This window comes from Tessaracoccus yangjingae (assembly GCF_055326235.1).
Map to the genome: position 1 here is coordinate 172,244 of NZ_JBUZNN010000005.1, position 55,491 is coordinate 227,734.

The 55,491-nt window shown below is 69.2% G+C and carries 54 protein-coding genes and 1 pseudogene (1 of these 55 running past the window's edge); 26 read left to right on the top strand and 29 right to left on the bottom strand.

Going from position 1 to position 55,491, the window contains the following annotated elements:
- The 3 genes in view from ACZK5D_RS09520 to ACZK5D_RS09530 are tightly spaced (each overlapping or abutting the next) and all read right to left on the bottom strand, a layout consistent with a single transcriptional unit that may run on beyond the window.
- On the bottom strand, positions 1-760 hold the 5' portion of the coding sequence (locus ACZK5D_RS09520) for a glycosyltransferase family 2 protein (protein ID WP_463665116.1). The gene continues 107 nt to the left of window position 1, outside the view; the window shows 760 of its 867 coding nt (coding positions 1-760); its start codon is at positions 758-760; the stop codon falls past the left edge of the window.
- Positions 757-2,289 carry an FAD-dependent oxidoreductase gene (locus ACZK5D_RS09525; RefSeq protein WP_463665169.1) on the bottom strand — a complete coding sequence of 511 codons (1,533 nt, stop codon included), beginning with the start codon at positions 2,287-2,289 and terminating at the stop codon, positions 757-759. The genes ACZK5D_RS09520 and ACZK5D_RS09525 overlap by 4 nt, the downstream gene beginning before the upstream one ends.
- A complete protein-coding gene (locus ACZK5D_RS09530) occupies positions 2,190-2,735 on the bottom strand; it encodes a pyridoxamine 5'-phosphate oxidase family protein (protein ID WP_458995440.1) in 546 nt (181 codons plus the stop codon). The genes ACZK5D_RS09525 and ACZK5D_RS09530 overlap by 100 nt, the downstream gene beginning before the upstream one ends.
- A 225-nt stretch (positions 2,736-2,960) precedes the next feature.
- Here ACZK5D_RS09530 and ACZK5D_RS09535 point away from each other — a divergent pair, with 225 nt between their 5' ends.
- The 4 genes from ACZK5D_RS09535 to ACZK5D_RS09550 all read left to right on the top strand — a co-directional run bounded on the left by ACZK5D_RS09535 (position 2,961) and on the right by ACZK5D_RS09550 (position 8,082).
- Positions 2,961-4,358 carry an MFS transporter gene (locus tag ACZK5D_RS09535; protein WP_463665117.1) on the top strand — a complete coding sequence of 466 codons (1,398 nt, stop codon included), beginning with the start codon at positions 2,961-2,963 and terminating at the stop codon, positions 4,356-4,358.
- A gap of 140 nt (positions 4,359-4,498) precedes the next feature.
- Positions 4,499-5,089: a DUF6518 family protein gene (locus ACZK5D_RS09540; RefSeq protein WP_463665118.1), complete on the top strand. Its 591-nt coding sequence runs from the start codon at positions 4,499-4,501 to the stop codon at positions 5,087-5,089.
- Between the two features lie 76 nt (positions 5,090-5,165).
- The gene (locus tag ACZK5D_RS09545) at positions 5,166-6,950 is read left to right on the top strand and encodes an alpha-amylase family glycosyl hydrolase (protein WP_463665119.1); all 1,785 of its coding nucleotides are present in this window, start codon (positions 5,166-5,168) and stop codon (positions 6,948-6,950) included.
- A 217-nt stretch (positions 6,951-7,167) separates the two neighbouring features.
- Positions 7,168-8,082, top strand: a complete 915-nt coding sequence (locus tag ACZK5D_RS09550; protein WP_458995444.1) for a hypothetical protein — start codon at positions 7,168-7,170, stop codon at positions 8,080-8,082.
- 16 nt (positions 8,083-8,098) lie between these two features.
- Here the strand turns inward: ACZK5D_RS09550 and ACZK5D_RS09555 are convergent, their stop codons facing one another.
- Together ACZK5D_RS09555 and ACZK5D_RS09560 are read right to left on the bottom strand one after the other, a co-directional pair.
- Positions 8,099-8,296, bottom strand: a complete 198-nt coding sequence (locus ACZK5D_RS09555) for a type II toxin-antitoxin system antitoxin (RefSeq protein ID WP_458995445.1) — start codon at positions 8,294-8,296, stop codon at positions 8,099-8,101.
- Positions 8,297-8,323: 27 nt separating this feature from the next.
- The gene (locus ACZK5D_RS09560) at positions 8,324-9,310 is read right to left on the bottom strand and encodes an SPFH domain-containing protein (RefSeq protein ID WP_463665120.1); all 987 of its coding nucleotides are present in this window, start codon (positions 9,308-9,310) and stop codon (positions 8,324-8,326) included.
- A gap of 294 nt (positions 9,311-9,604) precedes the next feature.
- Here ACZK5D_RS09560 and ACZK5D_RS09565 point away from each other — a divergent pair, with 294 nt between their 5' ends.
- The 3 genes from ACZK5D_RS09565 to ACZK5D_RS09575 are packed head-to-tail and all read left to right on the top strand — an operon-like array spanning position 9,605 to position 11,985.
- Positions 9,605-10,183: a sugar O-acetyltransferase gene (locus tag ACZK5D_RS09565; RefSeq protein WP_463665121.1), complete on the top strand. Its 579-nt coding sequence runs from the start codon at positions 9,605-9,607 to the stop codon at positions 10,181-10,183.
- Positions 10,184-10,732, top strand: coding sequence for a TetR/AcrR family transcriptional regulator (locus ACZK5D_RS09570; protein WP_463665122.1), 549 nt, complete (start codon positions 10,184-10,186; stop codon positions 10,730-10,732). It begins immediately after the preceding gene.
- Entirely contained in the window at positions 10,729-11,985 is a 1,257-nt protein-coding gene (locus ACZK5D_RS09575) for an MFS transporter (protein WP_463665123.1), read from the top strand. Before ACZK5D_RS09570 ends, ACZK5D_RS09575 begins: the two co-directional genes overlap by 4 nt.
- 77 nt (positions 11,986-12,062) lie before the next feature.
- On the opposite strand, the gene ACZK5D_RS09580 is transcribed toward ACZK5D_RS09575, so the two are convergent.
- On the bottom strand, positions 12,063-13,079 hold the full coding sequence (locus ACZK5D_RS09580; RefSeq protein ID WP_463665124.1) for a TerC family protein: 1,017 nt from the start codon (positions 13,077-13,079) through the stop codon (positions 12,063-12,065).
- 290 nt (positions 13,080-13,369) lie between these two features.
- Between ACZK5D_RS09580 and ACZK5D_RS09585 the strand changes: the two genes are divergently transcribed.
- The gene (locus ACZK5D_RS09585) at positions 13,370-13,915 is read left to right on the top strand and encodes a hypothetical protein (protein ID WP_463665125.1); all 546 of its coding nucleotides are present in this window, start codon (positions 13,370-13,372) and stop codon (positions 13,913-13,915) included.
- Between the two features lie 264 nt (positions 13,916-14,179).
- On the opposite strand, the gene rhaS is transcribed toward ACZK5D_RS09585, so the two are convergent.
- From rhaS to ACZK5D_RS09605, 4 genes are read right to left on the bottom strand one after another with little or no spacing between them, the layout of a single operon-like run.
- On the bottom strand, positions 14,180-15,244 hold the full coding sequence (gene rhaS, locus ACZK5D_RS09590) for a rhamnose ABC transporter substrate-binding protein (protein WP_463665126.1): 1,065 nt from the start codon (positions 15,242-15,244) through the stop codon (positions 14,180-14,182).
- 52 nt (positions 15,245-15,296) lie between these two features.
- On the bottom strand, positions 15,297-16,364 hold the full coding sequence (locus tag ACZK5D_RS09595; protein WP_463665127.1) for an ABC transporter permease: 1,068 nt from the start codon (positions 16,362-16,364) through the stop codon (positions 15,297-15,299).
- Positions 16,364-17,395 carry an ABC transporter permease gene (locus ACZK5D_RS09600; RefSeq protein ID WP_463665128.1) on the bottom strand — a complete coding sequence of 344 codons (1,032 nt, stop codon included), beginning with the start codon at positions 17,393-17,395 and terminating at the stop codon, positions 16,364-16,366. Before ACZK5D_RS09600 ends, ACZK5D_RS09595 begins: the two co-directional genes overlap by 1 nt.
- The gene (locus ACZK5D_RS09605; protein WP_463665129.1) at positions 17,395-18,918 is read right to left on the bottom strand and encodes a sugar ABC transporter ATP-binding protein; all 1,524 of its coding nucleotides are present in this window, start codon (positions 18,916-18,918) and stop codon (positions 17,395-17,397) included. The genes ACZK5D_RS09600 and ACZK5D_RS09605 overlap by 1 nt, the downstream gene beginning before the upstream one ends.
- A 149-nt stretch (positions 18,919-19,067) precedes the next feature.
- On the opposite strand from ACZK5D_RS09605, the gene ACZK5D_RS09610 reads away from it, so the two are divergent.
- From ACZK5D_RS09610 to ACZK5D_RS09625, 4 genes are all read left to right on the top strand, one after another.
- On the top strand, positions 19,068-20,081 hold the full coding sequence (locus tag ACZK5D_RS09610) for a LacI family DNA-binding transcriptional regulator (protein ID WP_463665130.1): 1,014 nt from the start codon (positions 19,068-19,070) through the stop codon (positions 20,079-20,081).
- Positions 20,082-20,241: 160 nt separating this feature from the next.
- Positions 20,242-21,819 carry an anaerobic glycerol-3-phosphate dehydrogenase subunit GlpA gene (gene glpA, locus ACZK5D_RS09615; protein WP_463665131.1) on the top strand — a complete coding sequence of 526 codons (1,578 nt, stop codon included), beginning with the start codon at positions 20,242-20,244 and terminating at the stop codon, positions 21,817-21,819.
- Entirely contained in the window at positions 21,816-23,060 is a 1,245-nt protein-coding gene (gene glpB / locus ACZK5D_RS09620) for a glycerol-3-phosphate dehydrogenase subunit GlpB (protein ID WP_463665132.1), read from the top strand. Before glpA ends, glpB begins: the two co-directional genes overlap by 4 nt.
- Positions 23,057-24,328 carry an anaerobic glycerol-3-phosphate dehydrogenase subunit C gene (locus ACZK5D_RS09625; RefSeq protein WP_458995459.1) on the top strand — a complete coding sequence of 424 codons (1,272 nt, stop codon included), beginning with the start codon at positions 23,057-23,059 and terminating at the stop codon, positions 24,326-24,328. Before glpB ends, ACZK5D_RS09625 begins: the two co-directional genes overlap by 4 nt.
- 102 nt (positions 24,329-24,430) lie before the next feature.
- On the opposite strand, the gene ACZK5D_RS09630 is transcribed toward ACZK5D_RS09625, so the two are convergent.
- Positions 24,431-25,183, bottom strand: a complete 753-nt coding sequence (locus tag ACZK5D_RS09630) for a Type 1 glutamine amidotransferase-like domain-containing protein (RefSeq protein ID WP_458995460.1) — start codon at positions 25,181-25,183, stop codon at positions 24,431-24,433.
- A gap of 202 nt (positions 25,184-25,385) precedes the next feature.
- Between ACZK5D_RS09630 and treS the strand changes: the two genes are divergently transcribed.
- Positions 25,386-27,116 (top strand): maltose alpha-D-glucosyltransferase, encoded by a 1,731-nt coding sequence (gene treS, locus ACZK5D_RS09635; protein WP_463665133.1) that lies wholly within the window; start codon positions 25,386-25,388, stop codon positions 27,114-27,116.
- Positions 27,117-27,267: 151 nt separating this feature from the next.
- On the top strand, positions 27,268-28,413 hold the full coding sequence (locus tag ACZK5D_RS09640; RefSeq protein WP_463665134.1) for a Gfo/Idh/MocA family protein: 1,146 nt from the start codon (positions 27,268-27,270) through the stop codon (positions 28,411-28,413).
- 191 nt (positions 28,414-28,604) lie between these two features.
- Here the strand turns inward: ACZK5D_RS09640 and ACZK5D_RS09645 are convergent, their stop codons facing one another.
- The 5 genes from ACZK5D_RS09645 to ACZK5D_RS09665 form a co-directional block, all read right to left on the bottom strand.
- A complete protein-coding gene (locus tag ACZK5D_RS09645) occupies positions 28,605-30,119 on the bottom strand; it encodes a leucyl aminopeptidase family protein (RefSeq protein WP_463665135.1) in 1,515 nt (504 codons plus the stop codon).
- A 117-nt stretch (positions 30,120-30,236) separates the two neighbouring features.
- The gene (locus tag ACZK5D_RS09650) at positions 30,237-31,082 is read right to left on the bottom strand and encodes an FAD:protein FMN transferase (protein ID WP_463665136.1); all 846 of its coding nucleotides are present in this window, start codon (positions 31,080-31,082) and stop codon (positions 30,237-30,239) included.
- A complete protein-coding gene (locus ACZK5D_RS09655) occupies positions 31,079-31,618 on the bottom strand; it encodes an FMN-binding protein (protein WP_463665137.1) in 540 nt (179 codons plus the stop codon). Before ACZK5D_RS09655 ends, ACZK5D_RS09650 begins: the two co-directional genes overlap by 4 nt.
- Before the next feature lie 27 nt (positions 31,619-31,645).
- Positions 31,646-33,079: a ferredoxin reductase family protein gene (locus ACZK5D_RS09660; protein ID WP_463665138.1), complete on the bottom strand. Its 1,434-nt coding sequence runs from the start codon at positions 33,077-33,079 to the stop codon at positions 31,646-31,648.
- Positions 33,080-33,311: 232 nt separating this feature from the next.
- Positions 33,312-33,623: a DUF3784 domain-containing protein gene (locus tag ACZK5D_RS09665; protein WP_463665139.1), complete on the bottom strand. Its 312-nt coding sequence runs from the start codon at positions 33,621-33,623 to the stop codon at positions 33,312-33,314.
- A gap of 124 nt (positions 33,624-33,747) precedes the next feature.
- Between ACZK5D_RS09665 and ACZK5D_RS09670 the strand changes: the two genes are divergently transcribed.
- A complete protein-coding gene (locus ACZK5D_RS09670) occupies positions 33,748-34,167 on the top strand; it encodes a hypothetical protein (RefSeq protein WP_463665140.1) in 420 nt (139 codons plus the stop codon).
- Positions 34,168-34,509: 342 nt separating this feature from the next.
- Positions 34,510-35,070, top strand: coding sequence for a methyltransferase family protein (locus ACZK5D_RS09675; RefSeq protein ID WP_463665141.1), 561 nt, complete (start codon positions 34,510-34,512; stop codon positions 35,068-35,070).
- 63 nt (positions 35,071-35,133) lie between these two features.
- On the opposite strand, the gene ACZK5D_RS09680 is transcribed toward ACZK5D_RS09675, so the two are convergent.
- Positions 35,134-37,134, bottom strand: a complete 2,001-nt coding sequence (locus ACZK5D_RS09680; protein WP_463665142.1) for an SEC-C metal-binding domain-containing protein — start codon at positions 37,132-37,134, stop codon at positions 35,134-35,136.
- Positions 37,135-37,327: 193 nt separating this feature from the next.
- Between ACZK5D_RS09680 and ACZK5D_RS09685 the strand changes: the two genes are divergently transcribed.
- The 3 genes and pseudogenes from ACZK5D_RS09685 to ACZK5D_RS09695 form a co-directional block, all read left to right on the top strand.
- The gene (locus ACZK5D_RS09685; RefSeq protein WP_458995471.1) at positions 37,328-37,636 is read left to right on the top strand and encodes an AbrB/MazE/SpoVT family DNA-binding domain-containing protein; all 309 of its coding nucleotides are present in this window, start codon (positions 37,328-37,330) and stop codon (positions 37,634-37,636) included.
- Positions 37,633-37,944, top strand: a complete 312-nt coding sequence (locus tag ACZK5D_RS09690; RefSeq protein WP_458995472.1) for a hypothetical protein — start codon at positions 37,633-37,635, stop codon at positions 37,942-37,944. Before ACZK5D_RS09685 ends, ACZK5D_RS09690 begins: the two co-directional genes overlap by 4 nt.
- Before the next feature lie 148 nt (positions 37,945-38,092).
- Positions 38,093-38,374, top strand: a pseudogene (locus ACZK5D_RS09695) (substrate-binding domain-containing protein); the annotation flags it as partial.
- A 38-nt stretch (positions 38,375-38,412) separates the two neighbouring features.
- Here the strand turns inward: ACZK5D_RS09695 and ACZK5D_RS09700 are convergent.
- From ACZK5D_RS09700 to ACZK5D_RS09740, 9 genes are all read right to left on the bottom strand, one after another.
- On the bottom strand, positions 38,413-39,324 hold the full coding sequence (locus ACZK5D_RS09700; RefSeq protein ID WP_458995473.1) for a carbohydrate ABC transporter permease: 912 nt from the start codon (positions 39,322-39,324) through the stop codon (positions 38,413-38,415).
- A complete protein-coding gene (locus tag ACZK5D_RS09705; RefSeq protein WP_458995474.1) occupies positions 39,321-40,235 on the bottom strand; it encodes a carbohydrate ABC transporter permease in 915 nt (304 codons plus the stop codon). The genes ACZK5D_RS09700 and ACZK5D_RS09705 overlap by 4 nt, the downstream gene beginning before the upstream one ends.
- Before the next feature lie 68 nt (positions 40,236-40,303).
- Positions 40,304-41,668, bottom strand: a complete 1,365-nt coding sequence (locus ACZK5D_RS09710; protein ID WP_458995475.1) for an ABC transporter substrate-binding protein — start codon at positions 41,666-41,668, stop codon at positions 40,304-40,306.
- 26 nt (positions 41,669-41,694) lie between these two features.
- Positions 41,695-43,809 (bottom strand): beta-galactosidase, encoded by a 2,115-nt coding sequence (locus ACZK5D_RS09715; RefSeq protein WP_458995476.1) that lies wholly within the window; start codon positions 43,807-43,809, stop codon positions 41,695-41,697.
- Between the two features lie 81 nt (positions 43,810-43,890).
- Positions 43,891-44,910 (bottom strand): LacI family DNA-binding transcriptional regulator, encoded by a 1,020-nt coding sequence (locus ACZK5D_RS09720; protein WP_458995477.1) that lies wholly within the window; start codon positions 44,908-44,910, stop codon positions 43,891-43,893.
- A gap of 104 nt (positions 44,911-45,014) precedes the next feature.
- Positions 45,015-45,668 (bottom strand): LmeA family phospholipid-binding protein, encoded by a 654-nt coding sequence (locus tag ACZK5D_RS09725; RefSeq protein ID WP_463665143.1) that lies wholly within the window; start codon positions 45,666-45,668, stop codon positions 45,015-45,017.
- A gap of 100 nt (positions 45,669-45,768) precedes the next feature.
- A complete protein-coding gene (locus ACZK5D_RS09730) occupies positions 45,769-48,012 on the bottom strand; it encodes an MMPL family transporter (RefSeq protein WP_458995479.1) in 2,244 nt (747 codons plus the stop codon).
- Positions 48,009-48,560, bottom strand: a complete 552-nt coding sequence (locus ACZK5D_RS09735) for a hypothetical protein (RefSeq protein WP_463665144.1) — start codon at positions 48,558-48,560, stop codon at positions 48,009-48,011. Before ACZK5D_RS09735 ends, ACZK5D_RS09730 begins: the two co-directional genes overlap by 4 nt.
- Positions 48,561-48,778: 218 nt before the next feature.
- Positions 48,779-49,075, bottom strand: coding sequence for a nucleotidyltransferase family protein (locus ACZK5D_RS09740; RefSeq protein WP_458995481.1), 297 nt, complete (start codon positions 49,073-49,075; stop codon positions 48,779-48,781).
- Between the two features lie 468 nt (positions 49,076-49,543).
- On the opposite strand from ACZK5D_RS09740, the gene ACZK5D_RS09745 reads away from it, so the two are divergent.
- Genes ACZK5D_RS09745 through ACZK5D_RS09755 form a run of 3 tightly spaced genes read left to right on the top strand, consistent with a single transcriptional unit; the run spans position 49,544 to position 51,320 of the window.
- Positions 49,544-49,843, top strand: coding sequence for a helix-turn-helix domain-containing protein (locus tag ACZK5D_RS09745; protein ID WP_458995482.1), 300 nt, complete (start codon positions 49,544-49,546; stop codon positions 49,841-49,843).
- Positions 49,840-51,093, top strand: a complete 1,254-nt coding sequence (locus tag ACZK5D_RS09750; RefSeq protein ID WP_463665145.1) for a type II toxin-antitoxin system HipA family toxin — start codon at positions 49,840-49,842, stop codon at positions 51,091-51,093. The genes ACZK5D_RS09745 and ACZK5D_RS09750 overlap by 4 nt, the downstream gene beginning before the upstream one ends.
- 59 nt (positions 51,094-51,152) lie before the next feature.
- Positions 51,153-51,320, top strand: a complete 168-nt coding sequence (locus ACZK5D_RS09755; protein ID WP_463665146.1) for a hypothetical protein — start codon at positions 51,153-51,155, stop codon at positions 51,318-51,320.
- Between the two features lie 10 nt (positions 51,321-51,330).
- On the opposite strand, the gene ACZK5D_RS09760 is transcribed toward ACZK5D_RS09755, so the two are convergent.
- From ACZK5D_RS09760 to ACZK5D_RS09770, 3 genes are all read right to left on the bottom strand, one after another.
- Complete coding sequence (locus tag ACZK5D_RS09760; protein ID WP_463665147.1) at positions 51,331-51,735, bottom strand: hypothetical protein; 405 nt, start codon at positions 51,733-51,735, stop codon at positions 51,331-51,333.
- A gap of 604 nt (positions 51,736-52,339) precedes the next feature.
- A complete protein-coding gene (locus tag ACZK5D_RS09765; RefSeq protein WP_463665148.1) occupies positions 52,340-52,702 on the bottom strand; it encodes a type II toxin-antitoxin system death-on-curing family toxin in 363 nt (120 codons plus the stop codon).
- Positions 52,699-52,902: a CopG family transcriptional regulator gene (locus tag ACZK5D_RS09770; protein ID WP_458995487.1), complete on the bottom strand. Its 204-nt coding sequence runs from the start codon at positions 52,900-52,902 to the stop codon at positions 52,699-52,701. Before ACZK5D_RS09770 ends, ACZK5D_RS09765 begins: the two co-directional genes overlap by 4 nt.
- A 209-nt stretch (positions 52,903-53,111) precedes the next feature.
- On the opposite strand from ACZK5D_RS09770, the gene ACZK5D_RS09775 reads away from it, so the two are divergent.
- The 4 genes from ACZK5D_RS09775 (at position 53,112) to ACZK5D_RS09790 (ending at position 54,822) form a co-directional block, all read left to right on the top strand.
- On the top strand, positions 53,112-53,342 hold the full coding sequence (locus ACZK5D_RS09775; protein ID WP_463665149.1) for a FitA-like ribbon-helix-helix domain-containing protein: 231 nt from the start codon (positions 53,112-53,114) through the stop codon (positions 53,340-53,342).
- Entirely contained in the window at positions 53,329-53,730 is a 402-nt protein-coding gene (locus tag ACZK5D_RS09780; protein ID WP_463665150.1) for a type II toxin-antitoxin system VapC family toxin, read from the top strand. The genes ACZK5D_RS09775 and ACZK5D_RS09780 overlap by 14 nt, the downstream gene beginning before the upstream one ends.
- A 194-nt stretch (positions 53,731-53,924) precedes the next feature.
- Positions 53,925-54,548: a hypothetical protein gene (locus tag ACZK5D_RS09785; RefSeq protein ID WP_463665151.1), complete on the top strand. Its 624-nt coding sequence runs from the start codon at positions 53,925-53,927 to the stop codon at positions 54,546-54,548.
- Positions 54,538-54,822: a hypothetical protein gene (locus ACZK5D_RS09790; protein ID WP_463665152.1), complete on the top strand. Its 285-nt coding sequence runs from the start codon at positions 54,538-54,540 to the stop codon at positions 54,820-54,822. Before ACZK5D_RS09785 ends, ACZK5D_RS09790 begins: the two co-directional genes overlap by 11 nt.
- Positions 54,823-55,491 lie beyond the last annotated feature (669 nt).

Sequence of the window (55,491 nt, forward strand, 5' to 3'; positions counted from 1 at the left end):
AGCTTCCCCTGACCTCCGCGATGCCGGCGCGGAGAAGGGCGTCCCGGTGGACGTCATCGTGGGCCCACGTCTTGCTCAGGCTGCCCCGGGTGTAGTACTTGCTGCACAGGGTCTCGGGAACCCGCACGAATCTGCCCAGCAGTGCCATGTGCAGCAGCCAGGTCCAGTCGGCCGAGTACTCGCCGCACGCGTTGCGGTGGATCCCGCCGATGCGACGGAAGGCAGAGCTACGGAACACACCCCGGTTCGGCACCCACCAGTTCGGGGGCCGCATCGCCATGGTGGTGCCACGGGCAGTGGCGGAGCCCGCGTCGTCCAGCGCGTCGAACACGTGCTCGCGCTGCGAGCCGTCGACCTGTGTCACCGTCATGTCGCTGAAGGCCAGGACGGCGTCCGGGTCGTCGATCAGGGCGGTGACAAGCCGCTCGACGTACGTCGGGGCGATGGCGTCGTCGTGGAAGGCGAAGAACATGAACTCGCCCGATGCGCGGGCCATCAGGTCGTTGCTGTTGGCGAGCCAGCCCAGGTTCGCCGTCCGCGCCACGACGCGGGTGTCGACGCGGGACGCGGAGAAGTCCTCCACGATCCGTAGCGTCTCGTCGGTCGAGTTGTCGTCGCCGATGAGTATCTCCAGGTTCGGCCAGGTCTGTGCTGACAGGCTGTCCAGCGTCCGCTGGATGAAGGCGGCGCCGTTGTATGTCGGAAGCAGAGCCGTCACCAGCGGACGGCCCTCTCCGACGCCCGGGGCGGGCTGGATCATGAGACGGCCATGATGTCGAGGGCCACGCCGCGGGCCATCCATGGCGCCGTCGAGTACTTGCCGGTGTCCACCGACAGGTACGACCCCGTCCTGGTCACTCCGAACCGGTCCCGGCGATGCAGGTCCGAGCGCGCGTCACCGATGGCGCCACGTCCTTCGGCGAAGACATGTCCGCCTGCCACGGTGATCGACTCCGCCGCCTCGAAGACCTCTCCGATCCGGGGCAGCGCGGCGCCCAGGCCCTCGCGCACCTCGGTGATGAACCTGCTCCGGGCGCTCCCGGTGGGCAACGCAGGCGCCTCCAGCTCGATCCCGGTGCCCTGAGCGACGAGGCCGACCGGGTACCAGGAGAGGTAGAAGTCGCGCCCGTTGTAGTTCTTCACGTCACCGAAGGGCCCGACGGCGACAATCGCGCTGGGCACGTCGACCGGGAACCGCGTCCGGACGAAGAGGCACCATCGGACCCGATGCGTCCATGACCGCGGCACCTGCAGGCCTGCGGTCAGGTCGATCTTCAGACGCCCGCCCCACAGGGCGTTGACCACTGTGTCGAACCGCTCGGTGGGCCCACCCTCGCAGCGGACCGTGGCCCCACCGTCTGACCCGGGTGTCACGGCCTGGACGACCGTCTCGCCGAGGACCTGGATGCGGTCCTCCGCGGCGACAGCCGCCGCCAGAGTGTCCGCGACCCACCCGGTCTCCACCGAGCGCTCCGGCACCCTGAACCCGGCGGCGATCCGCTCCGAGGCGATCGAATCTAGTTCGGCCCGCGTCAGGCGGGGCGTGGTCGCGCCGGACACGTCGGCCAGGTAGCTCGAGGCGTCCGGGTGCTCCCTGACCAGGCGCGACACCGCGTCGAAGCGGGCGGCCAACGCCTCCGGGTCGACGACCGAGTCCCTGTCGACCAGGTAGATGTCATCGGTGGTCGTGGCGTGGTCGGCCACGTCACATGCCAGGAGCTGTGACAGCAGAGGGGTGAAGGCCAACCCGCCGGGGAGGATGTGCTCCGCCGTCCGCAGCGACGCATCGGCCCCGTACAGGTAGCCGAGGTGGATCTTGCCTTCGTTGTACCGGCTCGCCTCCTCCATCGGGCGCCGGTTGCGATCGATGAGCGTCACATCCGCTCCGAAACGCGCGAGGTTGAGCGCCACGCAGGAGCCCATGATGCCCGCGCCGAGCACGGCGATGCGAGGCCGTTTCATGCGAGAGTGCCGTTCATCGAGTTCCCTGCCCCGGCCCCGCCTGAGCCGTCGGGCCAGCCTAATGGTCCTGACCGTGGGTTCACCGGGGATTCCGGAGTGTGTTGAGGGCTGCCGCTGCGCGGGGCGTGCCGGGTCGAAACCTCCGGTGACCCGACAAGCGCGCCCTCTCCGGCCGCAGTCAGCCGACGAATCGGCCGCTCGGGCAGACGAAGGGCCTCGCGGGTGACTCAGGCGACGGGGAGGCCCGTCGGGAGGCCGTCGAGGCTGACCAGGTTGTTGCGACGCTCGTACTCGCGCAGGCCGTCGTCGCCCTTCTTCACCAGCCAGTCGCCCATGGTGTCGCGGTCGGCGCGGAAGTCCATCAGCGGCACCCCGAACCCGCACGACGTCTGCGCCATCTCGACGGCGACGTCGAATACATTGCGAGCCCCCACGAACTCGGGGAATAGCTCGAGCAGCTCATCCCAGCCGTCCTCGCCGCGGTGCACAGCACGCGCCGTCCCGTAGAGGCGCAGGATCTGGGGCTTGGCGTCGAACGAGCAGAACATCAGCGTCATCCGCGGGGTGTCCAGCAGGTGCGCGGCGGTCTCGTTGCCGCTGCCCACCGCGTTGACCCACACCACCCGGTTCGGGCCGACGACCCGCAGCGAGTCCAGTCCCTTCGGTGACACGTTGACCCGCCCGTCACGCGCGGCCGTCGCGACGAAGAACAGGTGCTGGGCCTCGATGAAGGCGCCGATCTTGGGGGTGATCCCGGGAAACTGCTTGCCCATGGCCCTCAGACTATGCCGGTCCGACGGCGGGTCCCGGCCGTGACCGCTCCGATGACCCGGTGCAGGCGTTGCCGGCGCTCTGCCGCGTCCCCATGTCCACCGGACCGGCCCTTCGCCCTCCCCAGTGCGGCAGGCGTTCCTCCAGACGCGCGCCCGGGCCCGCAGGCGCACCGGGAGGCGATCTGGAGGTAGGGAAACCGCAGGCGGGCGGTGTTAGGGTGCCCTGTGCTCTCCGATCAGGCACACCGGTCCCGTGCCTTCAACCACGTCCTCGGCAACACGGCCGTGGCGATGCTTGCCACGATGTTCCTCTGGTTCGGCATCACGTTCTGGGCCTACCTCGAGACGCGCTCCGTGCTGGCCACCTCCATCATGGGCGGCGCCTACATGTTGGGGATGGCCGTGCTCGGCGTCCCGTTCGGCAGCCTGATCGACCGCTACCGCAAGCACCTCGTGATGGTGTGGTCCGCCGTCGGTACCGCAGTCCTGTTCGTCGTCGCCGGGGCCGTGTTCATCCTCACGCCCGAGGAGCTCCTCACCGACCTGCGGCGGCCCTGGTTCTGGGTGTTCATCGGGGTCAGCCTCATGGGGGCACTCCTGGTGATGTTGCGCGGATTGGCGCTGGCCACGTGCGTCACGATGCTGGTCGAGCCGGATCGGCGCGCACAGGCCAACGGGCTGGTCGGGGCGGTCAACGGGCTGACCATGCTGGTCACCGGCGTCCTCTCGGGACTCGCCTACGGCCAGCTCGGCATGGGCTGGCTGATCATCATCTCCCTCGCCGCGATTCTCGCCTCGCTGCTCCATCTGCTGTTGATACGCATCCCCGAGCCGACCATCGTCCACACCGAGGGCACCCCGAAGGCGGTCGACTTCAAGGCGGCCTGGCTGGCCATCGTCGCCGTGCCGGGGCTCATAGGCCTGATCCTGTTCACCACCATCAACAACCTGCTCGGGGGCGTGTTCATGGGGCTGATGGACCCTTACGGACTCGAGCTGATGTCGGTGGAGGCCTGGGGCGTGCTCTTCGGGCTCGGAAGCATCGGGCTGATCGTCGGGGGATCCCTCATCGCCAAGGTCGGGCTGGGCGCCAAGCCCCTCCGCACGCTCCTGCTCGCCTGCGTGGCGCTCTGGATCGTCAGTGGCGGCATGACGCTCCGCGAGTCGGTGGTGGCGCTCGGGGTCGGCATCTTCCTGTACATGGCGATCATCCCCTTCATCGAGGCGGCCGAGCAGACACTTCTGCAGCGCGTGGTCCCCTTCGAGAAGCAGGGCCGGGTGTTCGGCTTCGCCGCCGCTGTGGAGTCCTCCGCGGCGCCGTTGAGCGCATTCATCATCGGTCCACTGGCCGAGTTCTGGCTCATCCCGTATGCCGGGTCGCCCGAAGGTCGCCGTGACCTGAAGTGGCTGCTGGGCGAGGGGGACGCCCGCGGCATCGCCCTTGTCTTCGTCCTGTTCAGCATCGCGGGGCTCCTCGTCACCGGAGCGGCGTTCCTCACTCGGACCTACCGCCGGCTCAACGCCTCGTATGCGGCCGGCGACGTGAACGAGGGGGTAGCGGCCTCGACCGACGACGGCGTGCCGGGTCCGGATCCCATGGGCCGCGGTTTCGCCGAGCACTGACCACCCCCCGCGGCCGTACGGGGCCTGCCCCAGGGACCTGGGGGTTCCCACTGGACTTGGCCAGGTGATGCCCTGGGTTTGCCCTGGGATCGGCCGTCGGAGGGGTCGGACTGTCACCCTGCCCGCCTAGCATGACGGCCATGCACAGGTGTCTGCCCTCGGCGTTGGCCGGCTCGCTCATCGCGGGCGCGGCCATGTCCTTCGGGCAGACCTACTCCTCCGCGGCCCTCGCCCCCCTCTTCAACTCGGCCACTCCCGTCGTCGCTCTCGCCGCGCTGGTGGCGATGGCCTGCCGGGGCGCGTGGTGGGCGCACGCGCTCCTGGGCGCGTCGGCGGGCCCGCTGGCCATGGTGGGCTACTACGCCACCACGTCGCTGCGCGGCTTCCCCGTCGGCATGCGGATGGTGGCGTTCTGGGTGGTGGCCGGCGTCGTCGCGGGTCTGGCCATGGGCGTCGCGGTGTGGTTGCTGCAGGGCCACGGGGACCCGGTGCTCCGCGGTGTGGCGGCGGGTGCGTTCCCCGCAGTAGCTCTCGGGGAGGCGGCTCACGGTCTGCGGCGGATCGCGGAGACCACGCCGTCGTCGTACTGGTGGGCGCAGGCGGCGGTGGGTGTCGCGGTGCTGGCGTGGCTGTCGATCACGCGGCTGGGTTCGTGGCGCGCGCGGCTGGCCGCCCTCGCCGTCGCGGCGCTCGGGGCGCGGGTCCTGTTCGCGGTGTACGGCATGGCCTGATCCGGGCCCGCTCCGCCACTTGGCCCGTGGGGCACACTCGAAGGGCTACGGATACACAATCGAATGAGGGGGACACATGGCTGAGCACGAGACCCTGGCCGGCATGGGCGCGATCATCACCGACGGGGGCGTTGCCTTCCGCGTCTGGGCGCCACACGCGGACAGCGCATCGGTGACGGGTGACTTCAACGACTGGCGGACCGACGCCAACCCTCTCGAGAACGAGGGCAACGGCTACTGGTACGGCTTCGTGGCCGGCGCGGCACCGGGCCAGGAGTACAAGTTCCACCTCACCAACGGCGAGCTGGAGCTGGACCGGATCGACCCGTACGCCATGCAGGTGACCAACTCGGTGGGCAACGGCGTCATCTACGACCACTCCGCCTACGACTGGGAGGGCGAGACCGCCAACTGCCCGCCGCACCACGAGATGGTCATCTACGAGATGCACGTGGGCTCCTTCGCCCCCTCGGACGACGGGGTGGGCGGCTTCCACGACGTGATCGAGCAGCTGGACTACCTCCAGGAGCTGGGGGTCAACACGCTGCAGATCATGCCCGTGGCCGAGTTCGCCGGGGACCAGTCCTGGGGCTACAACCCGGCCCACATCTTCGCCGTCGAGAGCGCCTACGGCGGCCCGGACGCGTTCAAGAACCTCATCAAGACGGCCCACCAGCGCGGCTTCGCGGTGATCCTCGACGTGGTCTACAACCACTTCGGCCCCTCGGATCTGGACCTCTGGCAGTTCGACGGCTGGGGCGAGGACAAGGGCGGCATCTACTTCTACAACGACGACCGCTCCTCCACCCCGTGGGGCGACACGCGCCCCGACTACGGCCGCGAGGAGGTGCGCCGCTTCATCCACGACAACGCCATGATGTGGCTGCGCGAGTACCACGTGGACGGGCTGCGCCTGGACATGACGCCGTACATGCGCTCGGTCTCCGGCGGCGGGTTCGAGCTCGAGGAGGGCTTCGGCCTGATGCGCTGGATCACGCAGTCGATGCGCGACGAGTACCCGGGCCGGATCTCGATCGCCGAGGACCTCCACGGCCACGACCGCATCGTCGGCCTGGAGGGCGACGGCGCCGGCTTCCACGCGCAGTGGGACGCGGAGTTCGTGCACCCCGTGCGCCACGCGATCACCGCGATGACCGACGAGGAGCGCTCGCTGGCCTCCATCGCCGACGCAATCGCGCACAACTACGACGGCGACCCCTTCCGCCGGGTGGTCTACACCGAGTCGCACGACGAGGTGGCCAACGGGTCGGCGCGCGTGCCGCACGAGATCGACCCGGGCAACGCGGACGGCTGGTTCGCGCAGAAGCGCTCCACCGTCGGCGGTGCGCTGGTGCTGACCAGCCCCGGCATCCCGATGATCTTCCAGGGCCAGGAGGCGCTCGAGGGCGGCTGGTTCTCCGACGACGACCCCCTGGACTGGGAGCGGATCGAGCGCTTCGAGGGCATCACGAAGCTCTACAAGACCCTCATCGACCTCCGCCTCAACCGGGGCGGGGTGACGCGCGGGCTGACGGGTCGCGGGCTGAACATCTTCCACGTCAACGAGGCGGACAACGTGATCGCCTTCCAGCGCTGGCTGGACCACGGGGCGGGGGACGACGTCGTGGTGGTGGTCAACCTCAGCACGGAGACCTACACCGACTACCGGATCGGGATGCCGCACGGCGGGCTGTGGAAACTGAGGTTCAACAGCGACGCGAAGCTGTACAGCTCCCTGTTCGGAGACTTCGACAGCTTCGACGTGACCGCCCACGACGACTCGGGCGAGGACGGGATGGGCGCGCACGCCAACGTGTCGATCGCGCCGTACTCGGTGCTGATCTACAGCCAGGACGCCTGACCCGTTCGGGGACCGACAGCCCGGTCGTCACCAGCCGCCGCTGGGACGGCCGGGCTGTCCCGCACTCGGGTTCCTGTCGCGGTTCCGGTTGCGCTTGACAAGGTGTGATGCATGAAGTGGTTGGATCAGCGGGGCCGCGAAGGTAGAATCTGGGGGGTACTGCGCCTCTGGGACGGGCCGACGACGACCTCACCGTCGCGCACCTGGGAGATGCATCATGGCCGCGAAGATTCCTCCGTGGCGGGCGGCGGTGGACCCGGACGACCTGCGCGAATACGACGCCTTCGGGCCGTGGATCGGCGAGGTCAAGGCCCAGGCTGAGCTCCCCCGCCGGTTCAGCCGATGGTGGCCCGAGCTGCAGGGCGCGGCCCATCTGCTCAAGGTGCCCCGCCCCATCGACCGGGCGAAGATCCGCCCGGGAATGGACCTGTACGAGTCGGTGATCGCCGTCTTCCCGGACAAGGTGCGCGTCCTGCGGGCGGGACCGGCTGATGTCACCAGCAGCGAGGCGGCGCGGCGCGACGTCGTCGCGACAATCCTGCACACCAACCTCCTGGTGGCCAGGTGGACCCTGCTGCTGGCCGACGGGACCGCGATGACGGTGGAGTACAACGCCGTCTCGCACCCGACGATCGCGGAGGTGGACCGCTACGTCCTGTCCCGCGGGCCGGGCGACCTCTCCCCCGCGGCCACCGTCAAGCCCCCGTCGACCACCCAGCCCCGGGACCACTTCTTCGGCTCCCTCGTTCTGGCCCTCAACACCGGCGCCGCCGAGCGAGTCCAGCCCGTCCACGTCGACGAGCCCGGCCAGGCGTGCCTCAACGAGCGCGGCCGACGGCGCCGCTCGGCCGGGGCGATGATCCTCGCGTCGTCCACGGACCTGGTGATCATCGACCGCAACAGGAGCGTGGAGCCGCTGTTCCGCCGCTCCAACTACGCCTACAACGTGACCCGGATCCCGTTCCGGAGGATCACGGCCTTCGAGGTCCGCAGGCCCGAGCAGACCTCGCCGCCGCGCTTCACGGACCTGGTGATCGCCTGCGACAAGGCGGTGATCACCCAGCCCCTCCTCACCACCCCCGACGCCGTGCTGGACCTGCTCGCCGCGCATGGGGTGAAGCCCTCCCGGTGACGGGGGGCTCCGGTGCTCACTCCTTCGGGGGGCGTCCCCGCTGAGGCAGCGGGCCGGCGTCCTTCGGAGACCGGCCCGCCTTCTTCAGCGCGTCGCGGAGCAGGAGCTCGATCTGCGCGTTGACCGAGCGGAGGTCGTCGGCCGCCCAGCGCGCCAGGGCGTCGTGGACGGCGGGGTCGAGCCTGAGCAACACCGCCTTGCGTTCGGCCATCATGACCCGCCCCTGCCGTCTCGCCGCTACTCAGGTGTACAACGAGCCGGCGTTGACCACGGGCGTGACCCGCGATTCGCTGGTGAGCACCACGAGCAGGTTGGACACCATGGACGCCTTGCGCTCGTCGTCCAGGGTCACCACGTCGTCGTTCTCCAGCCGCTCCAGCGCCCGCTGCACCATGGTCACCGCGCCCTCGACGATCTTCTCGCGGGCCGCGATGATCGCGGAGGCCTGCTGACGCTGCAGCATGGCCTGGGCGATCTCCGGCGCGTAGGCCAGCGACGAGATGCGGGTCTCCACCACTTCTAGGCCGGCGATCGCGATCCGGGCGGCCACCTCGTCGGCCAGTTCCTGCGCGACCAGCTCCGTCGAGCCGCGCAGCGTCTCCTCGCCGGCCTCGCCGTTGTCGTAGGGGTGGGTGGTGGCCACGTGGCGCAGCGCGGACTCCGACTGCACGGCCACGAACTCGTCGTACTTCTCGACGGCGAACACGGACTTGGCCGTGTCGGCCACCTGCCACACGACGATGGCGGCGATGTTGACGGGGTTGCCGTCGGCGTCGTTGACCTTGAGCTCGTTGGTCTCGAAGTTGCGGACCTTGACCGAGACCTTCTTCTTCGTGGTGAAGGGCACGGTCATGAGCAGGCCGGCCTTGCGGATGGTGCCGATGTAGCGGCCGAAGAACTGGATGACCTTGGTGTCTCCGGGGCTGATGATGGTCAGCGAGGAGAACATCACCATGGAGATCAGGAACGCGACCATGGAGAGGAACATCCGCCAGCCGCCGCCGTCGTTGTTCTCCAGCTGGATGCCGGCGAGCACCCCCTGCCAGGTGGAGACAGCGCCGATGACCAGCGCGACGAAGAAGGCCAGGAGGCCGTCGAGGTACCAGGCCTTCTTCTCCTCGATGTCGACGCGGGCGCCCTCCCTCCCCACTGGCCTGCCCGACGGCGCGCCGCCGAGCGAGTCGCCCTCGAGGTCGGTTGAGGGGTCAGGGATGTGGGGGGTGGTCATGGTGCGCGTCCTTCCGCGATGATTTCGATATCTAAGTGATATCACTTTTCACGCGGCTGCACAAGGCCCCTCGCGTCAAGGCGCCCGAGGCGTTGAGCCTGACACGGCTCTCATGTGGGGGCGTTGAGCCGGGATCGAGGCTCAACGCAGGATCTGCCGACTTTGAACGTTCCACGCCCCACGAGATCCATTTCCGGCTCAAGTCCCGCCCACCACCCGCCAGGCGGCCGGCGTTTCGGCGAAGGCGATAGGTACGGCTGTACACACGATGTGTACGTATGTACACTCGCGTGCATGACCGACTACTTCGCAGGCGATTCCCGCACCAACCGCGAGCGCATGCTCGCCGGAGACGACTACATCGCCGACGATCCCGAGAGCGCCCGACGAGCCCAGCGGGCCGTCCGACTGGCCGACGCCTACCACCGCGCCTGCGTCGCCGACGAGGAAGCCGCCCGTCCGCTGCTCGAGGAGCTCCTCGGTGAACTCGGCGAGGGCGCGTTCGTCAAGCCGCCGCTGTTCGTCGACTACGGCGAGAACATCGTCATCGGCCCCCGCACCTTCATCAACTACAACCTCACCGCCCTCGACGTCGGCCCCATCCGCATCGGCGCCGACTGCCAGATCGGGCCGAACGTGCAACTCCTCACGCCCACCCACCCCCTGGCCCCACAGCCCCGCCGCGACAAGGTCGAGGGCAGCGCCCCCATCACCCTCGGCGACAACGTCTGGCTGGGCGGCGGCGTCATCGTGCTGCCGGGTGTCACCATCGGCGACAACACCGTCGTGGGCGCCGGCGCCGTCGTGACGAAGGATCTCCCGGCGAACGTGGTGGCGGTGGGCAACCCGGCCCGGGTCGTCAAGGAGATCTGAGTGGCCCGCCGGTTCGACCCCGCCCGCCGCGACCGGATCATCGACGCCACGCTGGACTGCATCGCCGAGGTGGGCGTGGCGGGCACCTCGCACCGGAAGGTCGCGGCGCTGGCCGACGTGCCGCTGGGCTCGATGACCTACCACTTCTCAGGCATGGACGAGCTCCTCGTGGAGGCGTTCACCAGGTTCGCCGACGAGGGGAGCTCCGGGTTCGAGCGCCGGATGGCGGCGGCGCCGAACGCCGGGGCGGCTCTCGAGTCGATCGTCGACCTGGTGCACGTCGAGCTCCAGCAGTCGCACCGTAACCTCGTGCTGACCTACGAGCTGTACACGCTCGCGGCCCGCCGCTCCGAGTTCCGGGCCATCACGGAGCGGTGGATGCGTGCCAGCCGCGCCGCCCTGGAACGGCACTTCCCCGCCCCGGTCGCCCGCACGATCGACGCCTACATCGAGGGGTCGGCCCTTCACATCGCGCTCGCCACCGACCCCCAGGACCGCGACCTCACCCGCGTCGCGCTCCACGCCCTCGCCGACAGGACACCCGCATGACCGCCACCCTCACGCCTCCGCACACCGCCGCCCCGAACCTGACCCTGTGGCGCATCGCCCTGGTGATGGCCTTCTTCAACACCGGCATCGGCGTGGCCACGTGGGTCACCCGCACCCCCGCCATCCGCGACGCGCTGGGCGCGAGCATCGCCGAGATGGGCCTGGTCATCGCCGGCCTCTCGGTGGGCTCCATCATCGGCATCACCGTCGGCGGCCCGCTGGTGTCCCGCTTCGGCGCCCGGCTGGTGGTGGTGACCGGCATGGCCTCCATCGCCCTCGGCCTGGCCGTCATGGCCGGCGGGGTGGCCCTCGGGCAGGGCCTCGCGGTGTCTGCGGGCTTGGCGCTGTTCGGCTACGGCATGGGGTCGGGCGAGATCGGCAACAACGTCTCCGGGGTGGCACTGGAGATCGCCGTCGGCAAGAGCGTGGTGCCCGGGCTGCACGGCGCATTCAGCCTGGGCACCGTCGTCGGGGCTCTGGCCGGGATCCTCGCCAACCAAGGAGCGCTGCCGGTGTCGGCGCATCTCCTGATCGTCACGGCGCTCATCGCCGGTCAGACGGTGTGGATGAGCCGTCACGTCCCCGCCCTGACCGGCCAGGTCCGACGTCGGCCCGAGGGCGCGGCGGGCGGTGACCCCGACGGTGGGCATCCGCTCGCTGACAAGCCCCTGGCCTGGCTTGACCGCCGCCTCATCGGTCTCGCGATCATCATCCTCGGCATGGCCCTGGCCGAAGGGTCGGCCAGCGACTGGCTACCGCTGATCGTCGTCGACGGGTTCGGCTCCACCGCTGTGCTCGGCTCGGTGATCTACGCCGCCTTCGGGACGGCCATGGCGATCGGGCGCCTCGGCGGCGGCCCGGTCATCGACCGGTTCGGACGGGCACCGGTGATGCGGGCCAGCGCGCTGGTCGCGGCGACGGGGATCGGGATCGTCGTCCTGGCACCCACCCTGGCGCTGGGCGCCGTCGGCGTGCTGCTCTGGGGGATGGGCGCCTCGCTCGGCTTCCCGGTAGCCCTCTCCGCGGCCGGCGACGACCCGCGTCACGCCGCGAGGCGCGCGAGCTTCGTCGCGACGGCGGGGTACGCCGCCTTCCTGGTGGGGCCGCCTGCCCTGGGGTTCCTCGGGGAGAGCGTGGGGATCCGCAACGCCATGGTCGTGATCCTGGTGGCGGTCCTGTCCACGGTGCTGGTGGCCGGGTCCGTCCGACACCGGCCGGCCACCCAGGAGGAGCACCTCCCCCTCGTTGATTGACGCGCGCGGAGCTGCCCCGAAGCCTGGAAGGTGTCGGGTGACAAGGTCACCTGCTCCAGACCTCGGGGCCGCTTCGGTCAGCCCTTCCGGCCCGCCCGCGCCACGCCGTCGAGCTCGGCCAACTCCTCGTCCGTCGCCATCCGGAACGGGCCCGTGCCCTCGACGGCGGGCTTGGCAGCCGCGACCCCGCGGGTGGCGCGCAGGCTGGCCACCACCGAGACGGTGAGGATGGTGGCGATCACGGCCAGCGAGACGGCGGTGGGGATGTAGAACACGTCGATCTTCAGCGCCATCTTGATGCCCACCCAAATCAGCACCAGCGCCAGGCCGATCTTGAGGTAGACGAAGCGGTGCATGAGGTCAGCCAGCAGGAAGTACATGGCGCGCAGGCCCAGGATCGCGAACGCGTTGGCGGTGAAGACGATGAACGGCTCGCTGGTGACCGCGAAGATCGCCGGGATGGAGTCGACGGCGAACACCACGTCGGTGGCCTCGATCAGCACGAGCACCGCCAGCAGCGGCGTGGCGAGGAGCACCCCGCCCTTGCGGACGAGGAGGCGCTGGCCGTAGTAGGCATCGGTCATCGGCACGAATCGGCGGAACAGCCGCAGCACGGCGGACTGCTCGGGGTCCAGGTGCTCGTCGCGCTGGCGGATCATCCGCCAGCCGGTGTAGAGCAGGAAGGCGGCGAACACGTAGAGGATCCAGGAGAAGTTCTCGATCAGCACTGCGCCGACGGCGATGAACGCGCCGCGCAGCACCAGCGCGCCGAGGACGCCGAGGAACAGCACCCGGTGCTGGAACTGCGGCGGAACGGCGAAGTAGCTGAAGATGACGGCCCAGACGAACACGTTGTCAACGGCCAGTGACTTCTCGATGAGGTAGCCGGCGAAGTACTGCTGGCCGATCTCGGGCCCCTGCCACCACCAGAGAAGCGCCCCGAAGCCGACGCCCAGCGCCACCCAGACGGCGCTCCATGCGGCGGCCTCGCGGACCTTGATGACGTGGGCGTCGCGGTGGGCGACGAGGTCGACGGCGAGCATGGCGAGGATGACGGCGATGACGCCGACCCACACCCAGATAGAGACGTCCATGAGGACCCTTCCGATCGAGATGAAACCGATCGGAGGTCTCTCCCGGTCTGATGACCGGCTCGCCGGGCCCGATGGCGGACCGTAGTGACGACGAGGCGCCTGGGGGATACTCCCCTCCGTGGGCACTAGTGAAGCGTATGTTGAGGGTTTGTTCAAGGCCCGGGGCTGAGTTTCCTGCCCAGCCCCGCGCCGGATTGTGACCGGCCGGGGCCGGGTGGGTGCCGCGGCACCCCTTGGACGGCGGGGACGCGACCCTTGAGTTCGGGGTGCCGGCGGCGTGCAATGGGGTGATGAGCAGCACCGCGCACGCCTCACTCCCCATCGCCGGGTTCGTCATCGACGACTCGGCCTGCGAGACAGACAACCTCGCCTTCTGCGGGGGCGTCCAGGTGACGGTGGGCGCCGACGAGGCGTGGGACGGGCTCGTCGATCGCGCCGTCGCCGAGGGATGGACGGGCATCGAGGCGCTGGCAGGGATTCCGGGCACGGTGGCAGACGTGGTACGGGTGAACGGGGCCGCGCACGGGCAGGCGGTGGCGGACACCGTCGCCTCCGTCCGGACCTGGGACCGGGCCGCCGACGCGCAGCGCACGTTCCCCGTCGTCGACTGCGGGTTCGAGCGCGGCGGCTCACGCTTCCAGGAGCAGCTCGGCGACGGCGGCCCGCGCTACCAGCTGCTCGACGTGGCGTTCCTGTTCAGGCAGGGAGACGTTAGCCGCCCCGTCGTCGACTCGGTGCTCGCGGGGGCCTTGAGTGTCGCGGTGGGGGCGCGGGCACCGCTGGCGGACGTGCGCGCGGCCACCCTGGCCCTGCGCGCCGGCGACCGGGACCGGTGACTCCCACTTCGCACACCCAGCGAGGTCTGCGAAGTCACCTCGCATACCGCAGGCCACCTCGCACACCCAGCAAGGTGTGCGAAGTCACTTCGCATACCGCAGCCTTCTTTGCAGACGGAATACGGTGTGCGACGAGGCCTCCGGTATGCGACGAGGCCCGGCCACGCCGCAAGCAGGGCCCACGGTATGCGAAGTGGGGCAGGGCACACGACGAGGCGCCGCCCGGGTTTCCCCGGACGGCGCCTCGTCGATCAGTGTGCGAACTCAGAAGTCGAAGTCCGCGATGTTGTCGGCGTTGAACACGTAGGGGTCGCCCAGCAGCACGGACGCACCCTCACCGACGGTGAACGAGCCAAGCTTGCCGGCCTCGAACTCGTCGCCCTCGGCGCCGGTGATGTCGCCGTTGACGAGAGCCTGAGCGGCGAAGGCGGCCAGGTAGCCGAGATCGGCCGGGTTCCACAGCGCGAACGCCTCGACGGTGCCGTCCTCGACGTACTCACGCATCTGGTTCGGGGTGCCGAGACCGGTCAGCATGACCTTGCCCTTGTAGTCCGACGTCGACAGGTAGCGCGCCGCGGCGGCGATACCGACGGTGGTCGGGGACACGATGCCCTTGAGCTCCGGGTAGGTCTGGAGCAGCGCGGCGGTCTTGTCGAACGAGGTCTGGTCGTCGTCGTCACCGTAGGCGACCTCGACGAGCTCGACGTTCGGGTGGTTCGCCTCGAGGTCGGCCTTCATCATGTCGATCCAGGCGTTCTGGTTCGTGGCGTTGGCCGAGGCCGACAGCACGGCGATCTGGCCCGCGTCGCCGATCTGCTCGGTGATGAGGTCGACCTGGATCTTGGCGATGCCCTCGGCGGTGGCCTGGTTGATGAACAGGTCGCGGCACTCGGCGTTGGTGTCGGAGTCGAAGGTGACCACCTTGACGCCGGCGTCACGGGCCTCGTTCAGCGCGTCGCAGATGGCCTCCGGATCGTTGGCGGACACGACGAGCGCGCCCACGCCCTGCTGGGCGGCGGTCTGGATGAACGGCACCTGCGCGGTGGGCGACGCCTCCGTGGGGCCGACCTCCTCGAACGTGCCGCCGAACTCCTCGACGGCCTCGGCGCCACCGGCGTTGGAGGTGTCGAAGTAGGGGTTGCCGAGGTTCTTCGGCAGGAACGTCACGCTGACGCTCTCCCCGCCGCCGCCACCGCTGGCGGTCGCGCTGGGATCGGCCGAACCCTCGCTGCTCGTGCCCGAGCAGCCGGACAGTGCGAGCGCGGCAGACGCGGCGATCGCGACCAGACCGACGCCGAAGCGCCCGGTCTTGCGTCCCTTGATGAACATTGCGGTTTCCTTTCTTGGCCCGTCGTTGGACCGGTGGTCTTTCGGTGACTACTCAGGCTGTGGCGCCGGCGGCGCCAGCCTGACCCTTCTTTCTCCCGACGGCCGCGACCCGCTTGGTGCGGACCCAGCCCAGGAAGCTTGCCGACACCACGGACAGGATCAGCACCGTGCCCGTGATGACGTTGATGATGTCGCTGGTGACACCGGCCAGGCGCAGCGCGCTGGACATGGTGCCGATGAGGAACACGCCGGCGATCACGCCGTGCAGGGCCCCGCGACCTCCGAAGATGGACACCCCGCCAAGGAGGACGGAGGCGATGATCAGCAGCTCCATGCCGATGGCGTTGTCGCCGCGGGCGTTGTTGTAGAGCAGCGTGAAGTACACGCCGGCGAAGCCGGAGACCGTGCCGCTCATGACGAACAGCCAGAACTTGGTGAGGCCCACGTCGATTCCCGAGAAGGCGGCCACCTCCTTGTTGAGTCCGATGGTGTAGAGCGAGCGGCCGAACGGCGTGAAGTGCAGGAGCGCCGCGAACGCGATGGCCAGCACGGCGAACGGGATCATGATCACCGGGATGGGCGTGCCCGCGATGTTGTCGCGCGCCAGGTCCGTCCAGTACTCGGGGAACTCGCTGATCGCCGTCGTGCCGAGGAGCCCCACCGCGATCCCGCGGAACAGTGCGAGCGTGCCGATGGTCACCGCGAGCGACGGCAGGCCGACGAAGGTGATGAGCGAGCCGTTGATCACGCCGGCGATCAGGCCGACCAGGATCGCGGCCAGCCCGGCCACCGGCAGGGGCCAGCCGGCCTGGACGCCGAGCCCGGTGACCACGCTGGAGAGGCCCAGGATGCTGGCCACCGACAGGTCGATCTCCTCGGTGATGATGATCAGCGTCATCGGCAGGGCGATCAGCAGGATGGGCGCGATCTCGCGGATGAGGAAGGTCAGGGTCAGGGGGCTGTCGAAGTTGGGCACCGTGAGGGTGGCGACGATGACCACCAGGATCAGCAGGCCGATGATGGCGGCCTCGCGGTTGGCGAGCAGCCGGCGCCACAGCGGGTGCTGGTAGGACTTGTACTCCCTGGCGGGCTTCTCGGTGAGGACCGTGGCGGTGCTCATCACTTCACTCCTTCCCTCGCCGCGACGAGTCGTCGATGCTGACGGACGGCGAGGACGCGGTCCAGAATGATGGCGCCGATGATGAGGATGCCCACCACTGCGCGCTGCCAGAAGTCCTGGATGCCGATGATCGGCAGGGCCCGGTTGATGGTGAGCAGCAGGTAGGCGCCGAAGGCGGCCCCCCACACGGTGCCCACGCCGCCGGACATCGCGACGCCGCCGATGACGGCCGCGCCGATGGCCTGCAGCTCCCAGCCGGTGCCCGCGTTGGAGCTGACCGTGCCGTAGCGGGCCGCGAACAGGACGCCTGCCAGGCCGGCCAACGCGCCGGAGAGGATGAACGCCGCCAGGACGCGACGGGTGACGCGCAGGCCGTACAGGTGCGCGGCGTCCGGGTCGGAGCCGATGGCGTACAGCTCGCGGCCGCTGCGCAGGTTCCGCAGGTACCAGGCCGTGGCCACCAGCACGACGACCGCGAGGATGGTCAGCAGCGGGATCCCGAGCAGGTCCGCGGTGCCCAGGCCGCGGAAGGAGGCGGGCATGTCGGAGGCGTTGATCCGGTCGCTGCCGGTCCAGGCCACGTTGATTCCGCGGTAGATGTACATCGTGCCGAGGGTGATGACGAGCGCGGGCACCTTCGCGAACGCCACCAGCGCGCCGTTGATGAGCCCGAGCAGGCCGCCGAGCGCGATGCCGGCGAGGAACACCATCGCCGGGTTGATGCCCGGGATGTCGATGAACAGGCGGCCGGTCATGTAGGCGGTGAGGCCCACCACCGAGCCGACGGAGAGGTCCACGTTGCGCGTGATGATGACCACGGCCTGCCCGATGGCCACCACCATGAGCAGCGACGGGGTCAGCAGGAGGTCTCGGAACCCGTCGCCGGAGAAGATGAAGCTCGGGTTGACCGCCGTGGCGGCGATGACGATGAGGATGAGCGCGATGACGATGCCGGTCTCGCGGGCCTTCAGCACGTGCCCGACGGCGTCCATCGGGGAGCGCCTGGGCACGGTGGCGGTGGCGGCGGTCATCACGCCACGTCCTCGTCGGCCGTCGCGGCGAACATCACGGCCTCGGGGGTTGCCTCGGCACGGTCGAACTCGCCGGTGATGCGCCCTGCGCGCATGACCAGGACGCGGTCGGCCATGCCGAGCACCTCAGGTAGTTCGGAAGAAATCATCAGGATTGCGAGCCCCTCCTGGGCGAGTTGGGAGATGAGGCGGTGCACCTCGGCCTTGGTGCCCACGTCGATGCCGCGGGTGGGCTCGTCGACGATGAGGACGCGGGGCGTGGTGGCCAGCCACTTGGCCAGCACCACCTTCTGCTGGTTGCCGCCCGACAGGGTGCCGGTCTCGGCGTCGAGCGCCGCGGTCTTGACCTCGAGGCGGCTGGCCCACACCTTGGCGCTGGCGTTCTCGAGCCCGCCCCAGATGAGGCCCGCCTTCGCGAGGCGGTGCCTGATGGCGAGCGTGAGGTTGAGCGCGACGGACTGCTCGAGGGCCTGCCCCTGCTTGCGGCGGTCCTCGGGGACCAGCGCGATGCCCTGCGACATCGCGGCCTTCGGGCTGCCCTTGGGGAGCGCCTTGCCGCTGACGGTGACGGTGCCGCTCTGGTACGGGTCCACGCCGAAGATGGCGCGGACCACCTCGGAGCGGCCGGCGCCGACGAGGCCGGCCAGGCCGACGATCTCGCCCGAGCGCACGGTGAAGGAGATGTCGTTGAAGACGCCCTTCTGGGTGAGGCCCTCGACCACCAGCACGTCCTCGCCGATCTCGGCGGGGAGCTTGGGGAACATCTCGGTGACGTCGCGGCCCACCATCAGGTGCACCAGCTCGTCGACGGTGGTGTCCGCGATGGGCATGGTGTCGATGTAGGAGCCGTCGCGCATGACGGTGACGGTGTCGCACAGGTCGAACACCTCGTCGAAGCGGTGCGAGATGAACACGAGCGCGCGGCCCTCGTCGCGGAGGCTGCGGGCGACGGCGAACAGCCGCTCCACCTCGACCCCGCTGAGCGCCGCCGTCGGCTCGTCCATGATCAGGACGCGCGCGTCGAGGGAGATGGCCTTGGCGATCTCGATGATCTGCTGGTCCGCGATGGACAGGCCCTCGGTCAGCCGGTCGGGATCGATGCGCACGCCCAGGCGCTCGAAGATCTGCGTGGCCTCCTCGCGCATGGCCTTGCGGTCGATGCGCCCGAGACGCCCGACGGGCTGGCGGCCCATGAAGATGTTCTCCGTGACCGAGAGATCCGGGAAGAGCGTGGGCTCCTGGTAGATGACGGCGATGCCTGCGCCCTTGGACTGCGCGGTGCTGTGGAAGTCCACCGGCTCGCCCTCGAGGCGGAAGTCACCGGCGTCGCGGCGGTAGAGGCCGGCCACGATCTTGACCAGCGTGGACTTGCCGGCTCCGTTCTCCCCGATCAGGGCGTGGATGGAGCCCTTCTCGAGGCGCAGGCTGCCCGAGCGCAGTGCCACGACCGCGCCGAAGGACTTCACAACCCGTGACAGCTCGAGAGCCGGCGTCGCTCCCGGGTCAGGTACGGTATCCGTCACTTGGTTGACTCCTCTTTGAGTTGGCCATCATCTTCGAAGGCTTTGAATCGATTCAACGTCGTTTCAGGCTACGATATGTTTCACCGATCCGCAAGGTCAAGTCATCGGAGACAAATGATGCGGAATCGTGAGAAAGGAGGCGTTCGGGCATGGCCACCGTGAGCATTCGAGACGTCGCTCAGCGCGCCGGGGTGTCTGTGGGCACCGTCTCCAACGTCCTCAACCGGCCCGACGTCGTCTCGGCCGAGGCCGCGCTGCGCGTGCAGAAGGCGATCGACGAGCTGGGATACGTCCGCAACGAGGCCGCCCGGAAGCTGCGGCAGGGCATCAGCGGCACCGTCGGCTTCGTCGTCATGGACGGGCAGAACCCCTACTACAACGACGTGGTCCGCGGCGCCGGCGACGAGGCCACCCAGCACGGCATCGCCATCCTCTTCGGCGACACCGCGGAGGACCCCGCCCGGGAGCGCATGTACATCGACCTGTTCGAGGAGCACCAGGTGCGCGGCCTGCTCATCGCCCCGTTCGGCGAAGTGTTCAGCCGCCTGGAGAAGCTGCGGGCGCGCGGCATCCCGGCGGTGCTCGTCGGCCGGTACTCCGGGCAGAACAGGTTCAGCTCCGTCTCGGTGGACAGCATCGCGGGCGGCCGGATGGCGGCCGAGCACCTCATCGCCTGTGGGCGGCGCAGGATCGCCTTCGTGGGCGGCCCGTTCGAGCTGCACGAGGTCACCGACCGGCTGGCCGGCGCGCGGGTGGCCGCCGAGAACGCCGACGGGGTGGAGATCGAGGTGATCCCCACCGGCGCCATGACCGTCGCGGAGGGGGCGGCCGCCGGGATGCGCATCCTGACCCGCCCGGCGCAGGAGCGCCCGGACGCCGTCTTCGCCGCCAACGACCTGGTGGCGCTCGGCGTCCTCCAGGCCCTCATGGAGGACGGGCGGATGCGGGTGCCTGAGGAAATCGCGCTGGTGGGCTTCGACGACATCGCCTTCGCCGCCGCCGCGGCCGTGCCGCTGACGTCGCTGCGGCAGCCGAGCTCGATGATCGGCAGGACGGCGCTCCGGATCCTCCTTGAGGAGGCCGCCGACCCGGAGCTGATCCCCCGCCAGACGGTGTTCCAGCCGGAGTTGATCGTCCGGCGGTCCACGGGACGGCGCTCCTGAGGCCTCGTCCGGAACGGCTGAACATTCGTGCACGGAGGGCTGCACATCTGGTTCAGGGCCTCGGGTCGGCCATGCACTAATGCGGCGCAATCCCCCTTGACCAGTGCCTCGTCACGGCTGACGTGATAGACCAGTCTTCAAGGCCCAAGGAGGGGAAACCATGAAGCGTCTCGACACCGACGTCGTAGTCATCGGAGGCGGCTCGACGGGGTTGGGCGTCGTCCGCGACGCCGCCATGCGCGGGTACCGCGCCGTCCTGGTCGAGCGCGTCGATCTGGGTCAGGGCACCACCGGCAGGTTCCACGGGCTGCTGCACTCCGGCGGCCGCTACGTGGTCAGCGATCCCGGCTCGGCCACCGAGTGCGCCGAGGAGAACGCCATCCTGCGCCGCATCCAGGCGAGCGCCGTCGAGGACACGGGCGGCTTCTTCGTCACGCTCGCCGGCGACGACCCCGCCTACGCGGACAAGTTCCTCGAAGGCGCCAGGGCCACCGGCGTGCCCGCCACGGAGATCTCCGTCAAGGAGGCGCTCCGCCGCGAGCCGCGCCTCGACCCCCGCATCCAACGCGCCATCGAGGTGGCCGACGGCTCCGTCGACGGCTGGCAGCTCGTCTGGGGCGCCGCGCGCTCCGCGATGGCGCACGGCGCGAAGGTTCTCACCTACCACCGCGTGACGAAGATCGAGCGCGACGGCGACCGCGTGGCCGCCGTCATCTGCCGCGATGAGAAGGGCGGCGAGGACGTGCGCATCAACTGCACGTTCGTCCTCAACTGCGCCGGTCCGTGGGCCGGCCAGATCGCGGAGATGGCGGGCGCCGAGCCCGTCGCGGTCATCCCCGGCCGCGGGATCATGATCGCGATGAACCACCGCCTGGTGAACACCGTCATCAACCGCTGCGTCTACCCCACCGACGGCGACATCCTCGTCCCCGTGCACACCGTCTCCATCATCGGCACCACCGACATCCACGAGACGGACCCCGACCACCTGCCCATCCCCCGCAAGGAGGTGCAGCAGATGCTCGACGCCGGCGAGGCCATGATCCCCGGCTTCCGCAAGGCGCGCGCGCTGCACGCCTGGTCCGGGTCGCGGCCGCTGATCAAGGACAAGCGCGTCTCCGTCGAGGACACCCGCCACATGAGCCGTGGCATGGCCGTCATCGACCACTCGCAGACCGACGGCCTGAACGGCATGCTCACCATCGGCGGCGGGAAGCTCACCACCTACCGGCTGATGGCCGAGCACATCGTCGACGCCATGAACCGGCAGCTCGGCGAGGAGCGGCCCTGCACCACCGCCGACGAGGTCATCCCCGGCAGTGAGGACCGCAAGCTCTACACCGTCACGCACCGCCTGGAGGACCGCGAGAAGGACCGCCTGGAGGACCAGATCATCTGCGAGTGCGAGCTGATGAACCGCTCCATGTTCGTGCGGCTCCTCAAGGAACAGCCCAACGCCACCTTCGACGACCTCCGGCGCCAGCTCCGCCTCGGCATGGGTCCTTGTCAGGGCGGTTTCTGCGCCACTCGTGCGGCGGGCCTGGCCTGCTCCGAGCAGGTCGACGACGCCGAGCGCGCCTCGGGACTGCTGCGCCTGTTCCTCAAGCACCGCTGGATCGGCATCTGGCCCATCCTCTACGGCCAACAGGTCAGGCAGACCGCCCTGGACCACTGGATCTTCGCCGGAACGCTCGACGTCGAGCACCTTCCCCAGCCTGAAGAGGAGATCGTGCGATGAGCGACGTCGTCGTCATCGGGGCCGGGCTCGCCGGCCTCACCGCAGCGCTGAGACTGGCCCGGGCCGGGAAGTCTGTCACGCTGGCCACCAAGGGCCCGGGCGGGCTCCAGCTCTCCCAGGGCACCGTCGACATCCTCGGCTACACGCCGGAGCGGGTGACCGCCCCACTCGACGCCGTCGCGGCCGTCCCCGAGGGCCACCCCTACGCCTCCATCGGGGCCGACGCCACCGCATCGGCCCTGACCTGGCTCGCCGCCGAGCTGGGGCCGGACCTGCTCGTGGGCAACCCCGCCACGAACTTCCACCTCCCGACGGCGGTGGGCGCGATCCGCCCGACGGCGCTCGCCCAGCCGTCGATGATCGCTGGCGACGCAGTGGGCGGCAAGACCTACGCCGTCGTCGGCGTGCGGCAGCTGAAGGACTTCTCGGCCGAGCTCATCGCCGGCAACCTCGCCCGCTCGACGGCACCCGACGGGGGCGCCCTCGCCGCGCACGCCGCGTGGATCGACCTCCCCGCGCGCAAGGGGGAGGCGGACCCCACGCCGCTCACCTACGCCCGCGCCATGGACGACCAGTCGTTCGCGGCGGCGTTCGCGAAGGCCGTCTCGGCGGTGGCGGGCAAGGCCGACGTCGTCGCACTCCCCGCGGTGCTGGGCCACAAGCGTCGCGACGTGTGGCGGCAGGTGGCCGAGGCCCTCGGCCGCGACGTCTGCGAGATCCCGCTGCCCCCGCCGTCGGTCCCCGGCCTGCGCCTCTACGACGCGCTGCTCGCCCTGGCCCGGGCGGTGGGCGTGCGGTTCATCCAGGGCAGCCGGATCACCGGGTTCACCCCCGGCGCCGACGGCGTGGCCTCCGTCACCCTCGCCGCGGCCGGCGGGCCGCGACACCTGAAGGCCGGCGCGTTCCTGTTCGCGCCCGGTGGCTTCGAGAGCGGCGCGCTCGACGTCGACTCCCACGGCGCCATCACCGAGCCGGTGTTCGGGCTGCCGCTGACGGCCACGGATGCCGAGCCGCTGATCCCGTCCGTCTACTGGGGCCCGCACGCCCTGTTCGAGGTGGGCGTCCGCACCGACGACGCGGGCCGCCCGGTCGACGCCGCGGGCGCCGTCGTCCACCCCAACCTGTACGTGGCCGGCGGGATCATCGCCGGGGCGGAACGCTGGCGAGAGAAGTCAGGCGACGGGATCGCCGTCGCCACGGCCGTCCGGGCCGCCGATCACATCACCGGAGGTGCACGATGAGCGAGAAGCGCGACGAGCGGGCAAAGGAGCTGCGCGAGCGGCTCAACAACGAGCTGCAGCGGATGAGCCTGGACATGTGCGTCAAGTGCACCATCTGCGAGACGGCCTGCCCCGTGGCGGCGGTGACGCCGCTGTTCTCCGGCCCGAAGTTCGTGGGCCCCCAGGCCGAGCGGTTCCGCGACGACGAGTCCGTGGACCACTCCGTCGACTACTGCTCCAGCTGCGGCACCTGTTCGGTGGTGTGCCCGCAGGGCGTCAACGTGGCCGAGCTCAACTCGCTGGCGCGGGCCGTCATGAAGGCCGAGCAGGGCGTGCCGGTGCGTGATCAGATGATCACGCAGACGGTGCTGATGGGCAAGGCGATGACGCCGGTGGCGCCCATCGCCAACGCCGTGCTGGACAACAAGCTGGCACGCATCGCCATGGAGAAGGTGGTGGGCGTCCACCGCGACGCCCCCATGCCCACGGCCCGGGGCGAGTCGCTCCACAAGTGGCTGAAGAAGCGCTCCGCGCCCACACAGCCCCGGACGCGCGGCGCCCTGGTGTACTTCCACGGATGCGCCGGCGGCTACTTCGAGGTGGACGCGGCCAAGAAGGCCATCGAGGTCCTGGAGCACCTGGGCTACGAGGTGATCGTCCCCGAGCAGGGCTGCTGCGGCCTGGCCGAGCAGAGCAACGGCCTGTTCGAGAAGGCGAGCGCCTCCGTGCGCCGCCTCGTCGAGCAGCTGCGGGCCCCCGGCACCGAGCTGACCATCATCAGCACCGCGGGCAGCTGCACCGGCATGCTCAAGCACGAGGCGCACCAGATCCTGGGCATCCACGACCCCGAGCTGATGGACGTCGGCACCCGCATCCGGGAGATCTCCGAGTTCCTCATGGAGCTCTACGAGGCGGGCGAGCTTCCCACAGACTTCCAGCCCATCAACATGCGGCTGCCGTACCACGCCCCCTGCCAGTTGAAGAGCCAGGGCATGGGCACCCCGGCGTCGGACCTGCTCCGGCTCATCCCCGGGCTCGAGGTGATCGACAGCAACGTCACCTGCTGCGGCATCGCGGGCACGTACGGGTTGAAGAAGGAGAAGTACGACATCGCACAGGCCGTGGGCAAGCCGCTGTTCGACATGGTCAAGGCGACCAACGACGGCCTCGCCGCCTGCGACACCGAGACCTGCCGCTGGCAGATCGAGAAGTCCAGCGGCGTCGAGACGGTCCACCCGATCGTCCTGCTGCACCGGGCCTACGGGCTGGGCGGGGTCCTCACCCGGTAACGCCCCGCTCCCACCCTGAGCGGACCGACCCCGACTTGCCCGGCGAGGGTTCCGCTGGGTGAGCCGGTCGGGCGCGAAGCGCCACCGACCGCGTCGGCCCGGTCACGCCATCCGCGCCCTCGAGCGGCTCACCAGGACCGAGCCGCCCGCGTCAGCCCTGCTGACCTGCCAGACGGCACCCCGTCCGGCCACCGACGACGCGGGATCATCCACCCCGTCCCACCGGATGGAGGTGTGCTCGTCGATCGCGAGTCCCCGTTCGACCAGCCCGGCGCCTACCGCCGCGACCAGCCGCGACAGCGTGCCCCACTGCGCCGCGTGCACATCGACGGTGAAGGGCACCAGGCCGAGTCCGTCGGACACGGCGACCTCGTCGAGCTCCTCGCTGGCGTCCTCGTCGCACACGGGCACCCCGTCGACAAGGTGTCCGCCGATCACCGCCCGCTCCGGGGCGATCGCGGCGCCCGCCGAGAACCCCAGGTACGGCATCCCGGCCGCGACCCGGTCCCGCACGAGCGGCGCGATGGACGCGAAGGCATCCAGATAGGCGGGGGTGAGCCCCCCACCCACGAAGATGGCGTCCGCCCCGTCGAGCGCTGAGGCGTCGAAGAGCTCGCCCTCGACGATGGCATGCACGTCGACGTTCGCCCCCGCGAGGCCCAGCAGCCTGCCGTAGCGCTCGACGCCCTCGCGGTCGTCGGCCTCGAGCACCAGCAGGGCGTGAATCCGCGGGGCGACGGATCCGTCGCCCCGGAGGGCCGCCGCCTGAGCGACGAAGTCGATGAGGAGGGTGACGACGGCGTCCTCGTCGCGCCCCCCGCCCACCAGATGGACAGCCCCTGGCCTCGTTGGCATGTGCCGCTCCTCCCTCCGCGCTCGCTGGCAGCTCATCCTGACACGGCAGCAACGACAGAAGCCATCCCTCCAGCGGTGGATGTGACCGCACGAGCACCCCTCATACCCGCCCGGACCGCGGTTCGGACCTGCCAGACTCAGAGGTGCTGGGCTGTTCCTCGCGTGGCGGGACATCGAGCAGCACCACGGTCGAGGAGCAACCATGTCCGCAGTGCCTCTGCAGCCGTCCGACCAGTCATCCGCAGGGGGATGGACGGACCGACGCGGGATCAGCGATGATCCGCTCTGGTTCAGGAAGGCTGTGTTCTACGAGGTGTGGGTCCGGTCCTTCGCCGACACCACCGGCACCGGCGTCGGGGACCTCAACGGCCTGGTCTCGAAGTTGGACTACCTTGCGTGGCTGGGGATCGACTGCATCTGGATACCGCCGTTCTTCTCCTCGCCCGAGCGCGACGGCGGGTACGACGTCGAGAGACTGACGGGGATCCAGGTGCAGCTCGGCACCCACGAGGGCCTGAGGAACCTCATCCAGGAGGCGCACGCCCGTGGGATCCGCGTCATCTCGGACTTCGTGATCAACCACACGTCGTCGGAGCACCCATGGTTCCAGTCGTCGCGGGAGGATCCTCAGGGCCCGTACGGCGACTACTACGTCTGGCGCGACGACGACACCGGCTACCCCGACGCCCGCATCATCTTCGTCGACACCGAGGACTCCAACTGGACGTTCGACACTGTGCGCAAGCAGTTCTACTGGCATCGCTTCTACAGCCACCAGCCGGATCTGAACTACGACAACCCCAAGGTGCTCGACGAGGTTCTCAACGCCCTCCGCTTCTGGCTGGAGCTCGGCGTGGACGGATTCCGTCTCGACGCCGTGCCCTACCTGGCCGAGGAGGAGGGCACCACCTGCGAGAACCTCGAGCGCACCCACGCCATCCTCAAGACGATCCGTTCCGTGATCGACCAGGAGTTCCCTGGCCGCCTCCTCCTTGCCGAGGCCAACCAGTGGCCCGCGGACGCTGCGAAGTACTTCGGCGAGGGCGACGAGTGCCACATGGCCTTCCACTTCCCCCTCATGCCCCGCCTGTTCATGGCGCTCCGGCAAGGGACGCGAACGGCCATCAGCCAGATCCTCGCCGATATCCCAGACCTCCCCGAGGGCTGCCAGTGGGGCACCTTTCTCCGCAACCACGACGAGCTGACGCTGGAGATGGTCACTGAGGACGAGCGCGCATATATGTGGAAAACGTACGCGCCCGTCCCCAAGATGCGCCTCAACCTGGGGATCCGCCGACGGCTGGCCCCGCTCGTCGACAACGACGTGCGCCGCCTCAAGCTGCTGCACGCGCTCCTCCTGGCGCTTCCCGGGTCACCAGTGCTCTACTACGGCGACGAGATCGGGATGGGCGACAACATCTGGCTTCCGGACCGGGATGGAGTCCGCACCCCGATGCAGTGGACGTCGGAGGTCCCGGGCGCCGGGTTCTCCACGGCCAACCCGTATCTCTTCCCCTCGCCGATCCCGTGCGCCCCGCCTTACGGCAACGTCCATACCAACGTCGCCGATCAGCAGAACGACCCGGAATCGCTCCTCAACTGGCTCAGGGGTGCCCTTGCGGCCCGACGCGCGCACGACGTCTTCGGTCTGGGTGACTTCACCGACCTCGAGGGATCCGACGCGGTGCTGTCGTTCCAGCGGCAGCGGGGGACGACGCGCGTGGTGTCGCTGAACAACCTCACCGAATGGCCCCAGCTTGCCGAGGTCTCTCTCGCCGGATTGGCGGGGCAGATCCCCGTCGTCCTGTCCGGCAGCGTGGGCGGCGCCCCGGAGGTGGTGAGCGAGCGGTACCTGGTCGAGTTGCCTCCCTACGGCTACGTGTGGCTGCTGTTCGACGACTCACTGCCCCCCGCGTCACGCGTCAGCAGTTGACCGACCTCCGGCACCGGACGCACCACCGCCCACGCTTCCTGCCCCCTGACCGAGCTCTGGCGGGCGGCCACCCACGGTGGGGATCGCTCCTACGATGGCGCTCACAACGTCCCCGACCAGTGAGGGCGCGCGAGCAGATGAGGGGCCTCCAGTGCAGGACATAGAGACGAGCGAGCCGGTCAAGCCGATGCGCGTCGGCGTGGTTGGCGTCGGCATGATCAGCGACACGTTCATCGGCAACATCAAGGACAGCTTCCGCAACCTCGAGCTGGTGGGCTGCACCGCCCGCGACATGGGCCACATCCAGGCCAAGGCCGCCCAGCACGGGATCGCGGCCATGACGATGGACGAGCTGATGGCCGACCCGTCCATCGAGCTCGTGCTCAACCTCACCCCCGTCGAGGCGCACGCCGACGTGATCGGGCGGGCGCTGGACGCCGGCAAGCACGTCTACAGCGAGAAGACGCTCACCGGCGACTACGCCTCCGCCAAGGCACTGGCCGACCTGGCCGACTCCCGCGGCCTCTACCTCGGGTGCGCCCCCGACACGTTCCTCGGCTCGGCCGTCCAGACCGCCGCCGAGGCGGTCGCGACGGGGAGGATCGGCCAGCCGACCGGATTCACCATCATGCTGAACCGGGGCATGGACATCCTGTACGAGTTCATGCCCTTCCTGCTGCGGCCCGGTGCGGGAATGGGCTACGACTTCGGCGTCTACGGCCTCACCGCGGTGCTGTCGATCCTCGGCCCCGCCGTCGAGGTGTGCGGCTTCCAGCAGACCAACCGCCCCCAGCGCACCTACCGGATGGAGGGCGGGCCCCACTTCGGCGAGACCTACGAGATCGCCAACGAGAACATCATGACCGCCACGATGCAGCTCGAAAGCGGAGTGCTGGGCACGGTGGCCTTCAACGGCGACAGCGTCTTCCCCGAGCAGCCGTACCTGTGCATCCAGGGCACCGAGGGCCTGATCTACCTGCCTGACCCGAACCAGTTCGGGGGCGACGTGCGACTCACCACGGGCCTGCGCGACCCCCGCGAGATCATGGCCGGCGGCGGCTCCACCGAGGTGCTGCCCGTGCACCACCGCTACAGCGACAACTCCCGGGGGGTCGGCGCGGCGGAGATGGTCGAGGCGATCGCCCAGGGCAGGCCCAACCGGGCCTCGAAGGAGATGGCCTGCCACATCATCGAACTGCTCGACGGCATCGTCCAGAGCAGCGCGACGAGGCAGTACCAGCGGCTGACCAGCAGCTTCACCGTCCCGGATCGGCTCACCGGCGACGAGGAGTTCTGAGCCTCCCGGGACTCCTCGGGGCCCGACGGGGTTGTGCGGCCACAGGCGTCAGATCCCAGTGTCGGTTCTTGCCGGGACTGACCGGTCAGAACCGACGCTGGAGCCTCGACTCGTCTGAGGTGGGGCGGCCCCGCCCCGTCGGGACACCGCAGGACCCTGCCCCGGGCGCGAAGGCCCGGGGCGGGCGCAGCTCAGTTCGACGCAGCCTCGAATCCGGCCGCCAGGTTGGCGAGGAGTCGGGCGCCGAAGCCGGTGGCCCCGGCGGAGCGCCAGGCGTCGTCGGCATCGGTGGACATGGTGCCCGCGATGTCGATGTGCGCCCACGGGGTCTTGGCGACGAACTCGTCCAGGAACAGCGCCGCCGTCGTGGCCCCGGCGTGCGGGCCGCCCAGGTTGGCGATGTCGGCGATGTCGGAGTCCAGCTGCTTGCGGTACTTCCGCTCGAGCGGGAGCTGCCAGACCGGCTCGTCGGTGGCCGCCGCGGCCGCGACCACGCGGTCCACCATGGGCTGATCGTTGCCCAGAACCGCTGCCCGCAACTTCCCCAGCGCCATCAGCGCGGCACCGGTGAGCGTGGCGATGTCGACGATGGCGTCCACCCCGGCCTCGACGGCGAGCGCCAGCCCGTCCATCATCGCGATCCGGCCCTCGGCGTCGGTGTTCTTGATCTCCACCGTCTTGCCGTTGCGGCAGGTGAGCACGTCGCCGAGCTTGTACGCGGACCCGGACGGCATGTTGTCGGTGCACACCAGCCAGGCGGAGACCGCGCAGGTGGTGCCCAGGTCGCGCAGCGCGGTGAACGCGCCGAGCACGGCGGCCGCACCGCCCATGTCCATCTTCATAAGCAGGTGCATCGGGTCCGACGGCTTCAGGCTGATGCCGCCCGAGTCGTACATGATGCCCTTGCCCACCATGCCGAGGTGCCCGGTGGGCTCCCCCGACGGGGTGTAGGTGAGCACGACGAGCCGCGGCTCCTCCTCGCTGCCGGCATTCACGCCGAGGATGCCGCCGCAGCGCATCTCGATCAGCTGCTGCTTGTCGAAGGCCTCCACGTCGAAGCCGTACGTGGCTCCCAGCTCGGCTGCCACGTCGGCCAGGTTGGTCGCGGTCAGGTGTCCGGGGGGTGTGTTGGCGAGGTCGCGGGCCACCACCGTCGCCCGGACCCCGATCTGGCCGGCGGCGATGCCGTCGGTCACGGCTGCCGCGTCGGCGCCGGCCACCCTCAGCTGGAGAACCGCGAGCGGCACCTCTTTGGCCTCCGCCTTGAGCACCGAGTAGCGGTAGCGGGCCAGCAGGGCACCCTCGGTGAGCACCTGGCCGACGGTGCGCGCGTCCATGCCCAGCTCGGGCACGTCGAGGCCGATGCGCCCGCCCTTCTTCGCCGTCGCCCGGGCGGCCGCCGCGGCCGCGTCGCGCAGCTTGTCGGCGTCGAGTTCTGCGGGGTCGCCGATGCCGACCAGCACGAGGGGGTGCCCGTCCTGGGCCACCACCAGGCTGCTGCCGGCGCTGGCGTCGAACCCGGCGGAGGCCAGCGCGTCGGCGCCGAGGCCCACCACGCCGGTCAGATCTGTGCCGGTGGCCACCAGCAGCGCGACGGCGTCCAGGTCGGGCGCGAAGGTGTCGACGGCGGCCGCGTCGCAGGCGTTGGCCAGGGCGGGGACTGCGGTGAAGTCGGCGGGGATCAGCTTGATCGGGCTGCGGGACATGGTGCTCCTTCGGTGGCGGCGCTACACCTCAGACCATAGTCCGACGGAGCGGCCAAAGGGCACTGTCAGGGCAAGTTCGGGGGTCTTCTCCCGCCGGCGATGGCCCGGGGCAGCCACTCACCGCGACACCGTCCCGCGCCCGGTCCGAGGGTCGGCCCGCACGGTGGTGACCCGGCCGTCCTGCTCCACGAGGATGCCGGCGTGGTTCCGCCGGGTGGCCAGCCAGCCGAGGCTGGCGCGGCCCAGCACGAACGCGGCCGTGGCGTAGACGTCGGCCCAGGTGAGGCCGGGGCCGATCACGGTGGCCGATAGCAGATCGGTGGCCGGAGCCCCGGTCCATGGGTCGGTGATGTGGAGTCCTCGGGCCGCGGTGCCGGACGTCGCGACGGCGCCCGTGCGCATCGCGATCCGCTGGAGGACCCGCGACCGGTCCCGCGGATCCTCCACGGCGATCGACCAGTCCGGGGTGTCGGTCCGTTCACAGTGCACCGCGACGTCACCGCCCGCGTTGATCAGCACGTCGTGCTGCCCGAGCGCGGCGAGCCGCTCGACGAGGCCCTCCATCGCCTGCTCCACCGCCCAGCCCTTGACCAGGCCGGTGGGGTCGAAGCGCAGCGTGCCGCCCCCGTCGGGCAGCCACGCCGAGAACGCGCCCCCGGTGCGTTGTCCTGCGAGCTCGCACAGCGACGCCACACGTCGGATGCGTGGATGCGCCTCCGCCAGCGAGTCCCGACCGTCGCGGATCCTGCTGACCGGGCTGTCCGGCTTCCAGGTGCTGAACATGTCGTCGTCGGCGCGCAACTCGTCGAACGCGCGCTCGACGGCGCGCTCCACGGGAAGGTCGCGGGCGCGGGGACCGCGCACGTGGACGCTGATCGGCAGGCCCATGATCTGGGCGACGAACGCGCGTCGCGGCAGCGCCTCGGCCTGCGCCGGGGCCTTCGCCAGGGTCGCGGCGCTCACTGGAACGCCTGATCGATGGCCGACTGCAGGGACTGCGCGTAGGCGAGGCTGGTGAAGGTGGCCCCGGACACGGAGTCGATGTCGGCGCTCTGCGCCTCCACCGCCTCCGCGTTGAGCACCGGGACGGCGTAGGAGTTGATCTGCTGATCGTGGCGGTCGCGGTTGGGGTACTGGATGGCGTTCGACGACGTGAGGACGCCGTTCTCCACCGTGATCTCCACCTGCACCGCCCCGTACCGGGTCTGGACGGCGTCGCCTGTGTAGGTGCCCGACGCGGCCGTCGGCGCGGCCGAGCTGGAGGACGCCGAGCTGTCCGTCGAGGAGGACGAGCTGGAGTCCTGCGACGTGGCGCTCGACGCGGAGCCGGATGTGCTGCTGCCCGCGTCGGCGTTGGGCGTGGTCCCCGAGGACTGGCTCTCGCCGGTGTCGGTGGCGGCTGCGGCCGTGGCCGCCTGGCCGTTGGTGCTGGTGTGGTAGCTGAAGAGCAGGACCAGGCCGCTGACGGTGCCCATGAGGGCGGCGACGATCTTTCGCATGTTGTGTATCTCCTTGTCGGTGCCGGGTTACCAGCTGAAGCGTTCGAGGTGGATTCGTGACTCGGGCACGCCGCACTCCAGCGCGGCGGCCCGGGCGGCGTCCATCCAGGCGGCGCTGCCGCAGAGGAAGACGTCGTGCTCGGCGATGTCTGGGACGAGGTGGCGCAACGCCTCCGCGTCGGTGAAGCCGACGGCGGCCTCGGGGAGCCAGGTGTCGCGGCCGGGGAGCCGTCGTCCCGGGAGATAGATCACGCGGGCGCCGGTCCGGCGGATGAGGTCGTCGAGCTCGTCCTTCAGGGCGAGGTCCGCCTCGCTGCGCGCCCGGTAGAGGAGGGTGACGTCGCCGGGCCGCTGGGGCAGGCCCTCGAGCAGCGAGCGCATGGGGCTGATCCCGATGCCGGAGGCCATGAGAGTGACCTTGCGCTGCGTCCGCACTCCGGGGTGCAGGCGGCCGTAGGGGCCCTCGATGAGGACGCGCGTGCCGGGCCTCAGGTCGGCCAGCGCGTGGCTGCCGTCGCCGAGGTCCTTGACCGTGATCCGCATCCGCTCACCCGTCGGGGCGGCGGACAGGGAGTAGGGATGGGACCGCATCCAGCCCGGCCCGGTCAGGAACCGCCAGTTGAAGAACTGGCCGGGGAGGGGGTCCAGGCGGGCGAGGTTGCGGCCGCGCATGGTCACCGACACCACGTCGGCCGACTCCCGCACCACGCTCTCGACCCGGAGGCCGTGGACGGCGCTGCGGTAGAGCGGCAGGGCAACCCTGAACAGCAGGATCGAGCCGGCGGCCGCGATCCACAGCGTCCACCAGTACGCCGTCGCGACGGGGCTGTTGAGGAACTCCTGTCCCGTCCACAGCTGGTGCGGGAGCGCGAGGCCCACGCCGAGGTAGGCGTAGAGGTGCAGCAGATGCCAGGACTCGTAGCGCAGCGCGCCGCGGGCCTTGCGGATGCTGGTGACCACCACCATGACGAGGGCGACGGTGCCCGCCAGCGCCAGCAGCATGCCGGGGTAGTCCACCACCAGCTCCCAGAACTGGAGGAACGGGTTGAGGTTGACCGAGGCCGCGTAGCCGACGGTGATGAGCACGATGTGGGCCGCCATCAGCCAGAAGGACCAGAAGCCCACCAGGCGGTGCCGGCGGACCAGCTCGTCCTGCCCGTAGACGCGCTCCACCGCCGGGATGCGGGCCATGAGGAGCACCTGGATGAGGAGCAGGTCGGCCGAGACGAGCGCGGTGAGGCGGCCGAGGCTGGTGAGGGCCGAGGCCCAGCCGGCCAGGTCCTGCACCCCGCCGCCGGCCACCCACAGGGCGACGACGACGAGCATGCTCGCCGTGGTGGCCACGCCGACGGCGTCGCGCCACCAGCCGGGGACCCGGGCCCTCGCCCCAGTCGGGCGGGGCGATGGGCGTGCGGTTGAGGTGATCCGGCGGGTGTCGGGCCGGTCCAGAAGTGTGGTCATGGGGTGTTGCCTCTCTCGAGTCTGCCCCTGATCCTGCTGGGCCAACCTGTCGCGCCCGTGGGTCGAACCTGTGCGTCAGCCATGAAGCGGGGCGGTGGGGGCGCCGGGCGCGAGACGTGTCGCGGCCGCCGTCGCTTCAGTGGCGGATCTGGTGGCGTAGTCGCGACCACATCCGCCACTCAGCGGCGGCGGGTGGCTGTGTGCCGGCCGCGGAGGGACGCGTCCGAGGGGCTCAGTCCCTCCTGAGGTACCGCCCACCGGTGTTGGCGTACACGATGAAGATCAGAGACGCCACCGCCAGGACCACCATCGCCGCCACTGGCACCCACTCGACGCCGGCCATGAACCCGATCCCGGCGAGCACCTGCGTCCCCGCCAGGAAGAACGAGAAGTTCCCGACGCCCCTGGTCAGCGCCGCCACGTCGTAGCGCGCCTTCTTCGCTTTCGACGACGTGTTGTACCCCGAGATCAGCCAGCTCCACTGCCGGAACCGGACGAGGTAGCCGACGACCCCCAGCAGCACCGCCGCGAGCACGAAACCCATGGACACCATCCCCTGACCCCTCAAGTGTCGCGCGCTCCCGTCGCCTTGGCGACCCCTGATGCTCAGCCGGTGACGTCTGCTCCAGGGTCTGGAATCCGCCCTCGTCGGAGCCTAGAGTCGTCGGATGACCAGGTTCGTGGTGGACGCGGCCACCCTGCTGCACGTCCTCGAGGACGGCAGGACCATCTCCGCCTCCTATCAGCTCGTCGCGCCGGCCGCCATCCGGTCCCAGGTGATGGATCTGCTGCTGCAGAGGGTCGACCGCGGCGAACTGAGCGAGCCGCAGGCGCTGGCCCTCCACGAGAAGCTCACCCGGATGAGGATGCGGCTCCTCAACGACCGCGTCAGCCGCCGCGTCGCCTGGGACCTCGCGCGGGCGAACGGGTGGACGACGATGGCCCGGGCCGAGTACATCGCCCTGGTCAAGCTGCAGGCGGACGCGCTGGTCACCGTCGACCCAGACCTCGCGGCAGCGGCGGCCGGGATCGTCCCCGTCGTCGAGCCCGAACGACTCTTCTCTCCTGACCCGGCATCCGACGAGTGACCCCTAGGTCATGGACACAAGGATCTGCAGCAACGCCATCACGGCGCCTGCCTCCCCCTCATCCAGGTCGTGTGAGGAGTTCCTCTGCGGAAGTGCTGGGCCAACCTGTCGCGCCCGTGGGTCCAACCTGTGCGTCAGCCATGAACGCGGGGCGTTGGGGTGCCGGGAGCGCGGGGTGTCGCGGCCGCCGTCGCTTCAGGGGCGGATCTGGTGGCGTAGTCGCGAAGTGGCGCGCGGTCCCGTCACCAGCGCGACACTGGTGATGGTGGGGGTTCTGACCTGGTCACCTCGACGACGTGGGGGCCGCTCCTCGCCGTCGCAGCACCGGAGTAAGGCATCCACATGAGGAAGTACCTGCACTGGGCCGGTCGCCGGCCCAGCACGGCCCAACTGGTGGGCACCCTCGCCCTCGCGGGCGCCTTGATCCTGGCGGGCATTCCGCTCCTCATCGCCGTCGCGGGGAGATGGCTTGATCGCACGCTGGGCCTGCCGCCGTTCGACGGCTGGGTGTCGACGACTGCTGGCGTGGCCCTGATGGTGGTCGGCCTGCCCTATGCCTTCTGGGCCGTGCTGGCAGAGGCGCGGATCGGCGGCGGGACACCGGTGCCCACGATCCCCACCCAGCGACTCGTGGTGGAGCCGCCCTTCACCTACTGCCGCAACCCCATGGTGCTGGGCACGGCCGTCGGCTACCTCGGTTTCGGGGTGTGGCTCGGCTCGGTGTCGGCGATCGCTCTGGTACTGGTGTTCAGCGCCCTCCTGCTCATCTACGTCAAGGTGCTGGAAGAGGGCGAGCTCGAGGCCCGTTTCGGCGCTGACTACCTGCGGTACAAGCAGACAACACCCTTCCTGGTCCCCCGGTTCCGGACTCCGCGCGCCCAGCGCCCGCGAGGGATGACATGAGCGGGCGCATACCCCCCAGATCACTGTCGGTTCCTGGTTGGTCTATCAACCAGGAACCGACAGTCAAGAATGGGGCCGCGACAGGAACTCGACGATCTCGGTCGGATCCGGCTCATCCTCGTCGAGCAGCGACATCAGGGCCTCCACATCGGACGGAGCGGCGGGGGCCAGTCCGCCGAAGACGCCCACGCCATCCACCAGCGAGGCGACGCGCGTGCAGTAGTGCTCCCCCGGCATGACCCGACGGCTCCACTCCGGCTCCGCGACCTCCGCCACCTCACCGGTCCGGAGATCCCGGAGGGTGATGGAGCTTCCGGGGACGGCCGAGGCCACCTCGTGCACGGATCGTCGCGTCAGCAGCCACTCCTGCGCCAGCTCCAGCTCGTCGGGGGGCAGCAGCGCGCCGCGGCGCTCGAGGTACTCGGCGAGCACCCCGCCCTCCCACAGGGCGACGTCGATGATCAGGCCCTCCGAGAGCGCCCGGTCGAGCCCGTCGGTTCCGTCCCAGTGCTGGGCCCGCGCCTCGCCGAGGTCGAGGAGGAACGGCGTGTCCTTCTCGACGAGGTAGCCGGCCGCCTTCTGGTAGAGCCAGTTCGCGCGCTCGGCCAGCGGGCGCTGGGTCTGGCGGAGGTGGCACTGCTTGAACTTCTTCCCCGACCCGCACCAGCACGGTGCGTTGCGCGGGATGTCGCGCCCCTGCCCGGGGAGGAACTGTTGCAGGAAGTCGTACAGCGGTTCGTCCTCGGCGCCGGCGCGACGGAGCAGCGACATGCCGCCGACGGCATCACCCCGATCGCTCGCGCACAGCGCCAGCGACATCAGCGCCGGGGACCAGGAGGGATCGAGGGACTCGGCCTGCTGGAACAGCTCCTCGGCGCCGAGGATGTTGCCCATCTCCTCGGCGGCCATGCCCTGCAGCCACCTCAGCGCGACCCGTGCCGATCGAGGCGCCTCCGGCTCCCACGCGGCGGTCAGCGCCGCCAGCACGACGGGCTCGCCGCCCAACGTTCCCAGCGCCTCGTCGAGGAACGCCGCCGCGACGACGGGGTCCCGCAGCAGCGCCACCGCCGGCCCCACTTCCTCACCCAGGCCCTTGGGCCTCTCGTCCTGGGGCGCGCGGGCAGCCCCCTGCTCGCCCACCCAGGCGACAAGCACCTCGTGGACCTCCGCCTCGCGGACGTCGTCGTCCGTCTCCATCGCCCCGTCGAGCTCATAGGTCATGCCCGCGACAATCTGCAGCAACGCCATCACGGCGCCTGCCTCGCGCTCGTCGAGGTCGTGGTCCTCACGCATGCGCTGCAGCAGGTCGTCGGTCTTCCAGGCGTCGATGTCGAAATCGTCTGCCCCGATCAGGGAGCCGCTGCTGGTGACCCCGCAGGCTGCGAGCTGTTCGCCCAGGGGGAGTTCCGGACTGCGCAGCAGGCCGGCGTCCGCGGCGCACGCCGTCCACACGGAGTTCTCGATGAGGTGCGGCCGGTCCGGTGAGGCCTGCACCAGGGCGGCCACCGCCTGGCCGGTGGCCGTGCCCAGGGCCTCCTCGACCCGCAGCAGCTCGAGGCCGTCCGGCTCGACCCTGAGCCCGACGATGTCGCCGGCGCCGAGCCCGAGCCCCGCGAGGCGCCCACGCTCGAGCAGGAGCACGCCCGAGTCCAGGGCATGCTCGTCGATCCCCCGGTCATCCAGCTCGTCATCGGGCGGATACACGACGAGGGCGTCCGAGCCGTCGGTGAACCTGTCGTGCGGGGCATCCCCGATCAGGGTCTCCACCGGTGCCAGATCCGGCGTCAGCACGACGACGTCGTGCTTGACCTCGTCCTCGCTGAGCCGATGGGTGAACGTTCGGCCCTCCAACACAGCAGGCAGCCAGACCCACCGGTCGCCGGCGATGGGCATGACCGGTGGATCGGTGTCCATGAGGAGGTCCTCGAACCACTCCTCCTCGTCGCCCAGCGTGTGGCCGGAGGCGAGGAGCTCCTGACGCAGCTCCGCCTCCGCCATCGGTCCGTGCGTGATCAGCAGGTCGCGCGTGGCGGCGAGGAGTTGCTCTGCGGGAGTGGTGGCCATGGCTCAGACCCTATCCCGGGACCGTGGCCGAACTCAGGTCCCTACCCCGCCCCGGGCCGCTGCGTGAGCACCAATCGCCGTCGAAGTGGGCGCCCCCGGCGTGACCACTCTGCATGACGCGGCGTCTCGAAGTCAGCTATCGTGCAGTAATACGGTTCTGCTGTTGTACCGCTGAACGGCGTATCATGGGCGCATGAGCGCACCCACCACACCCCGGTACCTCGGCATCCAGGGCCGAGGCACCATCGCGCTGCCCGCCGACGTCAGACGCCGCCTGCACCTGGACGAGCCGGGCGCGCAACTGGAGATGACCGAGAGGGACGACGGCGTCATCGAACTCCGCGCAGCGCTACCTGTCCCCGCAGATCAGCTCTGGTTCTGGACCGAGCGCTGGCAGGAGCGCGAGCGCGAGGTGGACGAGCACGTCGCCGCGGGCCGCGTGACGCGGCACGAGTCCACCGAGGACTTCCTCGACCACCTTGGCCGCCTCGAGGAACAGTGAGATTCGAGACCACGCCCGCGTTCGACAACGACGTCCGGCGGCTCAAGCGCGAGCATGCCGCGGACTTCCGGGCCATCGTGAAGGAGAGGTTCGCCCCGGCGTGCGATGCCTACGCCGCTGATCCGGCCACGCCGTGGCCGGCCTCCCTGCGCGTGAAATCCGTGCGCGCCGCGCCCGGCATCCTGGAGATGACCTGGTCGTTTGCCAGCCACGACGGGCGGGCCACGTTCGAGTTCGTCACGGTCAACGGCGAACTGCTCTGCCTGTGGCGCCGGGTGGGCGACCACGACGTGTTCAAGCACCCGTAGACAGCGGACGACGCAACCCGGCTCTGGCGTTAGTGAGTGCGCCGATGGAGGGCCTTGTTGGGCCTGATAGGGCCCCGGCCGCCGACGCCCGGAGCGGCTACGCGACGTACCGCCGCAGCACGTCGACCCAGGCCCGGTAACCGGACCCGTTGAGATCGCGCTGGCCTGCTACAACGACGACGTGGCCCTCACCATGCTGTCGGCCGCCCGGGCGCTCGGCTTCACGGTGCCTGAGGATGTCGCGGTGATAGGGATGGACCACACGCCGCTCTCCCACGTCTCGATCCCACCGCTCACCACCATCGAGTACGATCTCGCGGCCGCCGCCCGCTACGCCATCGTCGGACTGCTGCGCTCACTCGGCGCGGGGACCCCCACCGTCACCCCGTCACCGGCCGAGCTCCACCTGGTCGAGGGCGGGACGGTCTGACCCCGTCGGTTGACGTACGGTGACGCATCTGACGACGACTACTCCTTGACGCCTCCGGTGGCCAGCCCGCTCTGCCAGTAGCGCTGCAGGAACAGGAAGGCGATGATCAGGGGCGTGATCGCGACCAGCGACCCGGTGATCACCGTCGAGAACAGCGCCTGAGACCCTGATCCGCCGCTGGCGGCCTGGCTCTGGAAGGCCAGTCCCACAGTGAGGGGGTACAGCTCGGAGCTGGACAGCATGATCAGCGGCAGGAAGTAGTTGTTCCAGGTGGCCACCAGGGCGAAGAGGAAGACGGTGACAAGCCCGGGCCCGAGCAGCCGCAGCCCCACTCTCCAGAAGATCGAGAACTCCCCGGCGCCGTCGACGCGGGCGGCCTCGAGCAGCGAGTCCGGGACAGCGTCCTCCGCGTAGACCTTCATGAGGTAGACGCCGAACGGGCTGACGAGCGACGGGATGATCACCGCCCACGGCGTGTTGGTGAGCCCGAAACCGGCGAACAGGAGGTACGTCGGGAGCGCCAGGGCAGTCATCGGGATCATGATTGCGCCGAGGACGACGGCGAACATCGCGTTCTTGCCCGGGAAGTCGTACTTGGCGAACGAGTAGCCGGCCATGGTCGCAAGCACAGAGGCACCCACTGCGCTCACACCGGCATAGAGCACGGTGTTCCAGATCCACCGCACATAGATTCCGTCGGATTGGGTGAACACGTCCACCAGGTTCGGCCAGAGGTTCATCGCAGTGCCGAACCAGAGGCCGAACGTGGTGAACAGGTCGCCGTTGTCCTTGGTGGAGGAGATGATCAGCCACACGATCGGCAGCAGGAAGTAGGCGGCCAGCGCCCAGAGCATCACGGAGAGGACGGTGGACTTGCGTCGGCTGAAGTGCTGCCGGCGTCGGGGGGCATCGACGGCCCGCTGAGGTTCATCGAGGGTGGTGGTGCTCATCGGCTGCCCGTTCGGTTGGCGCCCAACTGGACGACGTAGGAGATCACTGCAATGAAGAGGCCCAGAGCGAATGCCATCGCCGCGGCGTAGTTCACGTCCTGGTTGATGAACGCCTGGTTGTAGGCGTAGAAGTTCGGCGTGTATGCCAGATCGATCGCCGCGGGATTGAGCACACGCATCAGGCTCGGTTCGGTGAACAGCTGGAAGGTGCCGATCACCGAGAAGATCAGCGTGAGCATGATGGCGCCTCTGATGGCGGGGATCTTGATCCTCAAGGCGGTCTGGAACTGGTTGGCCCCGTCGATGGCAGCCGCCTCGTACAGCTCGGTCGGGATGGAGCGGAGGGCCGCGAACATGATGATCATGTTGTAGCCGACGTACTCCCAGGTGACCACGTTCATCATGGAGCCCAGGATGTTGTCCGGGCTGAGCAGCTCAGGCGAGCCCAGGCCGACGGCGCGCATGGCCTGCGCGATCGGCCCGAAGTCGTCGCCGTAGAGGTAGCCCCACATCAAAGCAGCCACAACGCCCGGAACCGCGTAGGGCATGAACGCGATGAGCCGGACGGCCCGCTGCCCACGGACCAGGCCGCTGTCGAGGGCGAGGGCGATGAACAGCGCCAATCCGAGCATGATCGGCACCTGGACGATCAGGAACAGCCCCATGCGCAGTAGCCCGGTGAGGAAGGCCGGGTCGGTGAAGACTCGGACGTACTGGTCGAGACCGGCGAATGTGACGCCGCCGATGAGGGACGACCGGAACAAAGAGACGTACAGCGCGTATGCCAGCGGCACGAGCAGCATGAGGACGAAGACGATCATGAACGGCGCGACGAGCGCGTACGCGGCGCGGCGACGGTGGCGGGTGACCGCAGTGATCCGCGGCCTCGCCGGCGCGATGGTGGTAGACATGAGAGCTCCCAGGGTGGTGGACAAGAGGGGCGGGGGGACACCGGACAGGAGTCCCCCCGCCGGCTACGTCACTTGGTGACGGTGAAGCCCTGCTGGGCGGCGTAATCGGTGAGGCTCTTCTCCCAGGCTGCGGTCGCGCTCAACAGGTCACCCTTGTCAGAAATGGCCTTTCCGACCGTTTCCACGAACTGTGCATAGGTGAAGTCCATGAACGGCAGCCATCCGAAGTCCGGCGTGACGGTGTCCGAGATGTCGGCGAACAACTGGTTGACGTTCTGCCCCCCGAAGAACTCGGCCTTGGTGTCTGTGAAGCGCGGGTCGGTGAGGGTGGCCTTCGTCGTGGGGAAGAAGAACTGCTTGTTGGCGAACATCAGCGTCGAGTCGATGTCGGTGTTGATCCACTTGGCGAGTTCGTAGGCGGCGATCGGATTCTTCGTGGGCGACATGACGGCGTTCGTCGACCCGCCCCAGTTGCCGGACACGTCGAGGGAGGCGTCCCACTGCGGGATGCGAGTGGCTCGCCACTTCCCAGAGGTCGTGGCCGCCGTCCCCTGCAGGAAGACCGGGCCCCAGGCGGCCGTGAGCCAGTTGGCGTACTTGCCGTTGGCCAGGCCCTGGTACCAGGTGTCGTTCCAAGCGGGATCGAGCGCGACGAGGTCGTTCTGGACCAGGCGCGTCCACATGTCCATCACCTTGACGACGTTCTCGTCGCCCGTGAGGTTGATGCGGACCGACTTGTCGCCGTCGAACCCGAACGGGCGGGCGCCCGCCTGCCAGTAGAAGCTCGAGAACTGTCCCGCCTCGTTCGGCGAGAGGCAGGTGATGTACGCGCCCTTGGAGCGGACGTTCTCGGCTGCTGCCTCGTAGTCGGCCCAGGTCTTGATGGCCTCCCCATCGACACCGGCGGCGTCGAAGAGGTCGGTGCGGTAGAGCGAGCCCAACGGTCCGGAGTCCTGCGGGACGGCCCAGATCTTGCCGTCGAGCGCCACCTGCTTCCACACCCATTCGACGAACTGACTCTCCAACTCGGCCGCGCCGTACGGGGTGAGGTCGAGCAGATTCTTGGTCACGGTGAAGGACTGGATGTGCTGGAACTCCACCTGCGCCACATCGGGGACGCCCTGGCCGGCCTGCAGAACGGTGCGCATCTTCTTGTAGTGATCGGCGCCCTGACCGACGTTCTCGACCTTGACCTTGATCTTCGGATAGGCCTTCTGGAACAGATCGACCTCTGCCTGGATGTCGGGCACCCAGGTCCAGAAGACGAGCTCGGTCTCCGTGTCGAGCGCGGCGGCGCGCTCCTCATCGGTGATGCCTGGGGAAGACGACGACGGCGCCGCGGTCTGGCCTGGCGTGGGCGAGCAGGCGGCGAGGGCGGCGACGCTGCCGACCGCCAGCGATGTCCCCAGAAGGGTGCGACGGGTGAGTGGCATGGGGTACTCCTTGTGTGGTGGTTGGACTACTTGGCGGTGAAGATGAGTGATTGCCAGCTGGTGAGTTCGATCTCGACGCCTGCCTCGGCGCCCAGATCCTGGGTGAGTTCGACCATGTCCGCCGGCGGGGTGACGCGCGCCGTGGTCCCGGACCAGTTGTGGACGAAGTAGTAGCGCACGCCCCGGGCGACCCCCGAGAGCACGGTCACCGAAGGATCCCTGGTCCAGGCTCCGGTGAGCGGAGAGGGAAGGAGGTGGCGCATCAGATCCGCCGCCAGGTCCCGGTTCGGCACCGTCCCGACGTACGTGATCCAGCCCTCGCCATGGGGGGCGGTGGTGACGGTGGGGTACTCGCCGAAGACGGGATGGTCGTAGCGCGCCAGGACCGTCGCCCTGTCGTCCGCGACGACGCCGTCGGCCCAGTGCAGCGCTGCCGCCCCGTCCGACAGGTCCATTCCCTCTCCCCGCACCCCCAGCGGCTCGAGGAGAGTGGTGAACTCGTCATAGCTGACACCTGCAGGTTCACCGACGACGTCGGGAGCGACGGGGACGCGGGCGCGCGCCTCCTCGTCGCCGTAGCCGGTCCGGATGCCGAGGACGAGATGCCCGCCGGCGGCTGCGTAGTCACGCAGGCGCTCCAGCTGCTGCGTGGTCGCGGTGTAGAACCCCGCCGCGACGAGCACCGGGTGCTGGGCCACGAGTTCCTCGACGGACAACCGGTCTGCCTGCTCGGCGTGGAGCACCCGGACCTGGGCGTCGGCATCGCACGCACCGCCATGGAAGGCGTTGACGACGTCGTGGTAGGCCGCCGGGTTCGTCTTGATGAATCCCCCGACCGACCCCGCGACACCGGGCGCGAACGGGGGTTGGAAGGACAGGGCGTACTTCGAGTCTGTGGCGTACAGCAGCGTGACGTCGGCATCCGGGACGTAGCCGTCGAGTCGATCGCCCAGCTTGGCGAGGATCCGGCCCAGCTCAGCGAGCTCCCGGTAGACCCTCCCCGGCCGCTGGCTGTGCGGTAGGACGCCGCCCCAGTAGGTCTCGGTGCCGAAGTGGTTGGTGTGCCAGTGCCAGTACTCGATCATCGCGGCCCCCCGCGCGACGAGAGCCAGGCCGGCCTGCTGGAGCTGGCCCGGGTAGGGCGGGAGATTGAGGCTGGACGATCCGATGGCCTGGGCGTTGGTCTCGGTGACCAGGAACCGCGCCTGCTTGGCGCCGTACGAGCGGTCGGCCAGTTCCAGGAGGCCGTTGGTGCCGGTCCGCATCCAGACGTCGGGGCGTGACAGGCTCTGCGTCCTGGCGAGATGGTCCTGCATGGAGTAGTAGGGGTTGGTGGCCGTGACGTCGAGCCGCTCGTTGAGCTGTCGCTCATCCGCCGCGGGACGGTCCAGCGCGACGCAGGTGGTGACGAACTGCCCTGTCCGGGCGTATTCCCGGACGATGTCCGCCTGCCAACCGATGAACTCTGAGATGCATTCGGCCTGAAAACGACGCCAGGCGAGGTCGTACTGCGGCTGGGCGTTGCCCTCCGGAGTCCACAGCTCGCGCCAGTCGGAGAGTCGGTGGGACCAGTACACCAGGCCCCACTCCCGATTCAGTTGCTCGACGGTGCCGTACCGGTCCTTCAACCACTCGATGAACCGCTCGAAGGTGCCCCTGTTGTGCAGGAGGATGGGCCCGGGCTCGTTGTCCACCTGGAATCCGATGACGGCGGGGTGGTCTGCGTATCGGGCGACGACCTTGCGGATGACTCGCTCCGCGTGGAACCGGAATCCCGGATGGGTGACGTCGACCTCCTGACGAGCGCCCCACGGGTGACGCTGACCGGACGCGGTCTCCCCCGCGATCTCCGGGTAGGCATTAGCCAGCCACGGTGGCACTGCATAGGTGGGCGTGCCGAGGATCACCCCGATGCCGCGGGCGTGAGCGCCGTCCAGCACCGGCTGAAGCCAGTCCAGCTCGAAGACCCCGTTACGCGGCTCCCACGTGGACCACACCGACTCCCCGACGCGGATCACGGTGAAGCCCGCCTCACTCATGAGGTCCAGGTCCCGGTCCAGCGTGTCCCCCGGTTGATACTCCAGGTAGTACGCCGCACCGAACCGGATTCCGCTCGGTTTGTAGATCGACGACGATGTCATGTGCCCGCTCCTTCGCAAGTGTTACCGCTCAAATTTTGAGCGGTAACACTTTGGATGTCAAGGGGCCGGGCGGTGGTTTCTTCAGGAGCGCCTGGGCTGCGCCGTGGACTCCCGGACCACCAGGCGGGCCGGGTAATGGAAGGGCGGCGAAACGAACCCCTCGTCGATCCTGCTCAGGAGGGAGTGGAGCAGGCGGCGGCCCAGGCCCTGCGAGTCGACCTGGATGGTCGTGAGGGGTGGAGTGTAGAACGCGGCATCCGGCACACCGTCGTACCCGACGACGCTCACATCACCGGGAACGCTCAGTCCGTTTCTCCTGAGCCAGTGCATCGCTCCGAGGGCCATTGAGTCGTTCGCCGCCACCACGGCGGTGATCTCTGAGCTCATGATGCCGACGTCGGCGTCGAGGTTCTCCATGGCGTCGAACCCGGACTGCGCCGACCAGTCCCCCTCGCCCTCTGCGACGTTGGTCAGCCCACGGGCGGCTGCCACGGTGCGATACGCCAGCGTCCGACCTAGCGCCGACCGCCACCCGGTGGGGCCCGCGACATGGGCCAGTCTCTGGTGTCCGAGGTCTGCCAGGTGATGAATCAGTGCGCCGAAGGGATGGGAGCCGGAGTCGTCATCGGCCGCCTCAAACTCCACCGGGCACCGGATCGATGCAGCCTTGACCCGCTCCAGCATGGCGTCCGACGGCGCGATCACGACCAGGCCGGCGAGCTGCATCCGGGTGAGGGTGTCCACCGCACCCTCGATCGAGAGGGGATCCTGGCCGTCGATGGCCAGGATGTCGAACATGTAGCCCGCCTCCCGCGCAGCGGCCGCCGCGCCGTTGACGAGCATCTGCGGGGAGCGTTCGTCAAGGTCCGAGGCGAGAGCGCCGATCCGCCTGGAGCGGTTGGTGGCCAGGAGTCGAGCCGACTCGTTGGGACGATAGTCGAGGTCTTCCAACGCCTTGCGCACCCGATCCCGGTTGGCCGGCTTCAGCTGGGCTCCGTTGAGATACCGCGCCACAGTCTGGTGCGACACCCCGGCCACCCTGGCCACGTCGTAGACCGTGGCCGCCTTGGCGCCCACGGTCGAAGTACGAGAGTCAGGCATGCGTCAACTCTATGGCTCCGCGTGGCACGGTTCTGGTTCCCCTAGCGTCATTGGGATCGGTCTGGCTGCGGGGGGCTGCCTCACCGCGCGGTTCGGCGACCCCCTCACTGGACCAGGCGGACGTTGTCTCCCGTGAGGTTGGCGCGGAAGCCGTCGTCCACCACCTCCACGCTCCGCAGGACGACCCCGTCGGGCAGGCCCTCGATGCGGTGCTCGAACGTGATCAGCTCGCGCACCAGACTCCCCAGCAGGTCTGAGATGAATCTGGGCCCACCGATGTCGATGGAGGTCGGCACCATCACGAGCGTGCCGCCCACCACCGTGACCGTCCCGGTGGCGCCGACGGGGAGGCTGCGTCCCAGGGCCTCCACCTCGGTGTCGACGCGCACCTCACCCCCGTCGGCTGCGCTCAGGGTGGCGTTCGGGCCGATCTCAGCGGCCACGACGTGGAACGGGACCGTGGCCGTCAGATCGAGGTGGCGGGCGACGAGTCCGTCCGGCCCCGAGGTCACGTCGGTGCCGCTGCCGACTACGTCGTAGAGCGGCGTTCCCGCGGCGAAGACCGAGCCGGCGGTCAACGAGATGTCACCGAGCCAGACCTCGTCCTCGGCAAGGCCCGGAGGAGGGGTGGCCCCGGTGACCGGTCCCGCCGTCGACGAGGCCGACGGGGTGTCGGTCGGCGTGGAATCTGCGCCGTCGACCGGCCGCGTGATCGACAGCCAGAACAGCAGCAGCGCCAGGGCCATGATGCCGAGCATTCCGAGGGCGCCGATTGCCCAGTCGAGGGCGCGCGACCGTGGGGGTCGACGCGACTGCGGCGCAGGAAAGCCCCCACCATCTGAGTGGACCGGGCCCTGGTCAGGAACTTGCACGGGTTCTCCTCACACGGGTGCGCCTCTCGCGCTGCAGGATGCCGGACGGCCAGCTGCTCACCGGGCCCACCAACGTGATCAGCGACGGCACGAGCAGCGCGCGCACGACGAACACGTCGATCAGGATGCCGACCCCGAGCAGGAAGCCGAGCTCGCGGAACGGTCCCAGCGGGACCAGGGCCAGGAGCCCGAAGCTGGCGGCCAGCGCGAGCCCCGCTGAGGTGATCGCTCTCGTCGACTCCGGGGTCGCGACGAGGAGCGCGTCCTTCAGCGACCGGTTGCGGGCCTCCTGCCAGACGTGCCCGACGGCGAAGATGTTGTAGTCGGACCCGAGCGACAGCAGCAGCACCGAACCGGCGAACGGGACGTAGAACGTCAGGTCGTCCTGCCCGAGGTAGTCCTGGAAGAACAGCACCGACAGGCCCAGCGTCGCCCCGAGCGCGAGGACGCTCGACGCGAGGAGGTACAGGGGGGCGACCAGCGCCCGCAGGAAAACCACCAGGAGCAGCAGGTTCACGGCCAGCGCGACGAGCCCGATCCGGAGCAGGTCGTTGGTGGTGTCGGCGATGATGCCCGAGGCGAGTGCGGTATCGCCGGCCACGGCTGCGGTGACCTCGCCGAGACCCGCGTCGGCGGCCAGCTGCGGGAGTGCCGCCTCGACGCGCGCGAGCGTCTCGATCGCCGTCGCCTCGAGGGGGGTGCTGTCGAGGATGACGAGGAAGCGGACGGCGTCGCCCGACTCGGCGGTGAAGGCGCCGACATCGTCAGCGGCGGGGAGGTCGCCGGGACCGATCACGCCCGCCACCCCGTCTTGAGCCTCGAGGGCCTCGCCGAGCTGGGCGACCTCGTCGGTCTTCTCCCCCACCCCCGGTCCTTCGAACACGATCTCGGTCGGGGAGATGATGCCTGGGGCGAAGCCCTTGCCGGCGGCATCCGCCGCGCGCTGGGCGCTCGTCGTCTCGGGGAGGGACTGGACGAATCCGAGGCCGAGGTCGAGGTTGCGCGCGTGGTACGCGCCGAAGCCCAGGCCCGCCACGCACAGCAGCACCAGGACGAAGGCGGAGCCGCGGTGCGCGACCGCCCGGGTGAGAAGGGAGGGCCGCTCGCGCACCTTCGCGGGTTCGGCGACGAGGGTGCGCGGCCAGAACGCGGCCCGGCCGAGGATGGCGAGCAGCGCCGGGACGAGGGTGATCGCTACCACAAGCCCGGTCAGCACGGTGAGCGCGAGCGCCGGCCCGAACCCGCTGAAGAGTGGGGACTCGGCGACCAGCAGCGACGCCGTCCCCGCCGCGACCGTCACGCCGGCGACGGTGACGATCGGCGTGAACGACGCGGTGGCCAGGCGGGCCGCCTCGAGGCGGTCGTGGCCTTCGCGGAGCCGGGTGCGCAGCCCGGAGAGGTAGAAGATGCAGTAGTCGGTCACGATGCCGAGGAGGAGCGCGACGATGAGCGGCCGCAGGTCGGCCGGGATCGACACGTCCATGACGGTCGCGGCCCACCCGGAGACGCCGAGCGTGACGAACACCGCCGCGCCCACCGAGATCAGAGTCAGGGCCGGCGCCATCAACGAGCCGAACGTGAGCGCCACGATCGTCAGCACCGCCAGGACGGTGGCCACCTCGACGATGTGCACGTAGGAATTGAGGACCAGCCCTTGGGCGGCGCGCGCCGGGATCGAGCCCGTGACGCCCACGTAGGCGTCGGAGGCGTCCGTGAGCTGCTCGGCCGCGAAATCCTCCACCACCTGGGTCTGCTGGAAGAAGTTCAGCGTGGGGTCCGCGAAGACGAAGGTGACCACCGTCGTGTTCGTCTCGCCTGCGCCGGGGAACGCTCCCTCGGCGTTCGGCACCGGGATGGCTCCCAGGAGCTCCGTGTCGTACTTGCCCTGGTTGATGGCGATGCCACGCATGACGGCCTCGGCCTGGACCAATGGGGGCAGCCCCTCGGGGTTGCGCTGCACGATCGCCGCCCGGCTCAGGAGGGGGAATCCGAACAGCTCCATCGAGCGCTGCTCGGCCGCGAAACTCGCGTCGTTGGCCCCCAGGGCTTCGATGTCGTTGGCGGAGCCCTGCATGGGCGGAAGCAGCACGGTCGCCGCGACGGCCGCGGCCACCCATCCGACGACGATGACCCATCTCAGCGCCACGACCACTCGGGCGTAGCCGTACCAGAGTGTCGCCATGAAGCCGCGGCGGGGCTCCGCCTCGACCGGCGCAGGCGCCTCGTTCATGACGTGGCGCTGGGGCTGGGGTTGGCGCCGGAGCTGGGCTCGGGGCTCGCGCTGGGCTCGGGGCTCGCGCTCGGGTCTGCGGTGGAGTCAGGGCTGGCGCTCGGCTCCGCGGAGGGTGACTGACTGGTCTGGGGGTCCCTCCCCGCCTGGGCCAGGCACTCCTCGGATGCCCCGTCGGCCGTCTCGCGGGCGTCCTGCAGACGGTCGAGGGTCTCCTGCAGGGCGCGCGCGTCCTGCGCCTCCGCTCCCCTGGCGAGCTCGTCGACGGCGTCGTCGACCACGAGGTTGTACTCGGCCGCGCGGATGCAGGCGTCGGACACGGCACCCGGCTCCGACGTCGAGTCGTCCGCCGACGGCGACGGCGACGGCGTGGGGCTGGCGCTGATGATCGACTGCGCATCCAGTGGGGTCGCCCACCCGATGCCCAGGAGGAAGACGCCCGCAGCTGTGGCGAGCGCGATCCCCGCCAGGAGCCCGATCAGGAGCATCACCCCACCGCTGAGTGAACTCCCGCGGCGCGAGGTGCTCCGGTGCTCGTCAACTGTCATCGATCCTCCTGGTGCAGGGGGCCGCACCCGGCCCGGCGGGGCACAGCTGTACTGCGATGCTAGTTGTCGGGCGCGCATCGAACGGGCTTTCGTGCAGGTTGAGGACGTCGCGCGGGCTCGGCACCGCACAGCAGCCGTGCTCTCAGGCCCCCTGCGGACTGGAGCCCGGGTTGTTGAGCGTTAAGTGAGGTGCGTGTCCCGACGTGGGATCCAGCAATTCACGCCGCGACATAGACCGGCTCCGCCTCCAGGAGTACGTGTTCACGCAATGCAGGGTGTAGGGCCCTTCGAGCCACCAGATCAACCCTGCGCCTGAACACGACAGCCAACTCGTCCGACAGGTCCTCGATCTCCCAACCCAGGCGCGCACCAGGGGCGAGCGTGTACAACAGGTCGATATCGCTGTCGGCGTCAGCCTGGCCACGCGCAACTGACCCGAACACCTCCAGCGAGGAGATCCCATACCGCTGGCATATGTCGCGCAGCCGTTGACGATCAGGCCCAGCGATCCCCACTGCGACCCCTCCCCTCGAACCAATGCCAACAATTCACGGCGGACGCGGAAGGTCAGGGTGCACCGGCGCCTAACTGCGGTCACGAAGGAGTTCGGCTAAGGAGTAAATCCGTGGAGCATAGGGGACTCGAACCCCTGTCCAAACGCGTTTGACTAGGAGTTTACTGCATAGTGGGCCGCGTCGTGCTACCGATGTGCTACAAACAAGCCCCGCATAGCAGCCTGCGCCCGTTAGGCGTCCACCGGGCCATTCACTACCCGGTCCTTCCACCTCGCGAGCTGCGTGCAGAACATCGTTCTACATCGGTGCGGCGCCCGGAGGGTGGCGACTCAGCCTTGGGGCGAAGAGCAGGCGCGACTCGGACGCCGCTGGAGGATGGCTGTCGTTGATGTGCCAACCGATAAAGGTCGGTATCCTGACCGTTAACTGATACAGTGCTCATGATCGAGACCCTTAAGGAGCTGCCTCATGGTACGTCCGACCTCAGCCCGCACACGCATCGCTGCAGAGACCATCGGCGAGCACCTGCTTGCCTGGCGCAAGCTCCAAGGTTTGACGGCTGCGCAGGTCGCAGAGCGGGCTGGGATCTCACGAGGGACCCTGCGCAAGGTAGAGACCGGCGAGTTGGGCGTCGGCCTTGAGGCCTTCCTAAATGTCACAAAAGTGCTTGGCGTGCTGGACTTGCTTGTTCAGGCAGTCGACCCTTATGAGACGGAGCTCGGGCGCGCGCGCGCAGATCAAGCCCTCCCACAGCGGGTCCGGCCATGACCTCGACCCCAGCCTCGCTCGACGTCAGCACGACAGTCAACGGTGAGCAGGTGTTGGCGGGGACGGCGCATTTCACCCGGCGCCGAGGCACGTTGTCGACAACCTTCAGGTACGCCGACAGTTATCTAGCCAGCCGGGGTGCCTATCCGATCGACCCGGCCTTCAGCCTGTATGCGGGCGCACACGTCAGCGCCGGCCTTCCAGGCGCCTTCTCCGACTGCGCGCCAGATCGATGGGGCAAGAACCTCATCACAAAACGGATGCACGCGCTCGCCGCCCGTGAGAACCGCCCCGCCGTGGGACTCTCGGACGTCGACTTCCTCATAGGTGTCAGCGACCTGACACGTCAGGGCGCGCTGCGTTTTCAAGCGGGACCGGACGAACCCTTCTTGGACCCCGACCCGGAGGTCCCCAAGCTCGTCGAGCTACCGCGTCTGATGCGCGCCGCTGACAGCGTCGCCCGCGATGGAGGCGCCGACCTCGCAGCGATCAAAGTGCTGCTCGACGCCGGCTCGGGGTCTCTGGGTGGCGCGCGTCCGAAGGCCTCGGTGCGCGACGGCGATCGATTGCTGATTGCGAAGTTCCCTCACCCCGGTGACGAGTGGGACGTCATGGCGTGGGAAAGGACTGCTCTGGACCTCGCCCAGCTCGCCGGAATACGGACCCCTCGCACCAAACTCCTGCGTGTCGACGGGGCCAGCGTGCTGCTCCTTGATCGGTTCGACCGCCAAGGCGCGCGGCGCGTGCCGTACATCAGCGCCATGACACTGCTCGGCGCACGAGACGGAGACGTGCACGACTACACCGAGATTGCGGAGACGCTGGTCGATCACGCCGTCGCACCAAAGGAGGACCTCCGTGAACTTTGGCGTCGGATAGCGTTCTCCATTGCGATCCACAACACTGACGACCACCTGCGCAACCATGGTTTCCTGCGTGCAGGTGCGGGTTGGATCCTGGCACCGGCTTTTGACGTCAATCCCAATCCAGACCCGGGAACCCAGCGTGTCACCGGTATCGGCGGTGCGCGCGCACGGGTCGACGAGGTTGGAGCCCTGCTTCGCTACGCGGACGTCTTCGACATAGACGCCCAACAAGCGCAGTCGGTGCTAGGCGAGGTGGCGAGCGCAATCGAGAGGTGGCGGGAGGTCGCGGCGCGGAACGGCGTCATCTCGACGGAGATGGCACGTTTTCACGCAGCGTTTGACGGGGGGCACAAGGCCTTGGTCCAAGCCATCTCGCACATCTAAGCCACGGTGAAAGGCCGGAAGCACACAACACGGCTCGCTCGTCGTCGATGCTCCTCCCAGTGTTCCCTCTGCTCCTTGTCATCGTCGTCTTCTTCTTCATCATGGTCCTCATCACCATCTGCATGACGCTGATCAGCAAGGCCCGGCCGCCCTCATCAACGCATGGCTCACCACTGCCCCAAGTGCCAGGCGGCCTCGATGTCGGGATGCTGTCCGGGGGTACCTGAGCAGTCGCCCTCATCTGCCGCGCTGTGAGCGGTCGGACATGTCGGATCGCTCGGGATGGTACCGGTAGGCGTGCAGGGCATAGGGCTGGCTGCCCGGTGTGGCGGGGACGAGGGTGCCGAACCCCTGATGTGAGACCGACGCGTAGGGCACGCGGTCGAGTGGGGCCGCGACCAGGGCGTCACTGAGGTCGGCGACGATGTCGCCCCACCTCCAGTCGGCCGCCTCGCGGATGAGTTCGAGCCCCCGGTCACTGACGCTCAGGTGGCTGACATCCAGCCTCGCCTGGTTGTAGTTGGTCGAGAACGCCGATCCGCGGTGCTCGGCGTCCTTGATCATGATGGCGCTGGCGGCCTCGGCGCCGACCCAGAAGCCGGCATACCCCCAGCCCGCGGAGACCTTGAGCTTGCCCGCCATGACCGGTCAGCCACCCCAGGCCCACGTCGAGGGCGCGGGCGTCCACCGGCGGACGGACGACGATGTTGGCATACAGGGCGCGGGTATCCCAGTCGCCGCGCGACCACATCGGTGGTGCCGCGACCCCGGCCCCGGTCAAGCTCCCCTCGATCCCGGCGGCGGTCAGGCGGTTGGCGAGCTGCACGATCCACGGGTTGACTTGCTCGTCCAGTCCCTCAATGAGCAGCATCCAGCCCTGCGGGCCCAGGAACCAGCCATCGTTGTCCGGACCCTCCTCGACAGCGGGCAGGGCGGAGTCCAGGACGGCCCCGTCCGCTGCTTCGTCTTGAGGAGCAGGTAGTTCGTGCCTCGCCGCCCAGGGCCTTCGCCGTCCGGGCGATCCCCCTCCAGTTCACCTCGACCATGCCACCATCCTGCCCACGGCGGCTGGCGAGCGCGAACCGAGGCCAACGGCGCATCATCAAACACCGCCCAGCTCAGATAGAGGAAGGCCCAGCCTCGCTGCGGGCAAGAGCGGCTTGCCGATCATCCGGATCTGATGGGTTCTACCGAGTGTCTGGCTGCACTTGGCCCGTGGGTCGATGGGCGCTTGACTGCACCGTGGTCAGTGCCAACTGGCAAGTTGGCTGGCGGCGTCCTGGTAGTCCGTGGCTCCCGACGCGAGCGCGACCACCAGGTCGTAGGCGTCGTCATCTGGTGCGGCCAGCGCGACGTCGTTCAGGCCGTAGAACACGACCACGGCAAGCCACCCCAGCCGCTTGTTCCCATCCACGAGCGCGTGGTTCCTCACCACCGACTCGAGGAGAACCGCGGCCTTGGTGTCCAAGTCCGGGTAGGCGTCGCGGCCGAACACCGTCACGTGCGGCCTGTGGACAGCCGAATCGAGCAGCCCGATGTCGCGCACCGGCCCCACGCCGAGGTCGGCGACCAGCGTCAGGACGTCCTCCAGCGTGAGGTATTCGATCACTGGCCGAGGCGGTCGAGCAGATCTGCGTAGCGCTCACGGGCGGCGGCGGACAGGCGGCGAACCTTGTCCTCGCGGACGTGGCGGGCGGCGGCCTCTCTGATCGCCCGGACCGTCGCTTCCTGCTTGCTCACACCCTCGGCTTCTGCGAGGAGGGCAAGGGCCTTCTCGTCCTCGGGTTCCAATCGCAACGTCATGGCCATGGGTGAAATGCTACCACCTTGGTATCACTCTCACCTGGCCGCTCTTAGCCCGGTTCCTAACCCCACCAAGGTTCTGTGACCACGACCACATATTGGGGGGACAGAGCGGCTCGGGTCCGATCAAGCAGCTGCATGCCTTCGAGCAGCCAGTCCGCAGATGCCGAGTTGCCTGCGCTCCATTATGGCGCGCATGGCGCCATAATGGCTCCATGCCGAACATTCAGATCAAGGACGTTCCGGACGACACGCACGCTGTGCTGCGACAGCGGGCGGCCTCGGCGCACCAGTCACTGCAGGAGTACCTGCGCTCGAAGCTGATCGCCGAAGCCGCCCAGCCGACGCTGGACGAGGTGTTGGCCAGGGCCGGCGGGCGTGCCGGTGGATCGCTGCCGCTGGCCGACGCGGTGAGCGCGTTGCGGTCCGATCGTGCTCGTCATTGACGCCAGCGTCCTGGCCGTCGCCCTGCTCGACGACGGCCAGGACGGTGACACAGTGCGGGACAGGCTGCGCGGTGAACAACTCGCCGCGCCCGCACTGATCGATCTTGAAGTGGCTTCGGTGTGGCGCGGCCTGGCCCGCGGTGGGCACCTGGATCCGCGCAGGGTCGGGCTTGCCCTCGACGACCTGAAGGATCTGCCAGTCCAGCGCGTCGAGCACACCCCGCTTCTGGTGCGCTGCTGGGAACTGCGGGACACCCTCACCGTCTATGACGCCGCCTACGTTGCCCTCGCCGAAGCACTCCAAGTGCCCCTGCTCACCGGCGACGGGCGCCTCTCGAGGTCCACTGGCCCACGCTGCACCATCGAGGTCATCAAGACCCATCGCTGACGTCACGGCCACTCCGCGCCGCGGCGACTTCCGGACGCTACGCCTGGACGCGCGAATCCTCGAGGTTGCACTTCATGGGACAGCATCAGGCTGGACCGTGGCCCGGTTCCCGTCCTCCGGCGGACATGTGAAGCGTCCCTCCGCTCCGGCGGATTGACACATATCATCCTGAATAGGACGATATGTGTATGCGAGTGACTGTCTCAGATGCCGCCGACGAGGCCGGGGTGACCACCCATCAGATCCGCGCCGCGTTGCGCGACGGCACACTGCAGGCCCGGCATGCATTCGGCCGCGAACCGGTCCTCGACGACATCGCCGTCATCGCCTGGAAACGCTCACGCTCCCGGGGTCGGCGCTGGAGTCACCGCGCCACCCAGGCAGCCCTGGACCTGCTCAGCACCGGTACCACCACCAAGTTCACCGGTTCCGAACTGAGCCGGCTCCGGCGGGTCCTGCGCACCGCCACACCCAACCACCTCGCGTATCTTGCCGGCGGGCTGGACGGCACTTGGGCCAGGTACCGCGCCCTCGAGACAGTGAGGGGACTCCCCCCGATCGGCCCATCAGCGGGCAGCGACATCATCGGGTTCGATATCGCCGGTCCTCGCAGGGTGTCCTTCGTGGAGGTCGAGGACCTCACCGACTTCGAAACCCGCGCTCTCGTCGCCCCCGACGGAGAAGGGGACCTCGGCGTCGTCGAGCGGCGACCCGACCGGCGAGTCGCCCGCATCCTGCTCGACACCTACCTGCTCGGCGACAGCCGCGAATCATCCGCCGCAGCACAGGCACTCAGCGAACGCGCACGTGACCTCTGACCAGTTCAACCTGCTCGACGAGATCGCCAACGTCCTGCCACCAGCCCACTGGATGCTGGTCGGCGGGCTGATGGTCCACGCCCACGCCACCCTGGCCGGGGTCGGAATCAACCGCCCCACCCTGGACGCCGACATCGTCGTAGAGGTCATGACCGCCGGCAGCTACTCGGCAGCGGCGAAAGCCATCCAACAACTGGGGTTCGAGCCGCACGACCCCGTCACCCCGACGCCCCGAGCTACCGTTTCGACCGCGAAGCTGACCGGATCGACCTGATGGTCCAGGACAGGAGAAGGGCTGTGCGGTTCCGGAGGAGGACCGTGTTGCAGGTGCCCGCCTCGGACTCGGCCTTGAAGAACACACAGAGCTTTGTGCTGCTGTCCGGCTCAACCATCCGCATCCCCAGCCTGGGCCGAGGCGCTGGCGCTCGAAGGCGCGGCGGTTGGCAGAGGCACGCACCGCAGCACATAGCCTGTGGGTGCGGCTGGACGCGACCATGGCGCTCTTCGCAATTGAGCGTCGCCCCCACGCTCAGATAGGTCGCGGCACTGAGGCGACAGTGCTCATTCGAAGTGTGCGCCCCCAGCCAATGGCGGAGTGAGCCCGCTGGCATGCTTTATCAGTTGGTAGCTCGGTTGTGGCGCGGCAGGCCATGAGAATTACCCCATGGCCGTCAAGGGAAGATCAAAACTGATCTGACGTCATGCACCCTAAGCGGTGCTCGGTCCGCTATTCTAGTGGCTTGTCGTTGAAACATGTTTACGTTTCCGCTCGATTCGATCAGGATCTGGCCGGGTGTTGTGACTCGCAGGAACGGGTGTTTGCGGCGGTACCATCGACCAGCGGGAGCGCGTGACGTCGAGCGATCCACCGCCATCTCAGCAATGCCGGCAGATTGGGCAGTGCCCGCTCCCCGCCGGTCTGCCCCGGCATACTCGACCTGAG

What these genes read in the sequence shown, in the direction of transcription:
- ACZK5D_RS09555 (WP_458995445.1), bottom strand. Translation starts at nt 8,296, where the DNA reads ATGATGGCCGAACGCAAGGCGGTGTTGCTCAGGCTCGACCCCGCCGTC.
- ACZK5D_RS09530 (WP_458995440.1), bottom strand. Translation starts at nt 2,735, where the DNA reads ATGGGCAAGCAGTTTCCCGGGATCACCCCCAAGATCGGCGCCTTCATC.
- glpB (WP_463665132.1), top strand. Translation starts at nt 21,816, where the DNA reads ATGAGCGACGTCGTCGTCATCGGGGCCGGGCTCGCCGGCCTCACCGCA.
- ACZK5D_RS09675 (WP_463665141.1), top strand. Translation starts at nt 34,510, where the DNA reads ATGAGGAAGTACCTGCACTGGGCCGGTCGCCGGCCCAGCACGGCCCAA.
- ACZK5D_RS09720 (WP_458995477.1), bottom strand. Translation starts at nt 44,910, where the DNA reads ATGCCTGACTCTCGTACTTCGACCGTGGGCGCCAAGGCGGCCACGGTC.
- treS (WP_463665133.1), top strand. Translation starts at nt 25,386, where the DNA reads ATGTCCGCAGTGCCTCTGCAGCCGTCCGACCAGTCATCCGCAGGGGGA.
- ACZK5D_RS09725 (WP_463665143.1), bottom strand. Translation starts at nt 45,668, where the DNA reads ATGCTCGGCATCATGGCCCTGGCGCTGCTGCTGTTCTGGCTGTCGATC.
- ACZK5D_RS09735 (WP_463665144.1), bottom strand. Translation starts at nt 48,560, where the DNA reads ATGACAGTTGACGAGCACCGGAGCACCTCGCGCCGCGGGAGTTCACTC.
- ACZK5D_RS09745 (WP_458995482.1), top strand. Translation starts at nt 49,544, where the DNA reads ATGGTACGTCCGACCTCAGCCCGCACACGCATCGCTGCAGAGACCATC.
- ACZK5D_RS09665 (WP_463665139.1), bottom strand. Translation starts at nt 33,623, where the DNA reads ATGGGTTTCGTGCTCGCGGCGGTGCTGCTGGGGGTCGTCGGCTACCTC.
- ACZK5D_RS09560 (WP_463665120.1), bottom strand. Translation starts at nt 9,310, where the DNA reads ATGACCACCCCCCACATCCCTGACCCCTCAACCGACCTCGAGGGCGAC.
- ACZK5D_RS09680 (WP_463665142.1), bottom strand. Translation starts at nt 37,134, where the DNA reads ATGGCCACCACTCCCGCAGAGCAACTCCTCGCCGCCACGCGCGACCTG.
- ACZK5D_RS09565 (WP_463665121.1), top strand. Translation starts at nt 9,605, where the DNA reads ATGACCGACTACTTCGCAGGCGATTCCCGCACCAACCGCGAGCGCATG.
- ACZK5D_RS09610 (WP_463665130.1), top strand. Translation starts at nt 19,068, where the DNA reads ATGGCCACCGTGAGCATTCGAGACGTCGCTCAGCGCGCCGGGGTGTCT.
- ACZK5D_RS09685 (WP_458995471.1), top strand. Translation starts at nt 37,328, where the DNA reads ATGAGCGCACCCACCACACCCCGGTACCTCGGCATCCAGGGCCGAGGC.
- ACZK5D_RS09545 (WP_463665119.1), top strand. Translation starts at nt 5,166, where the DNA reads ATGGCTGAGCACGAGACCCTGGCCGGCATGGGCGCGATCATCACCGAC.
- ACZK5D_RS09600 (WP_463665128.1), bottom strand. Translation starts at nt 17,395, where the DNA reads ATGACCGCCGCCACCGCCACCGTGCCCAGGCGCTCCCCGATGGACGCC.
- ACZK5D_RS09655 (WP_463665137.1), bottom strand. Translation starts at nt 31,618, where the DNA reads ATGCGAAAGATCGTCGCCGCCCTCATGGGCACCGTCAGCGGCCTGGTC.
- ACZK5D_RS09630 (WP_458995460.1), bottom strand. Translation starts at nt 25,183, where the DNA reads ATGCCAACGAGGCCAGGGGCTGTCCATCTGGTGGGCGGGGGGCGCGAC.
- ACZK5D_RS09715 (WP_458995476.1), bottom strand. Translation starts at nt 43,809, where the DNA reads ATGACATCGTCGTCGATCTACAAACCGAGCGGAATCCGGTTCGGTGCG.
- ACZK5D_RS09700 (WP_458995473.1), bottom strand. Translation starts at nt 39,324, where the DNA reads ATGAGCACCACCACCCTCGATGAACCTCAGCGGGCCGTCGATGCCCCC.
- glpA (WP_463665131.1), top strand. Translation starts at nt 20,242, where the DNA reads ATGAAGCGTCTCGACACCGACGTCGTAGTCATCGGAGGCGGCTCGACG.
- ACZK5D_RS09660 (WP_463665138.1), bottom strand. Translation starts at nt 33,079, where the DNA reads ATGACCACACTTCTGGACCGGCCCGACACCCGCCGGATCACCTCAACC.
- ACZK5D_RS09575 (WP_463665123.1), top strand. Translation starts at nt 10,729, where the DNA reads ATGACCGCCACCCTCACGCCTCCGCACACCGCCGCCCCGAACCTGACC.
- ACZK5D_RS09645 (WP_463665135.1), bottom strand. Translation starts at nt 30,119, where the DNA reads ATGTCCCGCAGCCCGATCAAGCTGATCCCCGCCGACTTCACCGCAGTC.
- rhaS (WP_463665126.1), bottom strand. Translation starts at nt 15,244, where the DNA reads ATGTTCATCAAGGGACGCAAGACCGGGCGCTTCGGCGTCGGTCTGGTC.
- ACZK5D_RS09580 (WP_463665124.1), bottom strand. Translation starts at nt 13,079, where the DNA reads ATGGACGTCTCTATCTGGGTGTGGGTCGGCGTCATCGCCGTCATCCTC.
- ACZK5D_RS09750 (WP_463665145.1), top strand. Translation starts at nt 49,840, where the DNA reads ATGACCTCGACCCCAGCCTCGCTCGACGTCAGCACGACAGTCAACGGT.
- ACZK5D_RS09760 (WP_463665147.1), bottom strand. Translation starts at nt 51,735, where the DNA reads ATGGCGGGCAAGCTCAAGGTCTCCGCGGGCTGGGGGTATGCCGGCTTC.
- ACZK5D_RS09540 (WP_463665118.1), top strand. Translation starts at nt 4,499, where the DNA reads ATGCACAGGTGTCTGCCCTCGGCGTTGGCCGGCTCGCTCATCGCGGGC.
- ACZK5D_RS09595 (WP_463665127.1), bottom strand. Translation starts at nt 16,364, where the DNA reads ATGAGCACCGCCACGGTCCTCACCGAGAAGCCCGCCAGGGAGTACAAG.
- ACZK5D_RS09625 (WP_458995459.1), top strand. Translation starts at nt 23,057, where the DNA reads ATGAGCGAGAAGCGCGACGAGCGGGCAAAGGAGCTGCGCGAGCGGCTC.
- ACZK5D_RS09775 (WP_463665149.1), top strand. Translation starts at nt 53,112, where the DNA reads ATGCCGAACATTCAGATCAAGGACGTTCCGGACGACACGCACGCTGTG.
- ACZK5D_RS09730 (WP_458995479.1), bottom strand. Translation starts at nt 48,012, where the DNA reads ATGAACGAGGCGCCTGCGCCGGTCGAGGCGGAGCCCCGCCGCGGCTTC.
- ACZK5D_RS09710 (WP_458995475.1), bottom strand. Translation starts at nt 41,668, where the DNA reads ATGCCACTCACCCGTCGCACCCTTCTGGGGACATCGCTGGCGGTCGGC.
- ACZK5D_RS09770 (WP_458995487.1), bottom strand. Translation starts at nt 52,902, where the DNA reads ATGGCCATGACGTTGCGATTGGAACCCGAGGACGAGAAGGCCCTTGCC.
- ACZK5D_RS09670 (WP_463665140.1), top strand. Translation starts at nt 33,748, where the DNA reads ATGACCAGGTTCGTGGTGGACGCGGCCACCCTGCTGCACGTCCTCGAG.
- ACZK5D_RS09705 (WP_458995474.1), bottom strand. Translation starts at nt 40,235, where the DNA reads ATGTCTACCACCATCGCGCCGGCGAGGCCGCGGATCACTGCGGTCACC.
- ACZK5D_RS09585 (WP_463665125.1), top strand. Translation starts at nt 13,370, where the DNA reads ATGAGCAGCACCGCGCACGCCTCACTCCCCATCGCCGGGTTCGTCATC.
- ACZK5D_RS09550 (WP_458995444.1), top strand. Translation starts at nt 7,168, where the DNA reads ATGGCCGCGAAGATTCCTCCGTGGCGGGCGGCGGTGGACCCGGACGAC.